Here is a 46,037-nt window from a genome sequence, read left to right as displayed (position 1 = left end):
GCCCATGCCAATGTGTTCACCATGTCTCCGAACGCTGTTCACCTTGTACCCGGTCCATACACGGAGGCCGGGGCGACCAAATAAGCTAGCCCCCGACGCCCACCCGCCGGCTCGTCACCCGGTGCCCCAGGCTGCGCGAGATCGCGGTCGCCTCCGCCGCCACCAGCCGTGCCAGTTCGGCGAGACGGTCCTGGAGCCGCGAACTCGGTGCGGCGACGATCAGCGCGCCGATCACGATCCCGGCGGCGTCGTGGATCACCGCGGCGGTGCCGGTGACCCCGTCGGCCGCCTGGTCGATCGTCTGCGCGACCCCGGTCTCGCGGGCGGTGACGATCGCTTCGGCCAGCCGCGCCCGGTCGATCTCGGTCTCCCCGGTCAACCGGTCGGGACGCAGGCGGTTGAGATAGGCGGTCAGATCCTCGACGCCGTCCTGCGCGAGCAGCACCCGTCCGCCGGCGGTGCAATAGAGCGGCCGGCGGTCGCCGACCGACACCGCGAAGCGCACCGTGTTGCGGCTTTCGATCACGTCGACATAGGTCAGCGTCTCGGCCTCCTCGTCGCGCACCCCGAACAGCACGGTTTCGCCCGACCGGTCGGCCAGCCGGCGCATGCCGTCGCGGACCAGGTCCGACGACTGGAAGCGCCGCCGCGCCTCCATCAGCGCGCTGCCCAGCCCGAACGCGCCCGGCCCCAGCCGATAGGCATTGTCGGCGGCGACGACGAAATCCTCCTCGGCGAGCCCGCGCAGCAAGGCTGCCATGCTGCTCTTCGGGGTGCCGAGGATGCGGCTGAGATCGGCCAGGCTGATCGGCGCGGGGCTCGCGCACAGCGCGTCGAGGATCCGGATCACTCGAGTGACCGACTGCGGGGAATTCACGCGCCGATCGTCGACGGGCATCGTCTGTCACTCTCCATTGCTGGCGCGCGGTTGCCGAACATCATGGGCCCGCCCGTCCGGCCTCTCAGCGAAAGGCCGGAATGACCTCCCGCGCGAACAGCTCTGCATATTCGACGAACCGGGCCGACGGAAGGCCCGGCGGGCGCATCATCATATAATGCTCGATCGGCATCCGCGCCTGCATCGCCCGGAACATGTCGATCGCCTGCCCCGGGGTCAGGATCTGCAATATGCCGCTCGTCTTGAACGCCTCGAGCGACATCGGCGCGAGCACCCCGTCGACCCCCGACGCCTTGTCCTCGTTGAGCCACACGCCATAGCTGTTGTTCACATGATGATAATAAGGCGCCAGTTCCTCCATCGCCGCCTTCGGATCGGCAGCGACGGCGAAGAACAGCCCCTGGATGCGGATCCGTGCCGAGGCGGGATCCTTGCCCTGGTCGCGCAGCTTGTCGATATATTGCCCGCAGACATCCTCGTTGCCGAAATAGCCGTCGGCATATTTCGCGACCCGTTCGAGCGCCTTTTCGGCGAAGCCGCCGATATAGAGCGGGATCTGGCCGCGCGGCGATGCCGGGCTGATCGACGCATCCTTGACCGAATAGAAGCTGCCGTCGAAGCTGACGGTCTCGCCCGCCCAGAGCCGGCGGACGATCTCGAGGAACTCGTCGAACCGGCGGCCGCGCTTGGTGAAATCGACGCCATAGGCCTCGGTCTCGCGCCGACGATAGCCGATCGCCAGCGCCATCTCGATCCGCCCGTTCGACAGGATATCGAGCACCGCACAATCCTCGGCGAAGCGCACCGGGTGGTAGAGCGGGGCGAGCGCCACCGCCGAGCCGAGCCGGATCGTCTTCGTCCGCGCCGCGATCGCCCCCAGCGTCACCAGCGGCGACGGCATATAGCCGTCCTCGGCGCGGTGATGTTCGGGCACCCAGGCGCCCTCGAACCCGACCGTTTCGCTCCACGCGATCAGATCGAGCGTCTCCGCATAGAGCTCCGGCCACGGCCGGTGCCATATGGCCGGGTTCCTGAAGTCGTAGAGATAGCCGAAACTCAGCCTTGTCATCCCGCTCTCCCGCTTTTCGTCTTGGACCGACGATCGTCATTGCGTCCGGTCGGCGCACGCGTCCGAATCCCGGATGCTTCCCCTGCTAGACGCGATGCCGGCCGCCGTCTTGATGCCTGCCGACATCGACCCGGCGATTGACGACGCCTAAGCGGCGCTTCGGCTTGTGACACACTGTGCGCACAGCTATCTTTTTTGCAGCAGGATCATCCGGAGAAACAGCGCGTGGAAGGGAGGTTCAGGTCCCAGGGGCAGCCCCCGTCGAGCCTCGACGCCGAGACCGGTTTCGAGCTGGTCCACGCCGATACGCTGCGGCTGTTTCCCGAACTCGTCGCCGAACTGGGCGGCGATCCCGATGCCTATATGCGCCTCGCCGGGCTCGATCGGTCGATCCTCGCCCGCAACGCCGCGCGGGTCAGCTACCGGTCGATGATCGAACTGCTCGAACAGAGCGCGGCGCGGCTGCAGCGGCCCGATTTCGGCATGCGCCTCGCCGCGCGCCAGGGCGGCGGCAGTGTGTTCGGCCCGATCGGGGTGGTGATGCGCAATTCGGGGACGTTCGGCGACGCGCTCGCTTATGTCGCCGACCATATCCACGCCTACAGCCTCGCCGCCAGCCTGCGGATCGAACAGGACCGGATGACCGGCCGGGTGCTGGTCGGGTTCGACATCCTGCTCGAAAATCTGCCGAACAAGAGCCAGACGATCGAGCAGTTGTTGCTGCTCGCCCATCTCAACGCGCTCGAGATCACCGAGGGCCGGGCCCGGGTGCGCGAGGTGCGCTTCCGTCATCAGCCGGTGTCGCCGCTGCGGGTCTATCGCGACTATTTCGGCTGCGACGTGCGCTTCGGCCAGTCGACCGAGGGCATGATCTTCGACCAGAAGGATCTCGACGCCCCGGTGATCGATCCCGACCTGCAGCTCCACGAGATGGCGACCTTCTTCATCGACGCCAATTTCCCGGCGGCGGTCGCGCCGATGCATGCCCGGGTGCGCGGGCTGGTGATGAAGCATCTCGGCGTCTCCGACTGCAAGATCGACCGCATCGCCGACGAGCTGTGCCTCCATCCGCGCACGCTCCACCGCCGGCTGAAATATGAGAACAAGTCGTTCGAGGACATCAAGAACGAGGTCCGCCGCGACATGGCCCGCTATTATATCGAGCAGACCGATATCGCGTTCAGCCAGATCTCGGAGAAGCTCGGCTATTCGGAGACGTCGGTGCTGTCGCGCACCTGCCTGCGCTGGTTCGGTGCCTGCCCGCGCGAGATGCGGGCGCAGGTCCGCGGCGAACAGCCGCGCGAGCTGGAACTGGTCGATTAAGCGCGGTCGCTTCCGGAGCGGTGGCTGATGTCGGTCGCGAACCAGATTTCCCGCAGGGCATCGGGCGCACCCGCGATGGTACGGGTCGACGCGCTGCGCAAATTCGCCGAGGTGGTGACCGCGCTCGGCGGCGACCCGCACGCGCTGCTGGCCCGATACTGGATCGACCCCGCCATATTGTCGCGGCCGCATGCGGTCGTCCCCTATCTCTCGCTGGTCAAGCTGCTCAAGCAGGCGGCGATCGATCTCGACTGCCCCGATTTCGGCATGAGACTCGCCGCGGTCCAGGAGGGCGCCAAGGTGCTGGGTCCGCTCGAGGTCGCGATGCGCCACTCGACCAGCCTGCGCGCCGCGCTCGCTTATTGCGCCGCCCATATCCAGGTCTACAGCACCAGCACCAGCATCGCGCTGACCGAACGCCCCGACGGGGCGGCCTTCCTGCAGCTCCAGATCCACCTCCCCGCGTCGCTGCTCAATCCGCAGTCGGTCGAACATGCGCTGCTGCTGATGCAGCACAGCTTCGCCGAACTCACCGGCGGCCGGGTGCGAGCGCGCGAAATCTGGTTCACCGGAGCCCCGGTGTCGCCGCCGACGACCTATGAGGCCTATTTCGGATCGCCGGTGCGGTTCGGCCAGAAGGCCAATGGCGCGCTGCTGACCAGCCCCGATCTCGATTGCCCGGTGCCGGGCGCCGACACCCAGCTGCTCGAGCTCGCGACCTATTTCATCGAGGTCCATTATCCGCCCGACGACGACGATCTGAGCGCGCGCGCCGGGGCGCTCGTCGAGCAGCTGCTCGAGGAAGGACGCTGCACCCCCGACGACGTCGCGGCGATGCTCGGCATGGGTGCGCGCACCTTCCAGCGGCGGCTCAAGGCCGAGGGCAAGTCGTTCGAGGACATCCGCAACGCGGTCCGGCGCGACATCGCGCTGCGCTATCTGCAGCATTCGGACCTGCCGCTGATCCGCGTCGCCGAACTGCTCGGCTATTCGGATGCGTCGGTGCTGACCCGCAGCTGCCATCGCTGGTTCGGCGCCTCGCCCCGTCAGCTGCGTCAGGGCAAGCTCGCCGACCCCGCCGACGGACCGTCGCCCGGGCGCAGCATTTTGTCGGCATAGATCAAGTCGCACCGGCCGAAGCGGGTTTTCGCCAAGCCCTGTTTTCGGGCAAGGTCGCGCCAACCAGCGGCGCCCGCCTTCGCGCCCGATATCGAGAGGACTGCCCATGACCGAGCTGAGGTTCGACGATCGCGTCGCGGTGATCACCGGCGCCGGCCGCGGCCTCGGCCGCGCTTATGCGCTGCTGCTGGCGTCGAAGGGAGCCAAGGTCGTCGTCAACGATCTCGGCGGCAGCCTGAACGGCGACGGCGTCGATGTCGGCCCGGCCCAGCAGGTCGTCGACGAGATCCGCGCCGCCGGCGGCGAAGCCGTCGCCTCGACCGATTCGGTCGCCACCCCCGAGGGTGGCGCCGCGATCGTCCGGACGGCGATCGACACTTATGGCCGGATCGACATCCTGATCCACAATGCCGGCAACGTCCGCTACGGATCGCTGCGCGAGCTCAGCGTCGAGGATTTCGAGGCGGTGCTCGACGTTCATCTGCGCGGCGCCTTCCATGTCGTGCGCGCCGCCTTCCCGCTGATGTGCGACGCCGGCTATGGCCGCATCGTGCTGACCTCGTCGATCGGCGGAATCTACGGCAACAACCGGGTGGTCAATTATGGCGTGTCGAAGGCCGGCATGATCGGCCTGTCGAACGTCGCCGCGCTCGAAGGCGAGGCCCACGACGTCAAATGCAACGTCATCGTGCCGAGTGCGGTGACCCGGATGGCCGAGGGAATCGACATCAGCGCCTATCCGCCGATGGATCCCGACTTGGTCGCCCCCGCAGTCGGCTGGCTCGCCCATGAGGCCTGCTCGATCAGCGGCGAGATGCTGGTGTCGATCGCCGGTCGCATCGCCCGCGCCTTCATCGGCGAGACCCCGGGCGTCTATCGTCCGAACTGGACGATCGACGAGGTCAACGACGAGATCGGCGCGATCCGCAACGCCGACGAACCCTTGATCTTCGGGCTCCACGGCCATGTCGACCATATCCGCTACAGCTTCGCGATGGCGACCAAGGCGAACGCCGGCGGTGCCTGATCGTCGCTTGTGCAGAAGCGATCGCACTATGATCGATTTTCATATGAGGGCCGCGTCGGAATGCGGCTAAGGCCGCTCCAGCCGTCGTTCGACGGACCACAAGTTGCGTCGCGTCCGCCGGCGCCTGGACAGGAGATGGTTCGGATTGGCCGACAAGCACCCCCTCGCCTTCCCGGACTTCCGTAACTTCTGGATCGCCCGCTTCTGTTCGACCCTCGCGCAGAACTGCATGGTCATCATCATCGGCTGGCAGGTCTATGACCTCGCCCGCTCGACGATGGCCCCGCGCGAGGCGGCGCTCCAGCTCGGCATCGTCGGCATCGTCCAGTTCCTGCCGCTGTTCCTGCTGACCCTCGTCACCGGCTGGACCGCCGACCGGGTCGACCGGCGCCTGATCGCGCGCCTGGCGATCGCGCTGCAACTCGTCTGCGCGGGGCTGCTCTGCTGGCTCAGCGCCAGCGAGCGGGCGACGCTGCATGCGCTGTTCGCGGTCGCCAGCCTGCTCGGCGTCGCCCGCGCCTTCGCGATGCCGGCGCTCGGCGCGCTCGCCTCGAACCTGGTGCCCACCCCGGTGCTGCCGCGCGCGATCGCGATGAGCCAGCTCGCCTCGCGCTTCGGCGCGATCGCGGGGCCGGCGGCGGGCGGCTATCTCTACACCTGGGCACCGGCGATGCCCTATGCGGTGAGCGCCGGCCTCTATGCGATCTCGCTGCTGTGCGCGCTGCTGATCAAGCCGATCACCCGCACCGTGATCGAAGGCTCGCGCAACCCGTGGCGGCAGATGGTCGACGGTCTCCATTATGTCCGCCAGAACCGGCTGGTGCTCGGCGCGGTGTCGCTCGACCTGTTCGCCGTGCTGCTCGGCGGCGCGACCGCGATGCTGCCGATCTTCGCCTATGACATATTGCGGGTCGGCCCGTCGGGGCTCGGGCATCTGCGCGCGGCCTCGGCGGTCGGCGCCACCGTCACCGCCTTCTGGTTCTCGCATCGGCCGCTGCGCCATAATGTCGGGATCAAGATGCTGGTGTCGGTCGCGGTGTTCGGCGCGGCGACCATCGTCTTCGGTCTGTCGCGGTGGATGCCATTGTCGCTCGCCGCTCTCGCGACGCTCGGTGCCGCCGACATGCTGTCGGTCTATGTCCGCCAGTCGCTGATCCAGCTGTCGACCCCGAACGAGATGCGCGGGCGGGTCGGCGCGGTATCGTCGTTGTTCGTCTCGGCCTCGAACGAGCTCGGCGAGGCCGAATCGGGCTTCCTCGCCGCCGCGATCGGCCCGACCGCGGCGGTGGTCGCCGGCGGCGTCGGCGCGATCATCGTCACGATATTGTGGGCGCGCTGGTTTCCGGTGCTCCGGCTCGCGCGCAATTTCGACCATCTCGACCGGCGGCCCTAGCTAAGAGCAGGGCCGCCGATCCCGACCGTCACGCCGGCTGCGGTTCGAGACCCAGCCGCTCTTCCAGCGCATGCTGCTGGCGCCACAGCGCCGACGGCACATCGCCGAGCGCCTTGAGATCGGTCGCGCTGGCGCGGGCCTCCTCGGTCCACACCACCGGATCGACCTCGAGCAGATAATCGATCGCGGCGCTCGACAGGCCCAGCCCGTCGAGATCGAGACCGTCGGGAGTCGGCAGGAGCCCGATCGGGCTTTCGACCGCGTCGGCGGTGCCTTCGCAGCGTTCGACGATCCATTTGAGCACGCGGGCATTGTCGCCGAAGCCCGGCCACAGATAGCGGCCATTGGCGTCCTTGCGGAACCAGTTGACCAGGAAGATGCGCGGCAGCTGCCCGGAATCACTGCCGGCCGCGGCCCCCAGCCGGATCCAGTGGCCCAGATAATCGGCCATGCTGTAGCCGCAGAAGGGCAGCATCGCGAACGGATCGCGGCGCAGCGCGCCGATCGCATTCTCGGCCGCCGCGGTACCTTCCGACGCGACATTGGCGCCGAGATAGACGCCATGATCCCAGTCGAACGCCTCGGTGACGAGCGGCACCGCGCTCGCGCGGCGCCCGCCGAACAGGATCGCCGAGATCGGCACCCCGGCGGGATCGTCCCATTCGTCGGCGATCGCCGGGCATTGCGAGGCCGGCACCGCGAAGCGCGCATTGGGGTGCGCCGCGGGCTTGCCGCTCGACGGGTCATAGGGCTTGCCCTGCCAGTCGATGAGGTTGGCGGGCGCGGTGTCGGTCAGCCCCTCCCACCAGACGTCGCCGTCGGCGGTCAGCGCGGTGTTGGTGTAGATCGCATTGGCATAGAGCGTGTCGACCGCATTGCGGTTGGTCGACGGCCCGGTGCCCGGCGCGACCCCGAAGAAGCCGGCCTCGGGATTGACCGCATAGAGCCGGCCGTCCTTGCCGAAGCGCATCCAGGCGATGTCGTCGCCGACCGTCTCGGCCTTCCAGCCGGGGATGGTCGGCTCGAGCATCGCCATGTTGGTCTTGCCGCACGCCGACGGAAAGGCGGCGGCGATATAATGGACATTGTCCTGCGGCCCGGTGAGCTTGAGGATCAGCATATGCTCGGCGAGCCAGCCCTCGTCGCGCGCCATCACGCTGGCGATCCGCAGCGCGAAGCATTTCTTGCCGAGCAGCGCGTTGCCGCCATAGCCCGAACCATAGGACCAGATTTCGCGGGTCTCGGGGAAATGGACGATCCATTTCTCGTCGGCGCAGGGCCATGGCACATCGGCCTGGCCGTCGGCGAGCGGCATGCCGACCGAATGGATGCAGCGCACGAAGAAGCCGTCCTCGCCGAGCATCTCGAGCGCGGGCGTGCCCATCCGCGTCATGATCCGCATCGACAGCACGACATAGGGGCTGTCGCTGATCTCGACGCCGATCGCGCTGTTCGGCGAACCGAGCGGGCCCATGCAATAGGGGATCACATACATGGTGCGGCCGGCCATGCAGCCGTCGAACAGCCCCTGCATCGTCGCGCGGGTATCGGCCGGATCGCGCCAGTTGTTGGTCGGGCCGGCATCGGCCTTCTCGGCCGAGCAGATGAAAGTGCGGCTCTCGACCCGGGCGACGTCCTTGGGGTCCGAGCGGGCGTAGAAGCTGTTCGGGCGCTTGGCGGGATCGAGCCGGGTCAGCGTGCCGGCGTCGACGAGCTGCGCGGTCAGGCGCTCCCACTCGGCTTCCGATCCGTCGCACCACACGATCGAATCGGGCTTGGTCAGCGCGGCGATCTCGTCGACCCACTGGCCGAGGGCACGATGCCGCCCCGGCCCCGCAAAGGCCGTGGCCTCCTCCCGCGTCGTGTCGCTCACGATCAGGTCGCCCTCACTACCCATTCACTATCCTTTCCACCGCCTCAGATCGGATGAGCGACGCGTCGATCGCGAACCGCTCGCCCGGTTGGAATCGAGACGGGATCGATGACCCCGCCTCTGCCGTCGGCCGTCCGGAAGACCGGACGTCCTGCGCGAAACCGCTGCGGCCTCCTCCTCAGGCTCGCATCGGCGATCGCGCCGACCGCCTCCAATGGGATATGGAAGGCTGGCGATAAGTCTAGCGAGATCGCGCAATATATGCAGCAATTTCGGCAGTTAGCGGCGATTGGAGGCGATTCCTACGCCGGACCGATCTTTTCGGATCGCCCCCGGCAAAATGCGCCCGGTGTCAGTAATCGAAGCCCATGCTCATCCCATATGTCCGCGGCGGCGGCGGCATGCCATCGTCGCCGTGGTTCGAGGTGCCGATCCCGGTCCGATAGAAGGCATCGATCAGATTCTTCCCCCACAGCCGGACGAAGAGATGGTCGCCCGATGCGGGCCAGCCGAGCGATGCGTCGACGGCATTATCGGGATCCCGGTGAGTCATGTCCACCGGGATCGGCTATCAGGCGATCGCGCCGCTCGCCTTCAACTGCTCGATGCGATCCCATTCGAGGCCGAGCTCGACGAGCACGGTCTCGGTATGCTCGGATGCCTGCGGGGCGCGGGTGGTCACCAGCGGGGCATGGTTGAACTGGACCGGCCCGCGCACGACCCGGAACGGCGCGCCGCCATCGCCCGCCTCGACCTCGGCGATCATATCGTTGGCGAGCGCCTGTTCGTCGGTGACGAGATCGAGCAGGCTCTGGAGCGGCGCCCATTGCCCCTTCATCGTCTTGAGATGCTGGCGCCAATAGGCGAACGGCTTTTCGGCGAAGGCGGCGACCATCAGGTCGCTGGCGGCACCGGCATTCTCGATCAGCTTGTAGACGTCGGCGAACCGCGGATCGTCGGCAGCCTCGGCCAGTCCCAGATGCTCGAATGTGTCGCGGATCAGCCCGGTCGGGCTCGGCATGCACAGATTGATGAAGCCGCCGTCCGACGTGCGGAAATTGCCCATCAGCGGGTTCTTCGCCGACCCGCCCGATCCGGGCTGCGGCGACCGGCTGATCACCCCCTTCTCCATGCCCTGGGTGAGGTTGGCGCCGGCCGCCCACCAGGCCGAGCTGAGCAGCGAAACGTCGACCTCGATTGCCTCGCCGGTGCGCTCGCGATGGAGCAAGGCCGCCGAGATGCCGCCGGCGATGTTCATGCCGCCGATCGAATCGCCGAAGGCGGGGCTGCCCTGCGCGATCACTCCATCGGTCCCCTCGGGGGTGACCGAATGGCCGACCCCGCTGCGGGTCCAGAAGGCGGTGCCGTCGAAGCCGCCGACGTCGCGTTCGGGGCCCTTGTCGCCATAGGCGCTGCCGCGGGCATAGATGATGTCCGGGTTGGCGGCGCGGATATGCTCGACGTCGAATTTGTTCTTCTGCCGCGCCGACGGCAGATAATTGGTCAGGAAGACGTCGGCGCTCTTCGCCAGCTCATAGAGCAGCGCCTGGCCCTCGGCGGTCGAGATGTCGATGCCGACGCTGCGCTTGCCGCGATTGGGATGTTCGATCAGCGGATGGCGATCGGGATCGACCTCGACCCCGCCCATGTTGATGAAGCCGCGCTGGGTGTCGCCGCGCACCGGATGCTCGACCTTGATCACGTCCGCGCCCCAATCCGCCAGGATCGCGCCCGCCGCCGGAACGAAGGTGAACTGCGCCACCTCGAGAATCCGGAACCCCTTCATCACCTGTACCATGATCATCCTCTCCTTGCCCGGCCGCGCGCTTGCGGCACGTCCATCGATGACCGGGCGGAGCCAGACTAACCGATTGGTGGGATGATGCCCATAAAAAATCTGAGTCTGTCATTTTTTAAGCGCAAGGCATGATCGGCTCGTGGCGAACCGCTCAACCATCGATCCCGAGAGCCGCATGATGCGAGACCGGAAAAGGACGACAATCCCGCCCGCAGCGGATCGGGCCGACGGCAGGTCGAGCCGATGAGCGGCGATCGCGGATGCGTCGCACTGGGACTGCGCGCGGCCAAGGGCGGCGCGGTGGTGGTCGCGGTCACCGTCGAAGCCGGGGTGCCGCGGGTGCTGCTCTCGACGATACTCGCGACCTGTGCCGAGGGCGACCGGCTGTCGCGCGAGCCCTATCGGGTGGCGACCGAGATGCCGCGCGATCCGGCGGGCCAGGCCTCGCCCGAGGCGGTTGCCGCCGTCGCCGAAGGGCGTGCGCGCCAGGACCGGCTCGCGACCGACGGACTGCGGCAGATCGTCCGCGCATTGGAAGGAATGTCGGGCGAGCCGATGATCGCCGTGCTGCTCGTCAACCGCGCCGGCTGGGTGACCGACCTGCTCGACTATAGCCTGGGCTGGTCCGAACATGTGCCGGTCGCCGAAGGTCTCGCGGTGCGCGACGCGTTGCGGGCGGCATTCGGCCGATGCCATGTCGAGGCGATCGAACTCGACGAGAAGTCGCTGGGCGATCGTGCGGCCGATGCGCTCGGCCTGTCGGCGGCCGAGATCGCCGCGCGACTGAAAGCGCTGGGCAGCAGCGCGGGCAAGCCCTGGCGCAAGGAACAGAAGCTCGCCTGCCTGTCGGCCTGGGTGGCGCTGGCGACGTCACGCCGATCCCGCGCGGACAGGTGATCGCTCGAACAAACCTGCCTACCTCAGATCATCTGCTCTGCGTCTCCGATTTACTGCGATATGCGAGTCATCGGGCGATTCCACCTGATTCCATATCGTTCTAGTGACCGGGCCATCGCCGCCATGGTAGCGGCGGCAGCTCTTGCGAGGGGCGTTTCGTGACCATAGCCGGCGCATTTCCTTTCGGTGGCGAGATGCCGGATGTCGCGCGCATGCTGCGCGCAATGGCGCTTGGGCCCGCCGGACCGCGTCTGCACCGCGGCGACGGTTTCATGTTCGGGTTATGCGACGATGGCGAGATCGCGGTCGAGGGGCCGGTCGTCGCGCTGTTCCAGGGCCGGCTCGACGCCCCCGCCGAAGGCCGGGGCCGCTCGGCCGCGGGTTCCGCGATCGAGGCCTATCGGCGGTCGGGCACCGACTTTTCCGCTTCGCTGACCGGCGACTTCGCCTGCGCGATCTGGGACGGCGCGGCGCAGCGCCTGCTGCTCGCGCGCGACCCGTTCGGCGGCGAGCCGCTGCATTTTCGGTGTGACGGTCGCGCGATCCGCTTCGCGACCGAGCCGCAAGGATTGCTCGCGCTGCCGGATGTCCCGCGCGAGATCGACCAGCGCTGGGTCGCGCGCTGGCTTGCGTTGCTGCCGCAGAACGACGCGGGCACCGCCTATCGCGGAATCGACCGTGTGCTGCCCGGCCATGTCGCGATCTTCGACGCCAGCGAACGCCGGCAGGTGCGAATCTGGAAGCCCGAGGCATTGCCGCCGGTCCGGCTGGCGCGCGACGCGGACTATGCCGAGGCGATCCGCGCCTTGCTGGACGAGGCGATACGCTGCCGGATCGCCGGGGCGACCGCGGTGGGCAGCCATCTGAGCGCCGGGCTCGACAGTTCGAGCGTCACCGCGCTCGCCGCGCGCCAGTTGGCCGGGCGCGGATCCGGGCTGACGAGCTTCACCGCGGTGCCGGTCGCGGGATTCGACGGCAGCTTTTATCCCGATCAAATCTGGGACGAGGGTCCGCTGGCGGCCAGCGTGGCCCAAGCCTATCCCAATATCGACCATGTGCTGGTGCCCCATGCGGGGCCGCCGCTGTTCGATATGGTCGATCGCGTCGCCGCGACGTCGGGGATGCCGCCGATGAACCCGATCAACCAGATCTGGGTCGACGCCATCGGCGAAGAAGCGAAGCGGCGCGGGATCACGCTGATGCTGAGCGCCGGCAAGGGCAACATGTCGCTCAGCTATGACGGCTTCGCATCGCTCACCGCATGGGCGCGGCAGGGCCGGTGGATCGCGTTGGGCCGGATGATGTTGTCGCTGCATCACCGAGGCCATGGTTGGCCGTCGCTCGCCAACCGCGTGATCGTGCCGGCGCTGCCGCCCCGGATGCGTCGCGGGATCCGGCGCCTGTTCGGCCGGCCGGAACAGCGGCTGCACCAATTCTCGGCATTGCGCGCCGGGTTCGCCGAACGGCTGGGCGTGCTCGACGAAGCCACGGCGCTGGCCGGCGATGTCGGCCATGGCCGGCCGGACCTGGATCTACGGCTCGCCGTCATCGGCCGGGTCGATGTCGGGATGGCGCGGCGGGCGGAGCAGCGGCGATTCGGGTTCCGCACCTGCGACCCGACCGCCGATCGGCGGCTCGTCGAATTCTGCCTCGCCATTCCGTCCGAACAATATCTGCTGCACGGCGAGAGCCGGTCGCTGGTGCGCCGCGCGATGCAGGGGATCGTGCCCGATGCGGTCCGGCTCGAAAACCGTCGCGGGCTGCAGGGCGCCGACTGGTCGCGATCGGCGCAGGCCGAGCGCCAGGCGATCGCCGCGGAAATCGGCCGGCTGGAGCGCAGCCCGCTGGCGCGCGACTGTCTCGATCTGCCGCGGCTGCGCGGGCTGCTCGACGACTGGCCCGAGGCCAGCTGGCATCGCCCCGAGATCGTGCGCGGCTACCGCCTGGCGCTCATGCGCGGCGTGGCGACCGGCCGGTTCATTCGCCGCTTCGAAGGCGGCAATGACTGACGTCGCGGATCAGGAGAAATCGACACCCGAATCGGGCGTAGAGCCGGGGCCGTTTTCGGTGCTGCTGGTCGGGAGGAAGGTCGCGACCGGCTTGTGCCAGTCCCGGGACGGCACCTCGTTCGCGGCGATATCCGCTGTGTTTTCTGGTTCTTGCACGACGCACCTCGCTTCACTCTCGATGCTGAAATAATCGCCGCGCCGCATGCTGTACAGCCCGTTTGCTGCGCACCGGCATTGCGAAACCGCATGGCGATCAATCGTCGTAACGCAGCAAACGCATGATCGGGCCATGATCGTCGCAAATCCGCGCAGACTGCGCGACGGTCAGCTTGTCGCGCCATCCTCCCGGGGTTCCGGGGCCGAAGAAGCGGTGCGGTGCGAAGGGGGAGGATTCGCGAAACCCGGTGTGCGCCTCCGCCGCGCTGAGCCGGTCGAGTCGCGCCGCGTCGATCGCCGCCGCCAGAGGATCCGGGTCGGCCGCATAGCCGAACGTGGCGGCGATGGTCGCGAAACCCGCCGTGGGTGCGGCGACCAGATCCTCATAGCGGACGAGGGTGAGCGGCAGCCCTGAATCGAGCCAGCTGGCCGTGTGCGCGCTCCAGCCCGAGACGAGTTGCGAGACCTGCGGACGCAATCCCGTCCTGCTCGTCCCCAGCGAAAAGCGCGGATGCGCCATCGCCGCGATCGCTTCGTCGAGGGTGAGGCCATAATGATGGGCAAGCGACAGCGTCACGTCGCGGGGGTCGCGCACGATCAGCACGACCGCATCGATCCGCTCGCGGGGAAAGGGTGGCTCCGTAGCCCCTTGGGCGACCAGCCAGGCGTCATGGGTCTTGAGCGGAAAGCCACGCCCGTCCGGCCGGCCGGTCCGATAGGCGGCCGGCCGCAGGCGACGTTCCTCGTCGGGAAGAAGATCGGAGGTGTCGATCTCGAGCATGTCGTCGATGGAAGCGCGGTCGGAGATGATCGGGCCTTCGAGCGCGTTGATATCGAGCGCACCGTCGCCGCGGACGAGCGCGGTGAGCACCGCGCGCACCCAGGTGTTGCCCGACCGCGGATAGGAAGCGAGCAGGGCGAAGCCGGTCATGCCGCGGCGTGCGCCTCGACCCGCCGGACCATATCGTCGAGCCCGGCCAGATCGGGGCCGCGTGTCAGGCGAAAGATACCGGCCCCGCCTGCGAGCCGCGCGACCGCGGCGAACAGATCCGCCGCACGCCCCCAGCGGAGCGCCGTCCGCTTGCGGTAGACCTGACCGTGCAGCCCCATCGCCGCGTGGGTGACTGCCAGCCGCTCGATCGCATCCCGCCCGGCCAGCGGTGCGGCGAGCTGATCGAGCAGATAGACCTTTTTCAGCGGCACCGGCTCCGCCTGGAACTGCGCCGGATCGCCGAACCGCAGATAATATTTGTCCTGGCCGACCCGGTTGGCGCGAAGCCCGGTGGTGGCGACGCCCATCGCATCGAGCGAGTCCCGCCACAGTTTCACCCGCGGAAAGGCGGGGCGCACGACCGGCCCGTCCGCCGCATCGGCATCGATCGCGCAGACATCGTCGCAGACCAGCCGGTGCCCGCGCCGGACCAGCGCCGCGGCCAGCGTCGACTTGCCGGCGCCCGACACGCCGGCGATCGCGATCGCGGTGCCGCCGACGACCACGCAGGATGCGTGCAGCGGGAGCAGATGCCGCCGGTGGCAGAGCAGACCGAGGATCGTACCGAACAGGAAGGTCCGCACATCGGGGCTGTCGACATCGATCGAGGGATCGATCAGGATCTCATGGTCCGACCGCAGCCAATAGGTGGCGACGCCGTCGATCGCGAGGCGCGCCTGCCGGTTGCGATTGACCTGCAGCAACGGCGAGACATGCTCGGCATCGGTCAGCCGCGCCGGTATCGCACCGGTGCGGATCGTCAGATCGGGTTCGCGATCGTCCCCCGTCCAGGCGGCGAGTTCGGGCATCGCGATGGGCGTTCGCAGACGCCAGCCGCACAGGAACAGATCGCCCACCGCAACGCCGGGCTCAGACGACATCGACCAGCCCGCGCGCGTGCAACGACGACAGAAGCTCAAGGACGTCGGTGGTGATCGCGTCGCGATCGCCGCGATAGTCCACCGCCAGCGCGTCGCACAGTTCGGCGATCGTCATGGGCTGCGCGAGGCGGCGCCAGATGTCGCTGCCGATATCGTCGAGCCCGCAATAGACGGCGTGATCGACGCTGAGCATGACGACGGTGTCGCCGGCCTCGGCGGCGAGCTGCTTGCGGCCCTGCGCGACCCGATCGGTGAGTTTGAGAGCGTCGGGCATGATCGGTGTCGGACCTCGCTGATGTCGGGGCATCTGTCGTGCAATGGATGGCTCTTGCCCCGCTGGCGGCCGTCGGGCAAATCCTTCCGGCTATGCTGGCGCCCCGCCTGTCGCGGCGTCCCATCGGTGGCGATACCAGCAATTGATCGCGAAGCGGCTGTCGAGGAAGGCGCCGGACGGACAGGACACCGGCCGCACCTCATGCGGCGCCCAGGCCGGAAACAGCAGCAGTATGTCGCGATCGGGGGCGACGTCGACGAACGACCGCCGGCCGTCCGGGGCCGGGGCGATGGCGTACAGCCGCAGTTCGCCGCCGGTGAAGCCCTTCGGCCTGCGATGGAAATAATAGACGCCCGCCAGCGCACGTGTCGTCGTCGACCCGGGGGCATCGGTGGCGGTGTCGATATGCTCGCGATAGAAGGCGCCGTCGCCATGGGCGACGAGTTCCAGTTCCAACGCGGCCAGCCGGATCGGCGGCAGACCGAGCGCCCGGGTGGCATCGTCAAGGACGGCGCCGAAATATGCCTCGAGTTCCCCGCGCAGTGCGCCGAAATCGCGCATCAGCCGGGAGGCGCGGATCGCACGATCTACGCGTTGCTCGATAAGGCGCGCGGTTTCGAAATCGTCCTCGTGCGCGACGGCATGCGCCAGCAGCCGTTCGACCCATGCATCGCCCAGGAAATTCTGCACCCGACGATGCGGCGGCGGTTCGTGGAGAGCGCGGAGCGGCGGCGGCACGGGAGGAGTCCTGATCGATCCGGTGAGTCCCGGGGCATAACCGCGATCGATGTGACCGGCAATCGCGCGACCGGCGGCGGGTCACCGCGTCCGCGCTGGCATATCGCGGGGGGATTGCGAGGAAGACCGCCGCGCGATGGCGTCGGAATATTCGTCCCGTGCGGGAGACCGCCGTCTTCGGACATGACCGCGATGCTCGCGAAGCTCGCGCCGACCGCAGGCCTCAAGCGCGCGCCAGGATTTGGTGGCGCGAATTTCGCTCGGTGCGAGAAGGAGGGGTGCAGGAATCGCGGAGCATGTCGACCCGCACTGCGCCTACGCCCCGGTAAACGAGCCTTCCACCGCAATCACGACGCGCAAGGTCGGTCGGGTCCTCTCACCGTCGCTCAGAACAGATAATAATCCTGAACCACCGATCCATTGGCGCCATAGAGCGTAACATGCTGCGTCCAGCTTTCGGTGTTCGCCTGGTCGACATCGACGATTGTCCGCGTGCCATCGTCATTGTTATAATCATAAAAATCGACACGACCCTGGGTATCGAAATAGGTCAGCTGCGACGTCCAGGGCTGGTTGTTCGTCTGATCGAGGTCGACGATCGTGCGCGTTCCATCGTCCTTGTTGACGTCGTAGAAGTCGATGCGGCCCTGGGTATCGAAATAGGTCAGCTGGGTCGTCCAGGCCTGGTTGCCCGCCTGATCGAGGTCGACGATCGTGCGCGTTCCATCATCGTTGTTGATGTCATAGAAATCGACCCGGCCCTGCAGTTCATAATAGGTCAGCTGCGACGTCCAGGCCTGATTGCCCGCCTGATCGATATCGACGATCGTGCGGGTGCCGTTGTCGTTATTCACATCATAGAAATCGATGCGGCCGAGCGTATCGAAATAGGTGAGCTGCGTCGTCCAGGGCTTGTTCGACGAATTATCCCGATCGACGACCACGCGCGAACCATCGTCATAATAAGAGTCGTAGAAATCGATTATGCTCAGGCCAGAAAAATAGGTGAACTGCACCTTCAGAGGCGAGCTGTCAGCCTGGTCGAAATCGACGATGAGCCGGTTGCCCTGATCCGTGGCGGTATCGGTGAAATCGACCCGGCCCTGGGCATCATAATAGGTCGTCTGCGTGTCATAGTTCGTGTTTTTGTTGAACGGATCGTAAACCGCGACGGTCCGCGTGCCATTGTCGAAAATCGTCTCTGTCTGCAGCTGCCGGCCCTGGAGATCGGTCAGGCGATCGATCGAGACATAATTTTTGCTGTTGTCGGTATCGGTGGTGATTCGCTCGATATATTCGAATCCCCTCGCCTCGGCATTACCACTGCTGCCGCGATCGATATTCATGAAGACGAGGGTGTCGATCCCCGCGCCGCCCGTCACATTATCGGGAATATCGTCAGCTTCGTAGAAAATCCTGTCGTCGCCATCGCCGCCATCGATGATATCTTCGCCGCGGCCGCCGTCGATGATGTCGTTGCCGGCGCCGCCGAGCAGGACGTCGTTCCCCGCCGTTCCGGTAAGCCGGTCCGCATAGGCCGAGCCGACGAGCTGTTCGATCGAAAGGAGAAGATCGCCTTCGGCGTAACCGCCCGCCCCCACGCCGGTCGCCAGATTCACGGTGACACCGGCGTCGGATGCGGAATAGTCGACACGGTCGAGGCCAGCACCGCCGGAGATGCGGTCGGCACCCGGCGAACCAAGGAAGGTATCGGGACCGTCGGTGCCGATCATCGTTTCCGAGCGGAAGGTGCCGGCAATGTTGCCGCCTCCGGCGGTACCGACGATGTCAGGTCCTGGGGCGAGATTGATCGTGACGAGAAAATCGTCGGAGATCGCATAATCATAATCGGTCGCGGTAACGCGGATGTCGATCGTCGTACCGGCTGCCGACAGGGGTGAGACACCGGAGAAGGTTCTTGTCACGGGGTCGAACGCCAGCCAGCCGGGCAAGGCGCTTCCGTCCGCGAGACGAGCGGACAGCGAAGCGACATCGCGCGGATCGCTGGTGCCGGGCTGATCGAGGTCGATGAACGATGTAAAAGGGATCTGATAGGAAAAAGGCTTGCCGTCTTCGGTGACCTGGTCGGCCATTCTGGGTTCACCGAGGATCGGCGCATTATTGGGGCTGATCCCCAATTGCACCGTGCGATCCGCGAAGCGCGCATTCTCGACCCGCTGAAGTTGGTCGGCCCCGTCGGTCGCCCGGGTGCCGATCCCGGTCACGATGGTAACCCGCGCGTCATTGTCATAGCGGATCGTATAATCGGCGAAATTGCCGGCGAAGACGGCGGTGTCATCGCCGGTGCCCCCATCGAGCAAATCGTTGCCGGCGCCGCCGTCCAACATGTCGTTTCCGGCATCTCCGAAAAGCTGGTCCGGACCATCCAGCCCCTGGATCAAATCATCGCCTGACGTTCCGCGGAGCGTATCGCCGCTACCGGTGCCTGTGATTTCATTGGCCATGGGCTGTCCTAACTATCGTGCTTGTTGCCGCGCGAGCGCCCCGGGGTAGCTCAGCAGATCCCATCCCGGCAACATGTTCGATCGTCTTTTCGAATCGCGGCCCGCGATGTCGCATGCGAAACGATCGCCGCGCGCGGAACGAATATTGCCCACCGACGGTTCAGCCGAAAGCGACTTCGGCCCGATGATTTGCCGATGATTTGGAATCGCGATGAGCGAGTGCGTTCGGTCACATGTCTGCCTGACGCCTTCCTCTATACCGGGACGATGGGACATCGCCTGTACATCCAGCGCCCAGATTTTCGCATGCCAGATTTTTGAATGATCGCCCCTTGGTAGGATTGCGTTGAAATGGCCGGACCGAGCGACGCGGAGCAGCTTTATCTCGAGCTCATCAACGAAGCCCGGCTCAACCCGCTGGCCAATGCCCAGCGCTATATCGACTCCTATTCGCCGCTGCATTCGCCCAACGCGGCGATTCAATCGGCATTCCGGTCGTTCAACGTGTCGGGCAGCGCATTGCTCAGCGCTTTCCAGGCATTGCAGCCGGTAGCCCCGGTCGCATGGAACGCACAACTGACGAAAGCCGCCACCGACCACAACGCCGCCATGATCGCGGCAGACGCGCAGTCCCATCAAACTCCGGGCGAACAAGGCCTGGGAGACCGGATAACCGCAGCAGGTTATGTCAACTGGTCACGTGTCGGCGAAAACATCTACGCCTATTCGCAAAGCCCGCTCTACGGGCATGCGGGCTTCATGGTGGATTGGGGGCCGGGCCCCGACGGCATGCAGGCAGGCGCCGGCCACCGCGTCAACATCATGGACCCGAACTACACCGAAATCGGGCTGGGCGTTACCACCGAGTCGAACAGTGCGACGAGCGTCGGCCCCCAGCTCGTGACCGAGGATTTCGGAACGCGCGGTCATCATTTCATCTTGGGCGTCGCCTATACCGACACCGACGGCAACGCTTTTTACTCGCAGGGCGAGGGACGCAGCGACCTCCTACTGTCGATGGGCAGCCTGTCTACATCGAGCACGACGAGCGGGGGCTACACGCTCGACATATCGGCGGCGACCTCGGGCCCGGTGACGGTCCAGGGCGGCGGCATAGCGGGCAGCGCGACGATAAACTTTCTGTCGCTCAGCCAGAATGTGAAATTCGACGTCGTCGACGGCACCAAGCTGCGGATTTCGGCATCCGCGACGATCTCCGGCTTTGCGATGATCGAGGCGATCGGCGCGATCGGCGTCTCGCTATCGACCGAAGAAGGCAATCAAACGATCATCGGCAATATCGGCGATGACTCGCTTTCCGGCGGCCAGGGCGACGACAATCTCGTCGGTGGCGCGGGCAATGACAAGCTGTCCGGAGGGGCCGGCGACGATCGCATCACCTTCGACAGTGCCGACACGTCCGATTTCATCCTGGGGGGCGACGGAAACGACACGCTTGTCGTCATCGGAAGCGCCCTGCCGACGGCGTTCAACCTCTCCGCCCACGGTTTCGAAGGTGCGGAACAGAATATGACGGACACGGGGGCAAACCCCTGGTCGACCATCCAGTCGATCTATTCCGCCGACTGGCAATTGTCGCGCCAAACCACCGTAAATGATGATCATTCGCGCGTGATCGCGAATCTCGATATCGCCAACATCACCACCTACAGTTCGGAATTGAGCTATTACGATAGTGTGGGGCGACTCGATCTGATCGACCAGAACAAGGATGACGGCACCCGCGTGATCATCGACTTCGATCAAGCCAGCAACCAGCCATGGACATCGCAGCTCACCTATTTCGACGCCCAGGGACGGATCGACTTCTACGACATCAATAATGACGATGGCTTGCGCACGATCGTCGATCTCGACCAAGGCGGCGATCAGTCCTTCACGTCGCAGCTGTCCTATTTCGATGCCCAGGGTCGGGTCGATTTCTACGACATCAACAAGGATGGTGGCTTGCGCGTGATCGTCGATGTCGATCAGGCAGGCAATCAGGCGTTCACATCCCAGCTGATCTATTTCGACTCGCAGGGACGCGTCGATTTCTACGACAGCAACAATGACGACGGAACGCGGGTGATCGTCGATGTCGATCAGGATGCAAGCCAAACCTGGACGTCCCAACTGACCTATTTCGACATCCAGGGCCGGGTCGATTTCTACGACGTCAACAGGGACGACGGCACCCGCGTCGTCGTCGATATCGATCAGGGCGGCGATCAGCCCTGGACGTCCCAGCTAAGCTATTACGACGCGCAAGGGCGGATCGACTTTTACGATATCAACAATGACGACGGCACGCGCACCGTCGTCGAACTCGACCAGGCGAACACCCAGTCCTGGGACCGGCACGTCACGCTATATGCGCCGGATCACAGCGTCATGCAGGACTATTTCCTGTAGGCACTATTCCACCGCACCGTATCGAGCCGCGAGCGGCATCTTCGGCGCGCCCGGTACGCAATCCCGAATAGCGGAGATCGATCGGCTCGGGCGCCACCCCGGCTTCTGGTGGGCAGGGTGCGTCAGGTTGGCATCCCGACCCATTTGCCATCACATCAGGCCAAATAATCGTTCGTCGCTAATCATTTGCGTCGTGCCGTCAGCAAACTCGACGGCACCACGCCGCGGCACGGGGGCCAATCCCGCGATGATCCCCGCAGCCAAGCGGGACAGGATGGCGGAGCGGGAGGGATTCGAACCTAGGCGATAATCGGCTGATCTACGGCCAAAATCACCGCTCAATTTGAGTTCGATACCTCGGGATGTACCTCAACGACCTCTAAAAACTTTTCCACCTGAAAACCGTAACTTGTCGGCTCAGTTCGACTGCGTACATCGTATTCGAACCTACGATACAACGCAAGGTTGCGGGGGCGTGTGAACGACGGTCTCTCGGACGTTGCGGACCGCATCTCTCGGATTGGGTTCAGAAGCAGACGCAAGACGGTCGGCACTTGGTCGACATCCGCCGGATGTCAAACCCGCCCTTACCTCCCGAGCAAGCGCTAAACGGCTTTCTATATATGAGCCAGCAGCAGCCACAATTCACTCGGCACGCTGAACGCAAAGGCACTTGCGGCCGACGATCTACCCGGCATTATCGAGCACATGGAACTTAGCAGGGAAAATTCGACAAGCTCGCAGCCCTCTCTACGCGCGCCTGCGGTTAGGTCACGCCGCATCCTCAAATTCGAGGAGACCGCCGCCGCGATCCGCAAGGGAATCGTTCGTGCCGCCCGTGACTGCGAGAAGTGGGGCGGCGATTGGACTTGCGGCGCAGCGACGGTAGTGCTCTCGCTGTGACGGACGATCAATTTGCTGAGCAGGTAGTTGCCGCTGCTATCGAGACCATCGACAGCCTGCCCGCTGGCGAGGAGTTCAAGCTGCGCGCCCTGTTTCCCGAAGAACTTTGGGAGAGCTTTCCCAAGGGTGCCCGCATCGCGGCTGGCGAGATCTTCAAGGAGTGCGCCGACGCCATGCCCTGCCTCCAGCCCCTCGGGCGGGACGCAAAGAATCATCAGCGCTATCGTAAGCTGTGACTCCTCTTTGGATCCTGCAGATGGCCCAGATCGAGAAACGCGGGATCGGCGCCGCTCTCCCTCACGGCCATATCTTCACCCGGCTGTTCGGGCTGCTGTGGCAGCATGACACGCTCCGCCCCGCTGCGCGCAGCAGGTTGGTCGAGGCGATCAGAACGAGGCGGCTGGAAGATGCGTGCGGTATCCTCGTCGAGAGACAGTCGTTCCGGACGGCCGATGTTTGGAGCCTGTTCTGGAGCCTGTCCCAAGCCTCTGTCGCGATAGCCGACCGCGGCCGCAAGGCGACACATGGTGATCGGGGTAGGGCGGCGCGCCTGCGCCAACGAACGCACCACAATCTCCAGCTAAAACTCAGCTTCGCCCATTATTAAGGGCAATGATCCACTCATGGATTGCGCACGCATCATCGAGCTTGCAGAACGTTCTAGAACGCAGTCGGACGTTTCCGGTTTCCTGCTGCCAGCCCGATTGAGTTGTACCATGCTCGTTTTGAGCGTGGGCAATGGAGAGCAAGTTGATAACTCCGCTCATAAAACGAACGAAGGCAGGAGAGTTATACGAGCGCCCTCCCGAGGTGACAGTAGCCTTGGAACGCCTGGCGTTTGTCTCACGTGACGAGTTGCTTCGTAGAGCCGCGATAAAGGACCGCAGCGACCCCGAATTCGTATCCAGCGAATGCCTCCTCCACCACGTTCGGGCTAGCAGGAGGGACAACTCCGACGCATGGTTCGAACGGCTGTACAAGGTGCTGATGGAGCGGCTCTGGCGATCCCTCCCGCGCGCAGAAGGGGCCAACGGCACGATAGAACACGTGAAGGAAAAGATCCGGAATTTGGTCTTCGACCGCTTCGCCGAGATGCTCATCGAGGACAAGCAGACGCCCGGCGAGAAGCTGGATTTCTTCGAGATCCGGTTCGACTTGGCGGTTAAGCGCATGCGGCTCGACGCTCAGGATCAGGCTTGGCGGGACGACAGCCGGACAACCTCACTGGACGACAACGGTGCTGGAGGCCAATTGACAGCGGCTGAATTCGGAGCCGATCAGATCAAGGACAATATTTTTTCGGACCCACTCTTCCGGGATCGCCTGTACGAGGCGATTGATGACCTGCCACTGGAACAAAGCAGGACCATGCACTTATCGTTGCTCGGCTTGCCGACCGAATCCAAGGACCCCGAGGTCATGACCATCGCCAAGGCGCTGGGATGCTCGGACCGGTCCGTTCGAACCTATAGGGCCCGCGCCGTTGCGACGCTTATGGCGCTGTTTAAATCTGGGGACCAATAATGAATTCCCACGACACCACACCGGACCTTGATGAGGTCCTCGAACGGTTCATGATGGAGGTCGACCAACGGTCACCCACGCTGCAGCGCTATCTTCGGGAATACCCTCAGTACTCGACACAGCTTATCGACCTATCGCGAATGGCCGCCACCTGCGAGGAGCAGTCCCACGCGCCGCTCAGCGGACCTGCGCTGTCGCGCATCGATGCGGCCTGGATCAGCTACGCCGCAGCCTTCCCGCAGGCGCGGTCGGCGGACCCATTCCAAACACTCACGGGCGAGCGCGGAAAGGCTGTGGCTCTCCGGCTCGGCGTACCGCGGCAGGTGATCACGTGCTTCCGCGAGCATAGGGTGATCCCCCAAACCGTTCCGGGTTCCGTGGTTCGGATGTTCGCCGACGAGTTCAATCTTCCACCCGCGCATGTCATCGCTGCGATGTCCGGATTAGTGCAGGCTTCGCAGGGTCGGATGCACAAATCGGACGGCAAACCGGGCGAGGTGGAGCAGGTCAGCTTCGAGGAGATACTACTCGGAGCTGGCGTATCCAAACAGGATTGCGCCAGACTTCTCGCGGACACCTAAGCCATGGACGCTATCGAACTCGGCAGGCGCAGGGCCTCCGCGCTGCATGATGCAGCGGTAGCGCGCGGTCTCGACCCGACGCAGCCCTACACCTTCGCGGTCCGCGAAGCGGCGCACCGAGGACTGGATGTGGAAAAGGCGAATCCCGGTCATGCAAGCTTGGACAAAGGCCGCGCGACGCTGATCCCGGAAGATGACCTGATCATCCATGAGGACGCTGGTACGGCGTTCGAGCAGGCGTTCCTCGTCGCGCACGAGATCGGTCATCACGAACTGGGCGACGCGGAAATTCCTCCAACGATCCTCGATTCCGACATGAGCCGAGCTGCCGAGCCTTCGCCTACCGGCATCGACCGTGTCGTCGACTACGGCCGACGGCAGCGCCGCGAAGTGCAGATGGACCTCTTTGCCCGCGAGTTCCTACTTCCCCGTAGTCTAGTTCGGCGGATGCACGTCGACGATAAGCTGTCGGCATCCGACATCGCGTTACGGATGGGAGCACCGGCGGAGGTAGTGGCGCAGCAGCTGTTCGATGCTCTGCTTCTCCCAGTCATTATTCCCATCAACAAGCTGAAGAAAGAGCATCCGCTTAACAAAGCCCAGGCGGATGCGGCCAAGCATCGCGGTGAACCTTATCTGCTCGAAGCCGGTCCGGGCACAGGAAAGACCCAGACGCTGACGGCCCGTGTCGTTCAGTTGCTGGACGAGAAAGTGGATCCGCGACGCATCCTCGTGCTGACCTATTCGAACAAGGCGGCTGGGGAGATGGCTGAGCGCATCGCCGAGAAGGCGGCGGACAAGGCGACTGCCATGTGGATTGGCACCTTCCATGCCTTCGGCCTCGACCTGATCCGACGGCTGAGCGACGAGTTCGATCTGCCGCCCAATCCACGGATGATGGATCGGCTGGAGGCCGTGGAGCTGCTTGAGGCGGAATTCCCTCGCCTCGGTCTTGTACGATATCGTGACCTGTACAATCCCACGCAGCTGATCGGGGATATACTCGCGGCCATCTCACGCGCGAAGGACGAGGTGGTCGGACCTGAGGGCTACGCCAAGTTTGCGGAGGAGATGAAGGAGGCCGCAGGCGGCATCGAGCCGAGGCATGGACGGGCGCTGGAGGCCATTGAAGTCGCGCAGGTTTTTGAGGTCTACGAGCGCCTGAAACGCTCGCACCGGGCGCTCGATTTTGGCGATCTGGTCGCGCGCCCGGTGGAACTCTTCGAGCGGCGGCCTGACATCGCGACGACCATTGCCAACAGGTACGACCACATTCTAGTGGATGAATATCAGGACGTGAATCGTGCAAGCGTGCGACTGCTGAAAGCACTCCGTCCGTCTGGCGCGAACCTTTGGGTAGTCGGCGATGCCCGTCAATCGATATATCGATTCCGCGGCGCGTCGCCAGAGAGCACTGCGAGGTTTGCATCGAGCGACTTCCCTGGCGCGCGTGCCGGGCGGCTCGAGATAAACTATCGATCGAGGGAGGAAGTGGTCTCGGCCTACTCGTCATTCGCGAACGGGATGACTGCAAGCAGCGGAGCGTCCTTCCTCGAATCTAATCGCGGTCGCAGCGGCAATCCGGTTGAGCTTCGGCTACTGGGGAGCAAGGAAGACCAATCGGTCGGTATCGCAGACGCGATCGGGGACATGAAGAAGGCTGGTATCCCCTACCGCGAGCAGGCGGTCCTCTGCACCGGTAACGAGCGGTTGAGCGAAATCGCGCGGGATCTTGAGCGCATGGACATTCCGGTCCTTTTCCTTGGCAGCCTGTTTGAGCGCTCCGAGGTAAAGGATTTGTTGGCCTTATTGTCGTTGCTATCGGATCCTCGGGCGATGGGTTTGGTCCGGGTGGCAACGATGCCGGATTTCGAGATGTCGTTGGCCGACGTCGGCGCGGTGATCGAGGAACTGCGGGCCACGGACGGTGCGCCACTCGACTGGTTGCACCGCCGGGCGGCCCTGCCCATCTCCGACTGCGGTCGACGCGCTCTCGATCACCTTGCCGATGCCTTGCGGGACTTTGACGCGAACGCGTCGCCATGGACGGTGCTAAGCACGCTGCTCCTCGATCGAACGAGGATCGCCGCACACATCGGAGTGGCCTCGTCCATCGCCGAGCGGGCGAAGGGTATTGCGCTTTGGCAGCTGATGAACTTTGTTCGCGTTCAGCCGAAGGGGCCTGGTCAACCCGTGCCGCGCTTCCTCGATCGCATCCGTCGCCTTGTGGCTATCGGCGACGACCGGGATCTTCGACAGCTTCCAGCAGCAGCGCAAGGGCTGGATGCTGTCCGGCTAATGACGATCCATGGATCGAAGGGTCTTGAGTTCGATTGCGTTCACCTGCCAGGGTTGAACGGCGATACGTTGCCAGGGGCTGCGAAGGCGCCCCAATGCCTTCCCCCCGAAGGCGTGATTGGGGCTATCTCAGGCGATATCAGGGAAGCACTACGCGCCGGCGATGCCGAGGAGAGAGAGTGCCTCTTCTACGTCGCGACATCGAGAGCCCGTGACCGCCTGATCCTTTATGCGGCTAAGGCGAGGAGCGACGGTGCCAGAAGACCGCTTTCCGCGTTCCTGGACCGCCTCGGCTCGAACGTCACGCGCTCCGAACCGATGCTGCGCAACCGTTTGGCCCCCGCCCCCGAAAGCCTGCCGATTGCGCTGGAGATCAGGGGTCCGATGCGCCTCCGGGCATCGCAGATCGCGATGCTGGAGAAAGATAAATGCAAGCGACGCTTCTTCTATACCCACGTGCTGGGAATCGGGGGGCGGCGCTCAGAAACGCACTTCATGCGGATGCATGAGGCGGCGCGTTTCGTAATCCGCGCGATCGTGCGGGACAGGCTGGCTTTCGCCAACGAGGCCGAACTCCGATCGCTCATCAACCAGGCCTGCGACGACCAAGGCCTCGACACGGTCGGCAGCTTCGTTGAGCTCCGCGAGGTAGCAATGGACCTAGTGCAGAGCTTCAGGACTTTGCGCGCCGCCCATTCCGCCGAGACTCCCTCCGCTATGGTATTGGCCGTTGGTTCCGATCAGATCGTATTTACGCCGGACGACGTTCTGACGGATGCTAGGGGCATTAAAAAATTTCAGCGGGTGCGCACCGGCGTGTACCGCAAAGCTGATACTGATGATCTCGGCGCTGCAATCGTGCTGCTTGCGGTTGCGGACAATCATCCCTCGTCCGTAGTTGAGGTAGTGCATCTCTCCAGCGGCACCATCAGTTCCCTTTCGCTGTCGTCAAAGGTGCTTGGCAGTCGGCGGATCGCCCTGGCAGCCGCGATGTCGGACATCCGCTCAGGACAGTTCCCATCTAAGCCCGCGCAACGTGTTTGTCCGCGATGCCCAGCGTTCTTCGTATGCGGAGAGGTGCCTGCTGGTAGCCTGTTGAAAGTTTTTTGACGCTGCCTTTCCGGTTCGCCAATCCGACACCGATTGACCTTTCGTAGCCGGTTGAACCGGCCGGACGAAAGGATTTCCAACAATGACTGCTAACGACTATCACGACGTCGATGACGTCGGCGACGCCATCCGGAGCGACCGGCCTCTCCGCCGCGCAGCCGCCTACCGCATCCTGTTCGCACAGGACAATCTCGACTTCCAGCCTCTGCTGATCCCTGACCCCATCCCTGTCGGCAGCCAGATCTTGGAGGCCGCGGGGCTCGAACCCGGTCGCGGATACAGCCTCTTCGCGATACTCGCTTCGGGCGACTTCGAAGACGTTCGTCTCGGTGAGCAGTTCGACCTGCGGGGCAAGGGCGCTGAGCAGTTCGTCGCGTTTCTTACGGATCGCGACTTCAAGCTCGAAGTCGATGAAAACGAGATCAACTGGGGTAAGCCGGGTATTAGTGGGCAGGTCCTCGCGCAGCTCGCCAAGCCCGGCGAGGGTGAAGGGGTTTATCTGCAGATCCGCGGCGGCACCGATCGGCTGATCGGGGCGAACGACCTCGTAAATCTCAACGAGCCTGGCATCGAGCGCTTCTTCACCGCAGCGCTGCCGCCTTCAGAGATCGAGATCATCATCAACACGCGCAAGCGTTTGGTGTCCCAGGCAAACGTGACATTCGAGCAGATCGTCGAACTCGCGTTTCCGGGCCCATATGATCCAAACGTCGTGTTCTCCATGACCTACCGCAAGGCGGCGTCGAAGCCTCACGCGAGTGAACTCGGAGTGGGCGGCAAGATCGAAATCAAGAGGGGGACAGTGTTCAATGTCACGCGCACTGTTCAGTCGTAACGCCGACCTCGCGCGCCTGCGCGAGGAAGGCTACTTCGTGCAGGTGATTGGCGGTTTCCTTGTATTGCGCGAAGTTCCATACGTCGCTGCGGACCGTTCGGTCCGCAGAGGCACGCTCATCTCAAGCCTAGCGCTGGCCGGTGATGAGACCCGGCAGCCAGATACTCATGTCATGCACTTTGACGGTGAGTATCCGTGTCACGCAGACGGCACGCCGATCTCGGCGATTTTCCACCAGACCCATCATTTTCAGTTCGGAAACGGGCTCACTGCCAAGCATGCTTTCTCCAGCAAGCCCGACGAGGGATACAGCGACTATCACCACAAGATGACGACTTATGCTTCGATCGTTGCTGGCCCAGCATCTGTTCTCGACGAGACGGCCACTGCGCGCACCTATCGCGCACTCAACGACGAAGAGGACACTGATAGCGTCTTCAACTATGTGGAAACCGCATCGGATCGGGTTGGGATCGGCGCGCTGACCGCGCGCTTCTCGGGCCTGAGAATCGCCATCATAGGGCTCGGCGGCTCTGGCAGCTACATCCTCGACATGGTGGCAAAGACGCCAGTGGCAGAGATCCGCTTGTTCGATGCCGACGAGTTCCTGCAGCACAACGCATTCCGCGCGCCCGGTGCTCCCAGCCTAGAGGAACTGCGGGATGCCCCGCTCAAGGTCAATTATTACAAGCGCATCTACGAGCGGATGCACCGTGGTATCGTGGCGATTCCCCACGCCGTAACGTGCGCCAACGTTGATCTGCTGGAAGGAATAGACTTTGCGTTTCTAAGCCTTGATACCGGAGAGGCAAAGGCTGCGATTGTCGAACGCCTCAGCCAGCAGGGTGCGGCCTTCATCGACATCGGCATGGGTCTAGAGTTGGGTGAAACTGGGCTGGCGGGCATCCTCAGGGTGACCTTGAGCACCTCGGAAGAGCGGGCAAAGGCGGATTCGCCGCAGCGCATTCCGCTTGCGGGCGGGGGCGCTGGAGACCTTTATGCGTCGAACATCCAGGTAGCGGATCTCAACGCGCTCAATGCTATCCTCGCGGTCATCAAGTGGAAGAAGCTTTGCGGCTTCTACTGCGATCTCGAGCGCGAGCACCACTCGACTTACACTCTGGACGGCAACATGCTGTTGAATGAGGATCAGTTATGATGCGCCATCATCGCCTCGAGCATCGATTTGTAGACGAGTTCCCGGAGCCGCTGGAATCTGGCATCCTCTACGTGTCGATGGAATATGGTAGCGTTGCGCACAGTTGTTGCTGCGGCTGCGGTCAGGAGATCGTAACGCCACTCACACCCACCGACTGGAACATCAAATACAACGGCGAGACGATTTCCCTTCATCCGTCAGTCGGGAGCTGGACACTGCCGTGCCGGTCTCATTACGTTATCCGCGAGAACAAGGTCATCGTGGCGCCTCCCTGGTCGGATAGGCAGGTTGATGCCGAGCGGAAGCGCGACCGGCAAGCGAAGGCGCACTACTTCGGCACTGAGCCGGTGGCGCAGGTTGCGTTGCATGCTCAGATCGCGCCGCAGGCTGAAGCGCCCGAGGCAAAGCCCAGCTTACCGGTCGCCGAGGCCGTGGCGAGGCCGAACTGGCTGCGTCGTGTCGTTGGTTGGCTAAGCGGGGACGGCAGTTAGAAGGTGCGGGAATAAGGGACCGGCGGACGCGTAGTCCGCCGGATTCCCACGCTGCTTCACATAGCCGTGCGCCAGATTACAACGCCATCCGGTTTGCGGTCGGTTCGTCGAATTTCCTTGGCAACTCGACGCTATCGGGCGATTCTTAGCCCATGAGGCCGATCACCGCCAAGGATATTGAACTACCCGAAGGCAAGCGCCGCGAACTCGATTTCGTGGTGCAGCTCATCCGCGACGGTTTCGCCGAGGCGATCAAGGGTCGGAAAGCCGAGCGCTTCGCAAATGGCCACATCCTCAAGATCATCTTGTTCGGGTCCTATGCACGCGGCGACTGGGTCGAGGACCCGGTCGGGCGCTATTTCTCCGACTATGACATCCTCGTTGTCGTCGATCATGAGGACCTCACCGACGTCCCCGAATTCTGGCTGAAGACCGAGGATCGGTTACTCGATGCGCTGTCTGATGGTACCGCGCTGCGTACCCCGGTCAGCCTGATCTATCACACGCTCGGAGACGTGAACGATAAACTCAGGCTCGGTCGTTATTTTTTCATCGACATCGTTCGAGACGGCATTTCTCTGTTCTCCGAGCCGGGGCATACGTTCGCAAAACCTGAGCCGCTTTCGCCCGAGCAGGCGCTGAAAGAGACGCGAGATTATTACGAAGATTGGATCGAAGTAGCCGGTCAATTTTACCGGCAGTTCCAACATGCGGTCGTCGATGGTGCGCCCAAGATAGCCGCATTTGATCTTCATCAAGCGACCGAGCGGCTCTATCATTGCCTGCTTCTGGTCCGCACTTTGTATAGCCCGAAAACCCATAATCTGAACCGACTGAGGTCCCAAACCGAGCAGCTTGAACCTAGGTTGAAGACGGTGTGGCCGAGCGAAAACAAGTTCGAGCGCCGCTGCTACGACCTGCTTCGCGCGGCCTATGTGAAGGCGCGATATTCCCGCCAATATCGCATCACTGACGACGAATTGGCGTGGCTCGGTGGGCGGGTCGAGCTGCTCACGACCATCATCCGCGAGCTGTGCTTGGAGCGGATCGAGACCCTCGCCAAGGCCGCCTGAACCGTATTATTTCGCCGCCCGGCTGCCCGCTCCAACATCCAATCTTAGATTCGATCGATGAATTTCGGCCGTGCTTTGCGCGGCCCTCCGCATTTCTCACCGGCATTTCTCGGCGTCCCGTTGGCAGAAATTGGCGGGATTTTCGCGTCATCGTGCGGATAAGCGGCAGAATGTGGCGACGGGCGGATGGCGTCCATATCCGTCCATGGCTGTTTGGGCTGCGGTGAAGCGAGGGAGGGGCAGGTAAGGCAAGATAAAGCCGTGCCTCCACAAGGCCCGGAAACGCTGTCTGCACGTCTTCTTTTGTGGAGGCATGGCTGAGGCCACGCCTCCATGAGATGAGCAAAGGCCCGGATTCCGGGCCTTTGGATGGAGGCCCTTGAAGGCCGATCCGTCGCTTCCCTCATTGCCGGCCTTGCGGGCGATGACGAGGATCATGCGATGGCAGGCGATGATGATTTCGAGCTGTGGCTGGGGTTCGTCGGCGACAAGGGCGGCGGGCAGTCGTTCGTCGGTCGGGTGCGCAAGGCGACAAACCTGGCGGGTGGCGCCGGCCGGTCGCGCACCCGCCGTTTCGACGGCAGCCGCATCGGCCGCGGCGCCGGGCTCGGGCGGGTGCTGGGATCGTCCGATCGCTTCGCCGGCCGGCGCGCCCGCCGGGTCGTGGTCAAGGCGCGGATCGTCAAGCTCGCCGGCACCGGCGCCCGGGGGGCGGTCGCGCATCTGCGCTATCTGCGGCGCGACGGCACCACCCGCGACGGCGGGCGCGGCACGCTCTACGGTCGTGATGCCGACATCGCCGACGGCAAGGCGTTCCTCGAACGCGGCCAGGGCGACCCCCACCAGTTCCGCTTCATCGTCGCCGCCGAGGATGGTGCCGAATATGAGGATCTCAAGCCGATGGTCCGCCGGCTGATGGCACAGGCCGAGCAGGATCTCGGCACCAGGCTCGACTGGGTCGCGATCGACCATTTCAACACCGGCCATCCCCACACCCACATCCTGCTCCGCGGTGTCGATGACCGGGGCAAGGATCTGATCATCGCCCGCGAATATATGACCCAGGGCTTTCGCATGCGCGCGACTGAGATCGTCAACCTCGACCTCGGACCACGCACCGACCTCGAGATTATGACCGCCCAGAATCGCGAGATGACCCAGGAGCGCTTCACCTCGATCGATCGCCGGCTGATCGCGGCGATCGACGCCGAAGGGCTGGTGTCGCCTGCCAATCTCGACGGCATCGAGCAGTCGTTGCGCGCCGGCCGCCTTCAGGCGCTCGGACGGATGCAACTCGCGGTCGAGGAAAGGAAGGGGTGCTGGCGGCTCGATCCGCAGCTCGAACCCACGCTCAGGGCGATGGGCAAACGCGGAGACATCATTGCCACCTTGCACGAGCAGATGCGCACCCGCGGGCGCGACGTGTCGCCGGCCGACTATGCGGTGTTCGATCCGGCCGGCGGCATTGCCGCGCCGATCGTCGGCCGGGTCGCAGCGCATGGGCTGTCCGACGAGCATCGCGATCGTCATTACCTGATCGTCGATGGGGTCGATGGCCGCAGCCATTATGCCGAGATCGGACTGGCACCCGCCGAACCGATCCGCGAGGGCATGATCGTCAGCCTCACACCGCGGCCAATCGCGGTCCGCGAGGCCGACCGCACCGCCGCCGAGATCGCCGCCGTCCACGGTGGACGCTACAGCGTCGATATCCACCTCGACCATGATCCATCGGCGAGCGAGGACTTCGCCCGGGCGCATGTCCGTCGGCTTGAAGCGATCCGCAAGGAAACCGGGGGCCTGACCCGTGAGCCCGATGGGACCTGGATCATAGCCCCGGACCATCTCGCCAAGGCGCTGGCGCATGAACGCGGTCTCGCCGAGCGGGCGCCGGTCGTCATCGAGACGTTGAGCCATCAGCCGCTCGGCCGGCTCGCAACACATGACGGCGCGACTTGGCTGGACCGGGAGCTGACCAGTGCCACGCCGGCGCCGCTCGAGCGCGGCTTCGGCGCGGAAACCCGCGCCGCGCTCTCGCTCAGGCGGCAATGGCTGATCGATCAGCAGCTTGCCGAGCAGGATGGCGATCGAGTGCGCTATCCAGCCAATCTGGTGTCGACGCTGCAGCGGCGCGAACTGCTGCGCGTCGCCGGGCAACTCACCCAGGAACTCGGGCTCGACTTCGCCGAGGTCGGCAAGGGCGAGCGCGTCGAAGGCCGGCTGGCGCGGGCGGTCCAGATCGGCGACGGCCGCTTCGCGCTGATCGAGAAGAGCCGGGAGTTCTCGCTGCTGCCGTGGAAGCCGGTCCTCGAACGACAGCTCGGGAAGGAAGTCGGCGGCATCATGCGCGGTGACGATGTCAGTTGGACGATCGGGCGGGGACGCGGGCTCGGCATATCCTGAGGCGCGAGGTGCGTCGGACTGCGTCATAAGCGCACTGTCGACCGTGTCTCCATCGCGGCATTCTTCACGCCATGAAAACCGAGAAGATCCGCCACCAATTCTATCTGCCCGACGCGCTGTCGCAGAAGCTCGAGCAGCTATCCGGCAAACCGGGCACATCGAAGACCGCGATCCTCACCGATGCGCTGGCCGCGTGGCTGGAGCGGCAGGGGGCCAATGAGCTGGATCAGCGCTTTGGTTCGAGACTCGATCGGCTGACACGCGTCCTCGACCGGATCGAGCAGCAGAACCGGTTGCTCGGCGAGACGCTCGGCGTGTTCATCCAGCATCAACTGACGCTGGTAGCACATCAGCCACCGTTCGATCCGGAGACGGCGCGATTGGGTCGCTCGCGCTATGATGCGCTGATCGATCTGGTCGGACGCAGGCTGGCAAGGAAGCTCGAACCGGAGACTAAGCAATGACTACCCGGAGGATAACGGCGGAGACGATCCCAACGATAGCCCCGCTCACTGTTCGCATTCCCGAGGCATGCCGGATTACAGGGATCGGACGGTCAAAGCTCTATGAGCTAATCAAGACGGGCGAAATCCAGACGGTGAAGATCGGTGCCGCGACGTTGGTTAGCATGGACAGCTTGCGACGCCTCGTCACGCGGTTAGCTCCGAATTGATAGGCCCCATCCTAATTTTGGCGGCCTTCTCGTTTCCCTAACCGCAGACAGAATCCGTCACCATTCAGTTTGTGCGATGCCCCTTCGAAGAAGCTCGAGCAATTTTCCGACAAGCCGGGTACTACAGAGACTGCGATCCTCACCGATGCGCTGGCCGGCTGGATGGAGCCAAGGTACCTAATCCAACGATTTGCAGCGAATGAATTCGTGTGGTGTCGAATGATCAGCGTAGATCGCTCGTCCGCGGACTCTTCAGTCTGGACCTAATCTTCGTAGCGCTCCCGGTACGAATTCGATAGCTGTCGTACAGCGAATGGGAGAGAGAACGTTGGGGGCGAGAGAATTCGTTTTGCAGGGGCTCACGGCCCGGTCGCATGGAATGGTCATTCAGGAGCTCTATGACGTCGCCGATATCCAGCGGTCCATCATCAGCGTAGCTTTCCTGACCGAGTCGGGCGTCGACCACATTGCGCCGAAGTTCGAGCCGCATGTGGCCACTGCGACGGTCTTTGGTGGCATCCGTAACGACATAACATCCTACCAGGGCATGAGGCGCTTATTAGAAGCCGGCGTATCATTACATGCGGTCGATACGGGTACCAGGCATCTTCTTTTTCACCCGAAGCTTTATTACGTCCGCGGCAAAGAGGTCGCGCGGTTATCAATAGGCAGCGCCAACCTAACGCTAGGTGGGCTCAATAACAATATTGAGGCCGGCGTGGTTCTGGATTTCGATCCGCAAGATAACGCTGACGCAAAATTTCTGTTAGAACTGGAAGCATTATTTGATGGTCTGACCGGCGCACATCCTGATAACATTTTCAGGATCGCAGACTTGGCTCGGCTGGACGCAATACTAAGAGCTGGACTCCTGGTCGACGAGACGGCGGTCCCACCTCCGCGCGTAACCACTTCGGCGAAGCCCGGCACCTCCGATACCACGCCTCTTATCAGGTTGGCTATCCCGCGAATTCGCAGGATTCCAAGCAATGCAACGCCATCCGTCGTTACAGTGCCCGTCGGCCCGGTAGTTGCAGCGCCTGGCGTCGCGCCGCCTGCAGTCCCACCCGCCACGCTTGGCGCAACCCCTCCAGCTGCGCCGGCCGCATTACCGACAAATCCCGCGCTCCCGGCACCCGGCGTCGGTTTCGAGCTAGTGTGGATGAGCAAAGAATTGACGGAGCGAGATCTCAACGTGCCCACGGGGAGCAACACAAACACCACAGGATCAATTAATCTTGACAAGGGCTTGCTGGCGCCAAGTGTTGACCATCGCCACTATTTTCGAAACAAAGTCTTCTCTGCGCTCAATTGGACTTCACGATCAGCAACTGTAGATGAGACAAACGCAATATTCGAACTCATTCTTAAAGGAGTCTACCAAGGTGCGTTTGATCTCAAGATCCGACACACGAATAGCACGACCTCAAAGTCCTATCTTCAGAATAATGCGATGACCCGACTATCATGGGGAGAAATGGCTTCCTATGTAAAGCAACCGACTCTCGTCGGCCGCTCCATGGCACTTTATCGCGACATCAAGAATCCCGCATTATTCATGATTGAGATCGATTAAGCGGCAGCGTCACCGTCGCTGGAAGTGCGGTGGCGTCGATCTCGCAACTTCCGCCATCCCTCCAACGTAGCGTCCTGCTTGGCCTTTGACAGGCCTAGGCCGCCAAGAACCTTCCGCCCTTGGTTTTCGAGAGTCATATGCGTCGGCAAGCTGCGAATTGACTTGTCTAGGTCGACCAGGTCGAGCTTCACGTTGGGCAAAGGGATGATAAGACGCTCTATCTCCGAGGGGATGAGTTCGAGCACGCCACCACCGTAATGGCGACCTTCAAGCTCTGCACTCAGCGCGGTAAGCGGATTAAGGAAGCAGCCGACTAGATGCTCGCCCACGATACCGTTTGTTCGGATTCGGTAGGCCGTGTCGGTCGTGTAAGCGCCGAGCTTGTTTAGTATCAATCGCGGCGTGTCGTGCGACCTTTTGAGCATACCGACCTCAGTCGAGTAGACTGAAGGCACCTTGAACCAGGGTGTCCGAATTCGGCATTTATAGCGGGTCTGCAGCAGCTGCTCCTCGCCAAGCTCGATGTAGCGCTTTGGGCCTTTCGCCATTTTGCCAGGTTCATCATCAAACCACAAGAAGTTCGTAGGCGTGCCGTTATCTGAATTCGCTACATGCTGTCGTTTATCATAAATGACCCCCGGGCAATGCCCGCTTCGACCGAACATTGGATGAGCATACTTGTGTAGCCCGTATTTCTCTACCGTCTCATCCGACACCAAGAAGAAGGAATTAGCGCCCGTTACGATTCCGACATCGACGCGAGCGATGTCATCGAACTTATGCACGTCTTTATGGCCCTCAATTTCGTCAAACAACGATCGTGCCTCGAGATCCAATAATGCTCTCGTCCACTTGCCCTCTACCGTCTTGCCGTTGATAGACTTGGGTGATTCAAAGATCTTCGACGGGGAAGTACGGAGAAATTCTCGGCCGCGGACAGGATATATACCCAGCCCTTCTTCCTTCTGCGTCCCACTCGAGCGCTTCTCCGCCATCAGGATCACAGCGCCCTGCAGCGTGCCATCGAACCACAGTTCCTCGGGATCGATAATTACCAGACGGCGACATTGGCGACCAAGATAACTACGAAGCGACTGGGCGTGGGTGACGTGGATAATCTCCGCCGGTACGACCATGGCAAGCCGGCCGCCCGGACGAAGCAATGCCATCGACGCGAGGATAAATGGAACCCAGGCATTTGTGTGCTTGGTAAACTTCAGATCCAGCTCGCTGAAGATTGCTTCTGAACGGGTCTGAAAGGTTGGCGGAAGAAATTGATATCGAACAAAGGGCGGATTGCCGACGACAGCGTCGAAGCGCTCTCGGCCTTCCTCCAGGTTATCAAGGGCCCAACCCAGAAAATCCTCGCTGCGGACATCGACTTTTTTCAAGCCGAGGTCGCGAGCACGCCCTGTAGCCTTTGCCGCCTCCTCATCATCGAGTTCAAAGCCAACCACATCGGCTTTCGCGAAGCCCTTCACCTCGGCCATGGCGTGGAAGAACGCGCCATCGCCGCAGCTAGGCTCCAGAACGCGCTTGGGGCCAATCTCCTTGACCCACGACGCGATGAAGGCAGCGAGATCAAGTGGCGTGTAGTACCCCCCTCTCAGCTTCTGAGCCGTCTGGTCAGCGATAAATTTCAAAACCCGTCCCCTCGGAAGGTGGCGGTCATCTCGGCATTCCGGAGTCCGAATCTCCCAGTGGCTGCGGGCTTTCGACCCGACCCAACTAGGATCCGACTTCATAGAGCGCCAGGCTTCGCGACCACCGAGCCAATGCAAGTTTGCTATCTAACCCGACGATGGACTCACTGGCAATCGCGGACTTCCTCAGTTCGGCCGATGGCGAACCCCGATCGCCGCCAGCGAGCCGCGAGATCCAATTTAGGACAACTCTTGGAGATATGGATTCCTAAAGCATGTACAATCTCGTAATCGATCCGTTGATGCCACACAATATAATCATCATAATAGACATTACAGTTCACCAAGTCGATCTATATCTCCATAGTAGAGCTGGCAATTTTTTGCCAATCTTGCGACGGTTGATATGCCAAAATGAAATTTTTAATAATTATTTTTACGCTCTAATAGCATACACGAGATGTTAACATAGCTAGCGCCTAGATTAACCTATTCATATAAATGGTTTTTATCTCAATTTCCTAAAGGTGGGTGAGGAGTGCGGCGTCGCTCAATAAATTCTGACACCTGTCTAGTGTTTCCCCTGCGGAGTAAACTATAGAGAATATTATTTCTTCTCTCCGCGAGTACTATTGCAACAGATCTATCTCGGAAGATAAGAAAATTATTCCTGTTTTCCGGCGCTGTGTGGATATTTAACTCAGAATCAGATTTCTCCACAGTGCGACCGTCACGATCAGTGGTTAACCAGCTGCAATCGCTTGCTTCCGGTGGAGCCGCTGGAATCAGCTTCGTGGTTTTGTCTGTGCAGATATTTGCATATATAATTTTGTAGGATATATCAGAATCACGTGCCCCGAATCTCGCATTTGTGAAATCTATCTCGGAACCGCGCAAATCTACAAATGCAAATGTTATGTAATGGACTTCCGCTATGTTGATTTTTGGCTTTAAAAGCCAGCGTGCGTAAGCGGAAAATTCGGTAGATTTAGTCGGATTTTTTATTATAGTTGCGGCCTTAGTTTGATTTATTGCCTGAGATGACATCCTTTGCCAGTCATCATGGTGCGTAGAACTGGTACTTGACCAGCCCTTAATCTTAGTCGAGGGCCTGATAGAGCCGCCCGGACGATGGCATGTACCAGGACCTCGCTCAGGTAGCCGAAACTTTGCTCCGCGCAAATCGCTAAACGCAAATAAAGCATGATTTAGTTGAAACGGGTTTAAAAAAAACTCCGATTTCCTTAAATCGCTGTCGGCAAATCTGCCACCCTCTAAATAGTCATTTATGAATTTACTATTTCTAATAGAAGATCCCGAAAAGATCGTTCTATTTAGCCAACTATTTGAAATACATATACCGTCAGAGTTCGTATCATCAATGTTACCTATAGAAAGATTACTGTCCGTAATGGACACATTCTTCAACGTGCCTAACTCAATAGATATGTCAGTTAAATTACTTTGATTGATTTGCGATTCAGAGAGATCAACACCAAGGATTTGAATGTTACTTAAATCCTCGCTCTCTATAACGCGTTTGTCGCTCATTAGTCCGTAGATTATACTATTACTAATAAAATTTCCATCGCGACCATCTTGTTCGTGGCAAGATTCCATATTTGTTAAAAGTCCAAGACGCGCAGCGCATCCTTGATCATGATCCCACTTTTCTTCGTCATTCTTCGGAAGCTCATTCTTATATATATCTCTAAATTCTTTAAGGTCCGACTTTGATCGACTATATAGCTCCGATCGCTGAACCTGTCGTTCCCGCTCGCGATCTGGTGCGTCTGCCAAGTAAAAAAATACGCCAAGAATGGTCGCAATTGCTGCCGTGATGTTTAGCCCGCTCAGCAGATTCTCGACGCGCTTTCCGTGTCGGATTCGTTCATTACCCATGTCGGAAGTACTTAGGTCACCAATATTTTCTTCCGCCACACTTATTGCCTTTGCTGTTTACCGGAGAAATTTATTATTTCGGAGGTATCTAGAGAATGGCACAAGGCTAGCCTCATAACGCCAAGCAGCGAAATTTGATAGCTGCGCCGCGTCGAGGGCACCGACGCTGAGCGTCCTATACCACTTCTCGTAAGGACCAACGATCAACGCCGCCCTTAAAATATCCTCCAGATCATGGACCCGCGTGTACACAGCGGAAGCGTTCTCCGTCCTGATGCTATCGATGGCTAATTCTCGTTTTAGCGCGGTCAAGATCAGGAAATCAGGCCGCCTGCGGCAAATCGGCAATTTTTTGAAACTCAGCGAGCACATCCGAATGGCTCTGCGCGAGGTGTCGGACGACGCGGGCATTTCCTAAAAGGCGCGAAACATACCCATGGGCCAGGACGAGATCGAGGTGATCAGAGCCATAGCTCTGCTCGACAATCCTCACTTCGCGATCCAGGTTCTCCGCTTCTCGCCGCATCGTCGCAACCTGCTCATCCGACAGGCCACGTGGCCGGCGTTGCCGCCCCTCCACAAGCTGGTCTGCAGGCGTCGCCGCGACAAGCGACTTAGCATAGGCAACCGAGTAGCGGTTCATCGTGATCATCGCTTGCGCAGCTTCGATCTGGCGGATCGGCTTGAGGAAGCGCAGTTCAGTAAATGAGTTGAGCGGGACGTGCTTGTCGCGCAGCAGATTCGCCACCTCCGGGCATATCCCAATCAAAAGGTTCCGCTTGGCGCGGATATTGGAGATGTTGACGTTGAGCGCGCGTGCCAGCCGTTCCTCGGAAGCGCCCTTTTTTACCGCATTCAGGATCATCCTATGTTCCTGAATCGTCGCCATCCGGCTGATGCGCTTGTTGTAGGTATAAGCCTCATCATCCACGGCGATGAGGCAGACAACCTCGGTTTCTCCCCGCTCGCGTAGGATCTCGACCCGCAGGTGACCATCGAGCAAATGGAAAGTTTCGTGATCGCTGGCGTCGCGCACGACCGCTGGTGGCTCGATGATCCCCACCTCAGCAATTGATGCAGCGATCTGCCCATACTTGATCGATTTGCGCACGATCGCAGACACCTCCCGCAGCGGCTTGATAGCGGCGAGCGGAACCCGAACGCTGGTTTCCTCGAAACCAAGCTTGACCGGAATGACGGGCCGCCGCGGGCTCATGTGGGCCGCCCGTTGCTTTCAAGCCGGGCCGCTATTCGCTCCGGCATCGTGGCGAGACCCTCCTCCTCCAAAAGCCTCATGAATCGGTCGTCTCGCGACAGGCGGCGGATCGCTTCAGTGATGAGTAGCAAGCTTTTCCGCGCGCCCTCTGCTCGGCGGATCATGTCACGCTTGCGCCCGGCATCCTCCTGATAAGCGCGGACAAGCGCCGCAGAGGAGAGTTTTTCGGTAGTACGTGGGTCGCGTGACGACAGGCCCTTGCCCCGCCGTCGCCTGGCCTCGACGAGCCGCTTGGCGGCGAGCAACTTCCGGCCACGCAGCATGCCCTGTTCGTAGGCAGATTGCAGCGCATCCTGAACGTCCCGGTCATCGGCGTCGGCGATAGCAACGGCTACGCTGAGCGGCATGATCCGCGACTCGACCGATCGCAGCAGTCGCTGCTCACCCTTCTCGAGGAGACGGCTCACGCCATGAACATATTCAGGCGATAGACCCGTTTTCCTGGCAATTTCTGCGACACTGTAGCCGCGCTCACGCATGCCTCCAATGTCCTGAAGAAGGTCAAAGGCGCTGTGCTGCCGCCGGGCACAGTTCTCTACCAGGCTGGCAATCAGGACGTCCTCGGGATCCGCCGACACGACCAACGCCGGCACTTCGAGCTGCCCGAGCGCCTCATATGCTTCGAGCCGCCCCTGCCCGCATACGAGGTCGTAAAATGGGCCATCCGCCTCGATCCGCCGGGTAACCGTAATCGGCCGTTTCAGTCCGATTTGGGCGATATTATCGATGATCTCCTTGAACATCCGCTGGTTTCGAATGCGCGGATTCACCACCGTGATTCGGTCGAGCGGGATCCATTCGATCCTCTGTGCTGGACGAGCCGAGGTCATGCCGCCCTCGGCCAAGGGACCCGCCTGGCCATATCGTAGAATCCGTCGAGCCCTTCGAAGCGGAATGCGTCGAGCGAAAGGCCATTAAACTCAGCCAGCCTCAGGACGGCGTCATGCATGTCCAGTTGCGGGAGCACATAATAATCGCGAATGCCGTCATTTGATTCATCCATCCGGATGCCGACGGTCAGATCGGGCCTCAACGCGGCGTCGAAGCGCAGCTTCCAGCGCAACGAGCCGACGGCGCTCTCGAAGCAGCGCATGACCACGATCGAGACCGTAATCTCCTTGTTGACTGTGAGCAGGTCGGTCGCGGGATCTTGTTCGATCTCGCCGCCGGCAGCTCTCAAGCCCGCGATCGCCCGCGCGACGACCACAGGATGAAACTCGCGCAATTTGCGATTGATCTCGAGGAAGCGATAGTCGTGGCTCGGCGCGAAGCCCACGAGCGCATAAGCGCGCAACAGACTGCCGAAGCGCGTCCGGTACGCGTTGCTCGAAGGTGCATCATCATATTCATCGATGATCAGCCCCGAAAGGACGCCTCGGCCCGCGAGGATCGTCCGCAGGCGATCAAGCATCTCGTCATCGCTCAGCCGTTCCGATCGGGCCGCGATGATCGCCTGCGCACGCTCGAACAGCGGTCGCCCGACAATGGGTGCAAAAACGTCGTTTGACCTCACCCAGTCCTCGGGTGCGTTGCGGACATGCTGCTGCTTCAGCTTGAAGGAGGTTTGTCCCCAGACGTTATTCCCGATATATTTTTCGTTGATAAGCAACTGGTGGACAGTGGCCCTCGTCCAGTCGCGTCCACGATCGTTGCGAACGCCACGTTCGTTGAGCAGTTGTGCAATCTCGCCTTCATTGCGCCCTTGATCGGCAAACAGGCGATATATCTCATCCACGATCTCGATCTCGTCGGCAGGCCCAGGGACGAGGATGATCCGATCGGTCGCAATGCTCTTGTGCTCGCCCCGACTTAGCTCACCTTTGGGCGCTCCCGTTTGATCCACCAGGAGCCGCCGCAGTCCGTATCCCGCCGGCCCGCCTTGCCGAAACCCGAGCCGAATAAGGTTAGACTGCCCCGCGAACACCTTGACCGAAAGTTCGCGGCTATATTCACCGGCCATGGCCCGCTTGACGGTTTTGATGATCGACGAGCCCATGCTGCCGTCATTCTCAAATTGCTCGGTGCAGTAATGCACCGCGACCCCAGCCCGGCGCAGCCGCAATTCGTGGCTGGCCGCCTCGTCCGGGTCCTGGAAGCGCCCGAGGCGGCTCACATCATAGACGAGGACCGCTTTGAAATCGGCGGATCCCTCCTCGACGTCCTGGAGCAGCCGTTGCAGTGCCTGCCGGCCCTCGAGGTTCAGGCCGCTCTTGCCCTCGTCGGCATAGGTGCGGACGATGACATAACCCCGGCGTTCGGCATAATTCCCAATTGCTTGCATCTGGTTGTCGGTGGAGAACTGCTGATGCTCGGTCGACATGCGCACATATTGCGCGGCCCGGGTGATCGCCGGCGGCGTGCGCGTTTGCTCAGGGTCGCTCCAGTTGATCACCATCATCGGAGACGGTCGCTTTTACAGCCAGATCCAAGGCTTAACCTCATAGATCGGAAGGGCCGGAAATATGTTTCCCAAAAGCGGCACCAAACTTCCGGGGGCCGATTCGCGGCCGTCCGAGGTCGAGTATATCGAGGAAATCCGGACGGCATTGCGCGGTGAACTGGGCGGCACGCGAGCCGCCGCAAAGACCATCATGCGTTGGACCGGCACTTCCGATCGCACCGCACGCAACTGGATGAGTGGCGCCGCGGGGCCGAGTGGATATCACCTGATCTGCTTGGCACGTGAATCCGATGCGGTGCTTTCGGTGATGCTGGCGATGTGCGGGCGCGCCGAACTGGCGCTGTCCGCCGATGTCCACGCTGTCGAAGTTGCGCTCGCCAAGGCGGCCGGCACGCTGACGCGACTCAAGCGCCAGCAGACGGGGTTTGCCACCCGCTCGCGCGGCACCTCGTCACACTGAAGCCGGCCGGGCCGAGTCAGGGCGCGCAGCTCCCTGCAAGACTGCGGCCGCCGTAATACGAAGTGGCCGAATCTGCTTCCGCCGGATCGGCTTGCGGGCAGCTCCCGGTTTACAACCCTGGTCTCGAACCCATGCGACTCGGAAAGCGGAAATCGGCGCCCATCGGCGCCACGAAACTACGGCGCGAACGCAACCCAATCGCCTTGGCCGGTAGCTCGATCAGCGAGCTCGCCTCCGGCAGGCCATCGCTGAGCATGTCAGCCCATATGCTCGCAAGTTCCCGGCGGCGGGCCATGTAGGCCGCACGGTTATAGGCGCCCTCGACCTTTTCCTTCGGGACATGGGCAAGCATGAGGTCGATGACCTTGCGGTCATGATCCTTCCCCTCACGCTCAGCCCACTCGTTCATGATCGTCGAGAAGGCGGCCCGGAAGCCATGGGGCACATGGTGGCCATGATAGCCGGCACGGTTGAGCAGGTAGCCGATCGCATTCTCGCTCATCGGACGGTGCGTGTGGCGACTGCTCGGGAACAGCAGGGGTCCGTCGCCTGTCAGCGGCCATAGCGCCTTGAGGACCGCGATCGCCGGCGGCGTCAGTGGCACGAGGTGATCGCCGTCCACCTCTTCCTTGCGATCGAGGTCGCCCTTTATGCGCGCCGAGGGAATGCGCCAGAGCGGTTCCTTGCCGTTCAGATCTTCGAACTCGCACCATAGGGCGCCGCGCAGTTCGCTCGGACGGACGGCCGTGAGCGCGAGGAAGCGCAACGCCAGCCGGGTGATCGGACGGGCATAATCCTGCTCCGCGGTGATGATCATCTTGCGCAACGGCTGAAGGTCGGTGATCGCCGGCTGCCGACCCTTGCGTAGGGGCTTCAGCACCGCACCGAGCTTCTCGGCCGGGTCGCTCGTGGCGATCCCCTGTGCGATCGCATAGATGAAAACGGAGGAGATGCGCTGCCGGACGCGCTTGGCGGTCTCGATCGCGCCGCGCGCCTCGATCTCGCGAAGAGCCGCGAGGATGAGCGGCGGCGTCAGCTGCGCGATCGGCAGGTCGCCGATCGCCGGGAAGACATCACGCTCGAGGCTGCGAATGACGTCGGCAGCGTGAATCCTTGCCCATTGTGCCTTTGCGTTCTCGTGCCAGTCGCGCGCTACCCGCTCGAACGTGCGACGAGCGGCTTCGAGATTTGCCTCGATCTTGAGCTTTCTCGCCATGGCCGGGTCATGGCCTTCGCACAGGATCGTGTAAGCTTCGTCGCGCTTGGCGCGGGCGTCGGCGAGCGACACCAGCGGATAGGCGCCAAACGCCATGGTCTTGTTCTTGCCGTCATAGGCGTAGTTCCAGCGCCAGAGCTTGCCGCCCCCTGGGGCCACGAGAAGGAACAGGCGGTTGGTGTCGGAAATCTTATAGGGCTTCTGACGCGGCTTTGCGGTGCGGACCTTGGTGTCGGTAAGCATGACTCGGTCTCCTGAGATACCTCGTTTTCCGACCGCCGATACCTCGTTTCCGCCCCTCCGATTCGTCGGACGGACATGGACGGGGACGGACGGCCGTGGCCGAACCGGTCTGTTAAGTATAGGTAATCAGGAGGAAAAAGTCGATCCCAGTGGTCATTTGCGGACCGCTGTGGAGAGGTGCGTGGCGGAGCGGGAGGGATTCGAACCCTCGATACGCTTTTGACGTATACTCACTTTCCAGGCGAGCGCCTTCGACCACTCGGCCACCGCTCCGCATGCACTGGAAGGCTGGCTCCCTAATGCGTCGGGCGCGCTTCCGCAAGGCGTGCGCGCATGCCATCATCGTCCTATGACCCGCATTACCCGCCGTCTCGCCGCCGCCCTGCCGATCGCCCTGATCGTCGGCGCCGCATCGCCCGCACCCGCCCCTGTCCCGGTGACGCCGGGCGCGATCGTCGCCAAGGCGGTCGCGGCCGACTGGGCGGTGGTGCCGGCCGAGGATCTGCTGCTGCTCGACCTGAGCAACGGCCGGCGGGTGGTGATCGCGCTCGCGCCTGCCTTCGCGCCGGTCCATATCGCCAATATCCGCGCGCTGACCCGCGCCGGCTGGTTCGCGGGGATCAGCATCAACCGGGTGCAGGACAATTATGTCACCCAATGGGGCGACGCGACCGAGAAGAAGCCGCTGCCCGCCGGGATCGTCGCACAGCCGCCCGCCGAATATGATCGCCCGGCCAAAGGTCTTCCGTTCGCGGCGCTGCCCTATCGCGATGCCTATGCTGCGCAGGCCGGCCATGTCGCGGGCTGGCCGGCGGCGCGTGACGGCAGCCGGGTCTGGCTGACCCATTGCTATGGCATGGTCGGAGTCGGCCGGAACATGGCGCCCGATACCGGCACCGGCGCCGAGCTCTACACGGTGATCGGCCATGCCCCGCGCCATCTCG

Annotated in this window: 39 protein-coding genes and 1 tRNA gene (1 of these 40 only partly in view); 22 read left to right on the top strand and 18 right to left on the bottom strand. The window is 62.6% G+C overall.

Features of this window, described 5'->3' with window-relative positions:
- Positions 1–85: 85 nt before the first annotated feature.
- Both AC1RM6_RS24650 and AC1RM6_RS24645 read right to left on the bottom strand, forming a co-directional pair.
- The gene (locus AC1RM6_RS24650; protein ID WP_493106169.1) at positions 86–898 is read right to left on the bottom strand and encodes an IclR family transcriptional regulator; all 813 of its coding nucleotides are present in this window, start codon (positions 896–898) and stop codon (positions 86–88) included.
- 64 nt (positions 899–962) lie between these two features.
- Positions 963–1,967: an LLM class flavin-dependent oxidoreductase gene (locus AC1RM6_RS24645; protein ID WP_493106167.1), complete on the bottom strand. Its 1,005-nt coding sequence runs from the start codon at positions 1,965–1,967 to the stop codon at positions 963–965.
- A gap of 225 nt (positions 1,968–2,192) precedes the next feature.
- Here AC1RM6_RS24645 and AC1RM6_RS24640 point away from each other — a divergent pair, with 225 nt between their 5' ends.
- From AC1RM6_RS24640 to AC1RM6_RS24625, 4 genes are all read left to right on the top strand, one after another.
- Positions 2,193–3,290 carry an AraC family transcriptional regulator gene (locus AC1RM6_RS24640; RefSeq protein ID WP_493106164.1) on the top strand — a complete coding sequence of 366 codons (1,098 nt, stop codon included), beginning with the start codon at positions 2,193–2,195 and terminating at the stop codon, positions 3,288–3,290.
- Between the two features lie 27 nt (positions 3,291–3,317).
- On the top strand, positions 3,318–4,409 hold the full coding sequence (locus AC1RM6_RS24635; RefSeq protein WP_493106162.1) for an AraC family transcriptional regulator: 1,092 nt from the start codon (positions 3,318–3,320) through the stop codon (positions 4,407–4,409).
- Between the two features lie 106 nt (positions 4,410–4,515).
- Positions 4,516–5,436 carry an SDR family NAD(P)-dependent oxidoreductase gene (locus AC1RM6_RS24630; protein ID WP_493106160.1) on the top strand — a complete coding sequence of 307 codons (921 nt, stop codon included), beginning with the start codon at positions 4,516–4,518 and terminating at the stop codon, positions 5,434–5,436.
- A 145-nt stretch (positions 5,437–5,581) separates the two neighbouring features.
- Positions 5,582–6,829 (top strand): MFS transporter, encoded by a 1,248-nt coding sequence (locus AC1RM6_RS24625; RefSeq protein WP_493106158.1) that lies wholly within the window; start codon positions 5,582–5,584, stop codon positions 6,827–6,829.
- 28 nt (positions 6,830–6,857) lie between these two features.
- Here AC1RM6_RS24625 and AC1RM6_RS24620 read toward each other — a convergent pair whose 3' ends face one another.
- The 3 genes from AC1RM6_RS24620 to AC1RM6_RS24610 all read right to left on the bottom strand — a co-directional run bounded on the left by AC1RM6_RS24620 (position 6,858) and on the right by AC1RM6_RS24610 (position 10,500).
- Positions 6,858–8,726 carry a phosphoenolpyruvate carboxykinase (GTP) gene (locus AC1RM6_RS24620; protein ID WP_493106156.1) on the bottom strand — a complete coding sequence of 623 codons (1,869 nt, stop codon included), beginning with the start codon at positions 8,724–8,726 and terminating at the stop codon, positions 6,858–6,860.
- Positions 8,727–9,054: 328 nt separating this feature from the next.
- A complete protein-coding gene (locus AC1RM6_RS24615; RefSeq protein ID WP_493106154.1) occupies positions 9,055–9,261 on the bottom strand; it encodes a TonB-dependent receptor in 207 nt (68 codons plus the stop codon).
- A gap of 12 nt (positions 9,262–9,273) precedes the next feature.
- Positions 9,274–10,500, bottom strand: a complete 1,227-nt coding sequence (locus AC1RM6_RS24610; protein WP_493106152.1) for a CaiB/BaiF CoA transferase family protein — start codon at positions 10,498–10,500, stop codon at positions 9,274–9,276.
- A gap of 243 nt (positions 10,501–10,743) precedes the next feature.
- Between AC1RM6_RS24610 and AC1RM6_RS24605 the strand changes: the two genes are divergently transcribed.
- Both AC1RM6_RS24605 and AC1RM6_RS24600 read left to right on the top strand, forming a co-directional pair.
- Positions 10,744–11,397 carry a hypothetical protein gene (locus AC1RM6_RS24605; RefSeq protein ID WP_493106150.1) on the top strand — a complete coding sequence of 218 codons (654 nt, stop codon included), beginning with the start codon at positions 10,744–10,746 and terminating at the stop codon, positions 11,395–11,397.
- Positions 11,398–11,555: 158 nt separating this feature from the next.
- The gene (locus AC1RM6_RS24600; RefSeq protein ID WP_493106148.1) at positions 11,556–13,406 is read left to right on the top strand and encodes an asparagine synthetase B family protein; all 1,851 of its coding nucleotides are present in this window, start codon (positions 11,556–11,558) and stop codon (positions 13,404–13,406) included.
- 9 nt (positions 13,407–13,415) lie between these two features.
- Here the strand turns inward: AC1RM6_RS24600 and AC1RM6_RS24595 are convergent, their stop codons facing one another.
- From AC1RM6_RS24595 to AC1RM6_RS24570, 6 genes are all read right to left on the bottom strand, one after another.
- Complete coding sequence (locus AC1RM6_RS24595) at positions 13,416–13,610, bottom strand: hypothetical protein (RefSeq protein WP_493106146.1); 195 nt, start codon at positions 13,608–13,610, stop codon at positions 13,416–13,418.
- Between the two features lie 49 nt (positions 13,611–13,659).
- Positions 13,660–14,493, bottom strand: a complete 834-nt coding sequence (locus tag AC1RM6_RS24590) for a sulfotransferase domain-containing protein (RefSeq protein WP_493106144.1) — start codon at positions 14,491–14,493, stop codon at positions 13,660–13,662.
- Positions 14,490–15,434, bottom strand: a complete 945-nt coding sequence (locus AC1RM6_RS24585) for an HPr kinase/phosphorylase (protein ID WP_493106142.1) — start codon at positions 15,432–15,434, stop codon at positions 14,490–14,492. Before AC1RM6_RS24585 ends, AC1RM6_RS24590 begins: the two co-directional genes overlap by 4 nt.
- Complete coding sequence (locus tag AC1RM6_RS24580) at positions 15,424–15,708, bottom strand: PqqD family protein (RefSeq protein ID WP_493106140.1); 285 nt, start codon at positions 15,706–15,708, stop codon at positions 15,424–15,426. Before AC1RM6_RS24580 ends, AC1RM6_RS24585 begins: the two co-directional genes overlap by 11 nt.
- A gap of 90 nt (positions 15,709–15,798) precedes the next feature.
- Positions 15,799–16,446, bottom strand: a complete 648-nt coding sequence (locus AC1RM6_RS24575) for a 2OG-Fe(II) oxygenase (RefSeq protein WP_493106138.1) — start codon at positions 16,444–16,446, stop codon at positions 15,799–15,801.
- Positions 16,447–16,832: 386 nt separating this feature from the next.
- Positions 16,833–18,911: a putative Ig domain-containing protein gene (locus tag AC1RM6_RS24570; protein ID WP_493106136.1), complete on the bottom strand. Its 2,079-nt coding sequence runs from the start codon at positions 18,909–18,911 to the stop codon at positions 16,833–16,835.
- Between the two features lie 351 nt (positions 18,912–19,262).
- Between AC1RM6_RS24570 and AC1RM6_RS24565 the strand changes: the two genes are divergently transcribed.
- From AC1RM6_RS24565 to AC1RM6_RS24500, 14 genes are all read left to right on the top strand, one after another.
- The gene (locus tag AC1RM6_RS24565; RefSeq protein WP_493106133.1) at positions 19,263–21,326 is read left to right on the top strand and encodes a CAP domain-containing protein; all 2,064 of its coding nucleotides are present in this window, start codon (positions 19,263–19,265) and stop codon (positions 21,324–21,326) included.
- Positions 21,327–22,195: 869 nt separating this feature from the next.
- Complete coding sequence (locus tag AC1RM6_RS24560; RefSeq protein ID WP_493106131.1) at positions 22,196–22,465, top strand: DUF1413 domain-containing protein; 270 nt, start codon at positions 22,196–22,198, stop codon at positions 22,463–22,465.
- Positions 22,466–22,485: 20 nt separating this feature from the next.
- Positions 22,486–22,836 carry a hypothetical protein gene (locus AC1RM6_RS24555; protein ID WP_493106129.1) on the top strand — a complete coding sequence of 117 codons (351 nt, stop codon included), beginning with the start codon at positions 22,486–22,488 and terminating at the stop codon, positions 22,834–22,836.
- A gap of 215 nt (positions 22,837–23,051) precedes the next feature.
- A complete protein-coding gene (locus AC1RM6_RS24550) occupies positions 23,052–23,753 on the top strand; it encodes a DNA-binding response regulator (RefSeq protein ID WP_493106127.1) in 702 nt (233 codons plus the stop codon).
- Positions 23,753–24,334, top strand: coding sequence for a hypothetical protein (locus AC1RM6_RS24545; RefSeq protein WP_493106125.1), 582 nt, complete (start codon positions 23,753–23,755; stop codon positions 24,332–24,334). Before AC1RM6_RS24550 ends, AC1RM6_RS24545 begins: the two co-directional genes overlap by 1 nt.
- A gap of 3 nt (positions 24,335–24,337) precedes the next feature.
- Positions 24,338–27,742, top strand: coding sequence for a UvrD-helicase domain-containing protein (locus AC1RM6_RS24540; RefSeq protein ID WP_493106123.1), 3,405 nt, complete (start codon positions 24,338–24,340; stop codon positions 27,740–27,742).
- Between the two features lie 82 nt (positions 27,743–27,824).
- Complete coding sequence (locus tag AC1RM6_RS24535; RefSeq protein WP_493106121.1) at positions 27,825–28,577, top strand: multiubiquitin domain-containing protein; 753 nt, start codon at positions 27,825–27,827, stop codon at positions 28,575–28,577.
- Positions 28,552–29,736 carry a ThiF family adenylyltransferase gene (locus AC1RM6_RS24530; RefSeq protein WP_493106119.1) on the top strand — a complete coding sequence of 395 codons (1,185 nt, stop codon included), beginning with the start codon at positions 28,552–28,554 and terminating at the stop codon, positions 29,734–29,736. The genes AC1RM6_RS24535 and AC1RM6_RS24530 overlap by 26 nt, the downstream gene beginning before the upstream one ends.
- Positions 29,733–30,227 carry a ubiquitination-like system serine protease family protein gene (locus AC1RM6_RS24525; RefSeq protein ID WP_493106117.1) on the top strand — a complete coding sequence of 165 codons (495 nt, stop codon included), beginning with the start codon at positions 29,733–29,735 and terminating at the stop codon, positions 30,225–30,227. The genes AC1RM6_RS24530 and AC1RM6_RS24525 overlap by 4 nt, the downstream gene beginning before the upstream one ends.
- Before the next feature lie 152 nt (positions 30,228–30,379).
- Entirely contained in the window at positions 30,380–31,300 is a 921-nt protein-coding gene (locus tag AC1RM6_RS24520) for a HEPN domain-containing protein (RefSeq protein WP_493106115.1), read from the top strand.
- A 441-nt stretch (positions 31,301–31,741) separates the two neighbouring features.
- The gene (rlxS, locus tag AC1RM6_RS24515; RefSeq protein WP_493106113.1) at positions 31,742–33,703 is read left to right on the top strand and encodes a relaxase/mobilization nuclease RlxS; all 1,962 of its coding nucleotides are present in this window, start codon (positions 31,742–31,744) and stop codon (positions 33,701–33,703) included.
- 71 nt (positions 33,704–33,774) lie between these two features.
- On the top strand, positions 33,775–34,167 hold the full coding sequence (locus AC1RM6_RS24510) for a CopG family transcriptional regulator (RefSeq protein WP_493106111.1): 393 nt from the start codon (positions 33,775–33,777) through the stop codon (positions 34,165–34,167).
- Entirely contained in the window at positions 34,164–34,376 is a 213-nt protein-coding gene (locus AC1RM6_RS24505) for a helix-turn-helix domain-containing protein (RefSeq protein WP_493106109.1), read from the top strand. Before AC1RM6_RS24510 ends, AC1RM6_RS24505 begins: the two co-directional genes overlap by 4 nt.
- 328 nt (positions 34,377–34,704) lie before the next feature.
- Positions 34,705–35,952: a phospholipase D-like domain-containing protein gene (locus AC1RM6_RS24500; RefSeq protein ID WP_493106107.1), complete on the top strand. Its 1,248-nt coding sequence runs from the start codon at positions 34,705–34,707 to the stop codon at positions 35,950–35,952.
- On the opposite strand, the gene AC1RM6_RS24495 is transcribed toward AC1RM6_RS24500, so the two are convergent.
- From AC1RM6_RS24495 to AC1RM6_RS24475, 5 genes are all read right to left on the bottom strand, one after another.
- On the bottom strand, positions 35,949–37,595 hold the full coding sequence (locus AC1RM6_RS24495) for an N-6 DNA methylase (RefSeq protein ID WP_493106105.1): 1,647 nt from the start codon (positions 37,593–37,595) through the stop codon (positions 35,949–35,951). The two genes, AC1RM6_RS24500 and AC1RM6_RS24495, sit on opposite strands and share 4 nt — an antisense overlap.
- Before the next feature lie 513 nt (positions 37,596–38,108).
- Positions 38,109–39,536: a pentapeptide repeat-containing protein gene (locus tag AC1RM6_RS24490; RefSeq protein WP_493106103.1), complete on the bottom strand. Its 1,428-nt coding sequence runs from the start codon at positions 39,534–39,536 to the stop codon at positions 38,109–38,111.
- 283 nt (positions 39,537–39,819) lie between these two features.
- Positions 39,820–40,713, bottom strand: coding sequence for a plasmid partitioning protein RepB C-terminal domain-containing protein (locus AC1RM6_RS24485; protein ID WP_493106102.1), 894 nt, complete (start codon positions 40,711–40,713; stop codon positions 39,820–39,822).
- Positions 40,710–41,618, bottom strand: a complete 909-nt coding sequence (locus AC1RM6_RS24480; protein WP_493106100.1) for a plasmid partitioning protein RepB C-terminal domain-containing protein — start codon at positions 41,616–41,618, stop codon at positions 40,710–40,712. The genes AC1RM6_RS24485 and AC1RM6_RS24480 overlap by 4 nt, the downstream gene beginning before the upstream one ends.
- Positions 41,600–43,171 carry a recombinase family protein gene (locus AC1RM6_RS24475; protein ID WP_493106098.1) on the bottom strand — a complete coding sequence of 524 codons (1,572 nt, stop codon included), beginning with the start codon at positions 43,169–43,171 and terminating at the stop codon, positions 41,600–41,602. The genes AC1RM6_RS24480 and AC1RM6_RS24475 overlap by 19 nt, the downstream gene beginning before the upstream one ends.
- Positions 43,172–43,235: 64 nt before the next feature.
- Here AC1RM6_RS24475 and AC1RM6_RS24470 point away from each other — a divergent pair, with 64 nt between their 5' ends.
- Positions 43,236–43,634 carry a hypothetical protein gene (locus tag AC1RM6_RS24470; RefSeq protein ID WP_493106096.1) on the top strand — a complete coding sequence of 133 codons (399 nt, stop codon included), beginning with the start codon at positions 43,236–43,238 and terminating at the stop codon, positions 43,632–43,634.
- Between the two features lie 109 nt (positions 43,635–43,743).
- Here the strand turns inward: AC1RM6_RS24470 and AC1RM6_RS24465 are convergent, their stop codons facing one another.
- Both AC1RM6_RS24465 and AC1RM6_RS24460 read right to left on the bottom strand, forming a co-directional pair.
- Positions 43,744–45,093, bottom strand: coding sequence for a tyrosine-type recombinase/integrase (locus AC1RM6_RS24465; protein WP_493106094.1), 1,350 nt, complete (start codon positions 45,091–45,093; stop codon positions 43,744–43,746).
- Between the two features lie 182 nt (positions 45,094–45,275).
- A tRNA-Ser gene (locus tag AC1RM6_RS24460) sits at positions 45,276–45,366 on the bottom strand.
- Between the two features lie 76 nt (positions 45,367–45,442).
- Between AC1RM6_RS24460 and AC1RM6_RS24455 the strand changes: the two genes are divergently transcribed.
- Positions 45,443–46,037, top strand: partial view of a peptidylprolyl isomerase gene (locus AC1RM6_RS24455; RefSeq protein WP_493106092.1) — the 5' portion only. Its footprint extends 311 nt past the window's final position; only the first 595 of its 906 coding nucleotides appear in the window; its start codon is at positions 45,443–45,445; the stop codon falls past the right edge of the window.

It is taken from the genome of Rhizorhabdus sp. GW822-FHT03C02 (assembly GCF_058801765.1).
The sequence above is the reverse complement of the archived record's forward strand: the minus strand, read 5'-3'. Positions and strand labels throughout refer to the sequence as shown.

Bases quoted from the DNA above. Each gene is read 5' to 3' on its own strand.
- AC1RM6_RS24485 (WP_493106102.1), bottom strand. From the start codon at position 40,713: ATGAGCCCGCGGCGGCCCGTCATTCCGGTCAAGCTTGGTTTCGAGGAA.
- AC1RM6_RS24610 (WP_493106152.1), bottom strand. From the start codon at position 10,500: ATGGTACAGGTGATGAAGGGGTTCCGGATTCTCGAGGTGGCGCAGTTC.
- AC1RM6_RS24470 (WP_493106096.1), top strand. From the start codon at position 43,236: ATGTTTCCCAAAAGCGGCACCAAACTTCCGGGGGCCGATTCGCGGCCG.
- AC1RM6_RS24645 (WP_493106167.1), bottom strand. From the start codon at position 1,967: ATGACAAGGCTGAGTTTCGGCTATCTCTACGACTTCAGGAACCCGGCC.
- AC1RM6_RS24555 (WP_493106129.1), top strand. From the start codon at position 22,486: ATGGCCCAGATCGAGAAACGCGGGATCGGCGCCGCTCTCCCTCACGGC.
- AC1RM6_RS24465 (WP_493106094.1), bottom strand. From the start codon at position 45,093: ATGCTTACCGACACCAAGGTCCGCACCGCAAAGCCGCGTCAGAAGCCC.
- AC1RM6_RS24585 (WP_493106142.1), bottom strand. From the start codon at position 15,434: ATGTCGTCTGAGCCCGGCGTTGCGGTGGGCGATCTGTTCCTGTGCGGC.
- AC1RM6_RS24620 (WP_493106156.1), bottom strand. From the start codon at position 8,726: ATGGGTAGTGAGGGCGACCTGATCGTGAGCGACACGACGCGGGAGGAG.
- AC1RM6_RS24570 (WP_493106136.1), bottom strand. From the start codon at position 18,911: ATGGCCAATGAAATCACAGGCACCGGTAGCGGCGATACGCTCCGCGGA.
- AC1RM6_RS24545 (WP_493106125.1), top strand. From the start codon at position 23,753: ATGAATTCCCACGACACCACACCGGACCTTGATGAGGTCCTCGAACGG.
- AC1RM6_RS24475 (WP_493106098.1), bottom strand. From the start codon at position 43,171: ATGATGGTGATCAACTGGAGCGACCCTGAGCAAACGCGCACGCCGCCG.
- AC1RM6_RS24525 (WP_493106117.1), top strand. From the start codon at position 29,733: ATGATGCGCCATCATCGCCTCGAGCATCGATTTGTAGACGAGTTCCCG.
- AC1RM6_RS24580 (WP_493106140.1), bottom strand. From the start codon at position 15,708: ATGCCCGACGCTCTCAAACTCACCGATCGGGTCGCGCAGGGCCGCAAG.
- AC1RM6_RS24630 (WP_493106160.1), top strand. From the start codon at position 4,516: ATGACCGAGCTGAGGTTCGACGATCGCGTCGCGGTGATCACCGGCGCC.
- AC1RM6_RS24505 (WP_493106109.1), top strand. From the start codon at position 34,164: ATGACTACCCGGAGGATAACGGCGGAGACGATCCCAACGATAGCCCCG.
- AC1RM6_RS24565 (WP_493106133.1), top strand. From the start codon at position 19,263: ATGGCCGGACCGAGCGACGCGGAGCAGCTTTATCTCGAGCTCATCAAC.
- AC1RM6_RS24530 (WP_493106119.1), top strand. From the start codon at position 28,552: ATGTCACGCGCACTGTTCAGTCGTAACGCCGACCTCGCGCGCCTGCGC.
- rlxS (WP_493106113.1), top strand. From the start codon at position 31,742: ATGGCAGGCGATGATGATTTCGAGCTGTGGCTGGGGTTCGTCGGCGAC.
- AC1RM6_RS24635 (WP_493106162.1), top strand. From the start codon at position 3,318: ATGTCGGTCGCGAACCAGATTTCCCGCAGGGCATCGGGCGCACCCGCG.
- AC1RM6_RS24650 (WP_493106169.1), bottom strand. From the start codon at position 898: ATGCCCGTCGACGATCGGCGCGTGAATTCCCCGCAGTCGGTCACTCGA.
- AC1RM6_RS24590 (WP_493106144.1), bottom strand. From the start codon at position 14,493: ATGACCGGCTTCGCCCTGCTCGCTTCCTATCCGCGGTCGGGCAACACC.
- AC1RM6_RS24540 (WP_493106123.1), top strand. From the start codon at position 24,338: ATGGACGCTATCGAACTCGGCAGGCGCAGGGCCTCCGCGCTGCATGAT.
- AC1RM6_RS24595 (WP_493106146.1), bottom strand. From the start codon at position 13,610: ATGCGGCGCGGCGATTATTTCAGCATCGAGAGTGAAGCGAGGTGCGTC.
- AC1RM6_RS24535 (WP_493106121.1), top strand. From the start codon at position 27,825: ATGACTGCTAACGACTATCACGACGTCGATGACGTCGGCGACGCCATC.
- AC1RM6_RS24510 (WP_493106111.1), top strand. From the start codon at position 33,775: ATGAAAACCGAGAAGATCCGCCACCAATTCTATCTGCCCGACGCGCTG.
- AC1RM6_RS24605 (WP_493106150.1), top strand. From the start codon at position 10,744: ATGAGCGGCGATCGCGGATGCGTCGCACTGGGACTGCGCGCGGCCAAG.
- AC1RM6_RS24520 (WP_493106115.1), top strand. From the start codon at position 30,380: ATGAGGCCGATCACCGCCAAGGATATTGAACTACCCGAAGGCAAGCGC.